This window comes from Pseudomonas sp. IT-232MI5 (genome assembly GCF_949767845.1).
GTDB lineage: Bacteria > Pseudomonadota > Gammaproteobacteria > Pseudomonadales > Pseudomonadaceae > Aquipseudomonas.
Genome location: NZ_CATKQE010000055.1, coordinates 1 through 55,983 on the forward strand (window position 1 = coordinate 1; position 55,983 = coordinate 55,983).

The 55,983-nt window shown below is 59.6% G+C and carries 55 protein-coding genes (1 of these 55 only partly in view); 36 read left to right on the forward strand and 19 right to left on the reverse strand.

Annotated elements, in window-relative coordinates; translation table 11 throughout:
* Positions 1–205 precede the first annotated feature (205 nt).
* The 3 genes from ccoM to ACM6JQ_RS20880 all read right to left on the reverse strand — a co-directional run bounded on the left by ccoM (position 206) and on the right by ACM6JQ_RS20880 (position 1,065).
* On the reverse strand, positions 206–319 hold the full coding sequence (gene ccoM, locus ACM6JQ_RS20870; RefSeq protein WP_003222396.1) for a cytochrome c oxidase subunit CcoM: 114 nt from the start codon (positions 317–319) through the stop codon (positions 206–208).
* Positions 320–465: 146 nt separating this feature from the next.
* Positions 466–627 carry a hypothetical protein gene (locus ACM6JQ_RS20875; protein ID WP_007918490.1) on the reverse strand — a complete coding sequence of 54 codons (162 nt, stop codon included), beginning with the start codon at positions 625–627 and terminating at the stop codon, positions 466–468.
* A 96-nt stretch (positions 628–723) separates the two neighbouring features.
* Positions 724–1,065 (reverse strand): hypothetical protein, encoded by a 342-nt coding sequence (locus ACM6JQ_RS20880; protein WP_003222394.1) that lies wholly within the window; start codon positions 1,063–1,065, stop codon positions 724–726.
* Positions 1,066–1,317: 252 nt separating this feature from the next.
* Between ACM6JQ_RS20880 and rapA the strand changes: the two genes are divergently transcribed.
* The gene (rapA, locus tag ACM6JQ_RS20885) at positions 1,318–4,164 is read left to right on the forward strand and encodes an RNA polymerase-associated protein RapA (protein ID WP_095113838.1); all 2,847 of its coding nucleotides are present in this window, start codon (positions 1,318–1,320) and stop codon (positions 4,162–4,164) included.
* 186 nt (positions 4,165–4,350) lie between these two features.
* On the opposite strand, the gene ACM6JQ_RS20890 is transcribed toward rapA, so the two are convergent.
* A complete protein-coding gene (locus tag ACM6JQ_RS20890; RefSeq protein ID WP_095113839.1) occupies positions 4,351–5,700 on the reverse strand; it encodes a spinster family MFS transporter in 1,350 nt (449 codons plus the stop codon).
* A gap of 301 nt (positions 5,701–6,001) precedes the next feature.
* On the opposite strand from ACM6JQ_RS20890, the gene ACM6JQ_RS20895 reads away from it, so the two are divergent.
* Both ACM6JQ_RS20895 and ACM6JQ_RS20900 read left to right on the forward strand, forming a co-directional pair.
* On the forward strand, positions 6,002–6,370 hold the full coding sequence (locus tag ACM6JQ_RS20895; protein WP_007918504.1) for a YkgJ family cysteine cluster protein: 369 nt from the start codon (positions 6,002–6,004) through the stop codon (positions 6,368–6,370).
* Between the two features lie 149 nt (positions 6,371–6,519).
* Positions 6,520–8,802: a putative bifunctional diguanylate cyclase/phosphodiesterase gene (locus ACM6JQ_RS20900; RefSeq protein WP_414894619.1), complete on the forward strand. Its 2,283-nt coding sequence runs from the start codon at positions 6,520–6,522 to the stop codon at positions 8,800–8,802.
* Here the strand turns inward: ACM6JQ_RS20900 and ACM6JQ_RS20905 are convergent.
* Positions 8,693–9,589 carry an NAD(P)-dependent oxidoreductase gene (locus tag ACM6JQ_RS20905; RefSeq protein WP_414894620.1) on the reverse strand — a complete coding sequence of 299 codons (897 nt, stop codon included), beginning with the start codon at positions 9,587–9,589 and terminating at the stop codon, positions 8,693–8,695. The genes ACM6JQ_RS20900 and ACM6JQ_RS20905 overlap by 110 nt on opposite strands.
* Before the next feature lie 197 nt (positions 9,590–9,786).
* Here ACM6JQ_RS20905 and ACM6JQ_RS20910 point away from each other — a divergent pair, with 197 nt between their 5' ends.
* A complete protein-coding gene (locus tag ACM6JQ_RS20910) occupies positions 9,787–11,985 on the forward strand; it encodes a hypothetical protein (protein WP_064119773.1) in 2,199 nt (732 codons plus the stop codon).
* A gap of 303 nt (positions 11,986–12,288) precedes the next feature.
* Here the strand turns inward: ACM6JQ_RS20910 and ACM6JQ_RS20915 are convergent, their stop codons facing one another.
* The gene (locus tag ACM6JQ_RS20915) at positions 12,289–12,609 is read right to left on the reverse strand and encodes a DUF2288 domain-containing protein (RefSeq protein WP_414894621.1); all 321 of its coding nucleotides are present in this window, start codon (positions 12,607–12,609) and stop codon (positions 12,289–12,291) included.
* Positions 12,610–12,961: 352 nt separating this feature from the next.
* Here ACM6JQ_RS20915 and ACM6JQ_RS20920 point away from each other — a divergent pair, with 352 nt between their 5' ends.
* From ACM6JQ_RS20920 to ACM6JQ_RS20960, 9 genes are all read left to right on the forward strand, one after another.
* A complete protein-coding gene (locus tag ACM6JQ_RS20920; RefSeq protein WP_007918518.1) occupies positions 12,962–14,089 on the forward strand; it encodes a branched-chain amino acid ABC transporter substrate-binding protein in 1,128 nt (375 codons plus the stop codon).
* Between the two features lie 231 nt (positions 14,090–14,320).
* Complete coding sequence (livH, locus tag ACM6JQ_RS20925) at positions 14,321–15,244, forward strand: high-affinity branched-chain amino acid ABC transporter permease LivH (RefSeq protein WP_007918526.1); 924 nt, start codon at positions 14,321–14,323, stop codon at positions 15,242–15,244.
* Positions 15,241–16,497: a high-affinity branched-chain amino acid ABC transporter permease LivM gene (locus ACM6JQ_RS20930; RefSeq protein ID WP_038358181.1), complete on the forward strand. Its 1,257-nt coding sequence runs from the start codon at positions 15,241–15,243 to the stop codon at positions 16,495–16,497. The genes livH and ACM6JQ_RS20930 overlap by 4 nt, the downstream gene beginning before the upstream one ends.
* Positions 16,494–17,261: a high-affinity branched-chain amino acid ABC transporter ATP-binding protein LivG gene (gene livG, locus ACM6JQ_RS20935; RefSeq protein ID WP_007918535.1), complete on the forward strand. Its 768-nt coding sequence runs from the start codon at positions 16,494–16,496 to the stop codon at positions 17,259–17,261. The genes ACM6JQ_RS20930 and livG overlap by 4 nt, the downstream gene beginning before the upstream one ends.
* Positions 17,262–17,963: an ABC transporter ATP-binding protein gene (locus ACM6JQ_RS20940; protein ID WP_007918536.1), complete on the forward strand. Its 702-nt coding sequence runs from the start codon at positions 17,262–17,264 to the stop codon at positions 17,961–17,963.
* A 292-nt stretch (positions 17,964–18,255) separates the two neighbouring features.
* A complete protein-coding gene (locus tag ACM6JQ_RS20945; RefSeq protein WP_007918537.1) occupies positions 18,256–18,561 on the forward strand; it encodes a DUF2282 domain-containing protein in 306 nt (101 codons plus the stop codon).
* A gap of 25 nt (positions 18,562–18,586) precedes the next feature.
* Positions 18,587–19,474 (forward strand): DUF692 domain-containing protein, encoded by an 888-nt coding sequence (locus tag ACM6JQ_RS20950; protein ID WP_095113842.1) that lies wholly within the window; start codon positions 18,587–18,589, stop codon positions 19,472–19,474.
* Entirely contained in the window at positions 19,471–20,229 is a 759-nt protein-coding gene (locus tag ACM6JQ_RS20955; protein ID WP_095113843.1) for a DUF2063 domain-containing protein, read from the forward strand. The genes ACM6JQ_RS20950 and ACM6JQ_RS20955 overlap by 4 nt, the downstream gene beginning before the upstream one ends.
* Positions 20,226–20,702, forward strand: a complete 477-nt coding sequence (locus tag ACM6JQ_RS20960; RefSeq protein WP_123374644.1) for a DoxX family protein — start codon at positions 20,226–20,228, stop codon at positions 20,700–20,702. Before ACM6JQ_RS20955 ends, ACM6JQ_RS20960 begins: the two co-directional genes overlap by 4 nt.
* A gap of 114 nt (positions 20,703–20,816) precedes the next feature.
* Here the strand turns inward: ACM6JQ_RS20960 and ACM6JQ_RS20965 are convergent, their stop codons facing one another.
* Entirely contained in the window at positions 20,817–21,731 is a 915-nt protein-coding gene (locus tag ACM6JQ_RS20965) for a LysR family transcriptional regulator (protein WP_414894622.1), read from the reverse strand.
* Positions 21,732–21,835: 104 nt separating this feature from the next.
* On the opposite strand from ACM6JQ_RS20965, the gene ACM6JQ_RS20970 reads away from it, so the two are divergent.
* The 3 genes from ACM6JQ_RS20970 to ACM6JQ_RS20980 all read left to right on the forward strand — a co-directional run bounded on the left by ACM6JQ_RS20970 (position 21,836) and on the right by ACM6JQ_RS20980 (position 24,859).
* Entirely contained in the window at positions 21,836–22,435 is a 600-nt protein-coding gene (locus ACM6JQ_RS20970; RefSeq protein ID WP_414894623.1) for a short chain dehydrogenase, read from the forward strand.
* A gap of 59 nt (positions 22,436–22,494) precedes the next feature.
* A complete protein-coding gene (locus tag ACM6JQ_RS20975) occupies positions 22,495–23,148 on the forward strand; it encodes a COG3650 family protein (protein WP_414894624.1) in 654 nt (217 codons plus the stop codon).
* A 97-nt stretch (positions 23,149–23,245) separates the two neighbouring features.
* A complete protein-coding gene (locus tag ACM6JQ_RS20980) occupies positions 23,246–24,859 on the forward strand; it encodes an NAD(P)/FAD-dependent oxidoreductase (RefSeq protein ID WP_414894625.1) in 1,614 nt (537 codons plus the stop codon).
* Positions 24,860–24,978: 119 nt separating this feature from the next.
* On the opposite strand, the gene ACM6JQ_RS20985 is transcribed toward ACM6JQ_RS20980, so the two are convergent.
* Positions 24,979–26,073: a PLP-dependent cysteine synthase family protein gene (locus tag ACM6JQ_RS20985; RefSeq protein WP_095113848.1), complete on the reverse strand. Its 1,095-nt coding sequence runs from the start codon at positions 26,071–26,073 to the stop codon at positions 24,979–24,981.
* 251 nt (positions 26,074–26,324) lie between these two features.
* On the opposite strand from ACM6JQ_RS20985, the gene nhaA reads away from it, so the two are divergent.
* The 4 genes from nhaA to ACM6JQ_RS21005 all read left to right on the forward strand — a co-directional run bounded on the left by nhaA (position 26,325) and on the right by ACM6JQ_RS21005 (position 29,416).
* Positions 26,325–27,509, forward strand: coding sequence for a Na+/H+ antiporter NhaA (gene nhaA, locus ACM6JQ_RS20990; RefSeq protein ID WP_095113849.1), 1,185 nt, complete (start codon positions 26,325–26,327; stop codon positions 27,507–27,509).
* Positions 27,510–27,680: 171 nt separating this feature from the next.
* The gene (locus tag ACM6JQ_RS20995; protein ID WP_414894626.1) at positions 27,681–28,910 is read left to right on the forward strand and encodes an S-type pyocin domain-containing protein; all 1,230 of its coding nucleotides are present in this window, start codon (positions 27,681–27,683) and stop codon (positions 28,908–28,910) included.
* Between the two features lie 8 nt (positions 28,911–28,918).
* On the forward strand, positions 28,919–29,173 hold the full coding sequence (locus tag ACM6JQ_RS21000) for a colicin E3-like toxin immunity protein (RefSeq protein ID WP_038358573.1): 255 nt from the start codon (positions 28,919–28,921) through the stop codon (positions 29,171–29,173).
* Positions 29,174–29,182: 9 nt separating this feature from the next.
* A complete protein-coding gene (locus tag ACM6JQ_RS21005; RefSeq protein WP_007918565.1) occupies positions 29,183–29,416 on the forward strand; it encodes a hypothetical protein in 234 nt (77 codons plus the stop codon).
* Between the two features lie 60 nt (positions 29,417–29,476).
* On the opposite strand, the gene ACM6JQ_RS21010 is transcribed toward ACM6JQ_RS21005, so the two are convergent.
* Complete coding sequence (locus ACM6JQ_RS21010; protein WP_007918566.1) at positions 29,477–29,941, reverse strand: glycine zipper 2TM domain-containing protein; 465 nt, start codon at positions 29,939–29,941, stop codon at positions 29,477–29,479.
* Positions 29,942–30,121: 180 nt separating this feature from the next.
* Between ACM6JQ_RS21010 and ACM6JQ_RS21015 the strand changes: the two genes are divergently transcribed.
* Entirely contained in the window at positions 30,122–30,358 is a 237-nt protein-coding gene (locus ACM6JQ_RS21015; RefSeq protein ID WP_414894627.1) for a hypothetical protein, read from the forward strand.
* A gap of 5 nt (positions 30,359–30,363) precedes the next feature.
* Here the strand turns inward: ACM6JQ_RS21015 and pdxH are convergent, their stop codons facing one another.
* The 5 genes from pdxH to dinG all read right to left on the reverse strand — a co-directional run bounded on the left by pdxH (position 30,364) and on the right by dinG (position 38,310).
* Positions 30,364–31,011 carry a pyridoxamine 5'-phosphate oxidase gene (gene pdxH / locus ACM6JQ_RS21020; protein ID WP_414894628.1) on the reverse strand — a complete coding sequence of 216 codons (648 nt, stop codon included), beginning with the start codon at positions 31,009–31,011 and terminating at the stop codon, positions 30,364–30,366.
* A 23-nt stretch (positions 31,012–31,034) separates the two neighbouring features.
* Complete coding sequence (locus tag ACM6JQ_RS21025) at positions 31,035–32,141, reverse strand: OmpA family protein (protein ID WP_095113852.1); 1,107 nt, start codon at positions 32,139–32,141, stop codon at positions 31,035–31,037.
* Positions 32,142–32,254: 113 nt separating this feature from the next.
* On the reverse strand, positions 32,255–33,400 hold the full coding sequence (locus ACM6JQ_RS21030) for a serine hydrolase domain-containing protein (protein ID WP_095113853.1): 1,146 nt from the start codon (positions 33,398–33,400) through the stop codon (positions 32,255–32,257).
* Between the two features lie 189 nt (positions 33,401–33,589).
* Positions 33,590–36,070: a beta-agarase gene (locus ACM6JQ_RS21035; protein WP_414894629.1), complete on the reverse strand. Its 2,481-nt coding sequence runs from the start codon at positions 36,068–36,070 to the stop codon at positions 33,590–33,592.
* Positions 36,071–36,165: 95 nt separating this feature from the next.
* Positions 36,166–38,310, reverse strand: coding sequence for an ATP-dependent DNA helicase DinG (gene dinG / locus ACM6JQ_RS21040; RefSeq protein ID WP_007918588.1), 2,145 nt, complete (start codon positions 38,308–38,310; stop codon positions 36,166–36,168).
* 99 nt (positions 38,311–38,409) lie between these two features.
* Between dinG and ACM6JQ_RS21045 the strand changes: the two genes are divergently transcribed.
* Positions 38,410–38,874 carry a CopD family protein gene (locus tag ACM6JQ_RS21045; RefSeq protein ID WP_414894630.1) on the forward strand — a complete coding sequence of 155 codons (465 nt, stop codon included), beginning with the start codon at positions 38,410–38,412 and terminating at the stop codon, positions 38,872–38,874.
* Positions 38,875–39,082: 208 nt separating this feature from the next.
* On the opposite strand, the gene ACM6JQ_RS21050 is transcribed toward ACM6JQ_RS21045, so the two are convergent.
* The 4 genes from ACM6JQ_RS21050 to ACM6JQ_RS21065 form a co-directional block, all read right to left on the reverse strand.
* Positions 39,083–39,841 (reverse strand): hypothetical protein, encoded by a 759-nt coding sequence (locus ACM6JQ_RS21050; RefSeq protein WP_007918591.1) that lies wholly within the window; start codon positions 39,839–39,841, stop codon positions 39,083–39,085.
* Positions 39,834–40,115 (reverse strand): DUF1145 domain-containing protein, encoded by a 282-nt coding sequence (locus tag ACM6JQ_RS21055; RefSeq protein ID WP_038358130.1) that lies wholly within the window; start codon positions 40,113–40,115, stop codon positions 39,834–39,836. The genes ACM6JQ_RS21050 and ACM6JQ_RS21055 overlap by 8 nt, the downstream gene beginning before the upstream one ends.
* Before the next feature lie 163 nt (positions 40,116–40,278).
* A complete protein-coding gene (locus ACM6JQ_RS21060; RefSeq protein WP_007918595.1) occupies positions 40,279–41,001 on the reverse strand; it encodes an OmpA family protein in 723 nt (240 codons plus the stop codon).
* 91 nt (positions 41,002–41,092) lie between these two features.
* Complete coding sequence (locus ACM6JQ_RS21065) at positions 41,093–41,788, reverse strand: OmpA family protein (RefSeq protein ID WP_007918596.1); 696 nt, start codon at positions 41,786–41,788, stop codon at positions 41,093–41,095.
* Between the two features lie 199 nt (positions 41,789–41,987).
* Here ACM6JQ_RS21065 and ACM6JQ_RS21070 point away from each other — a divergent pair, with 199 nt between their 5' ends.
* From ACM6JQ_RS21070 to ACM6JQ_RS21085, 4 genes are all read left to right on the forward strand, one after another.
* A complete protein-coding gene (locus ACM6JQ_RS21070) occupies positions 41,988–42,485 on the forward strand; it encodes a DUF6231 family protein (protein WP_095113856.1) in 498 nt (165 codons plus the stop codon).
* 4 nt (positions 42,486–42,489) lie between these two features.
* The gene (locus tag ACM6JQ_RS21075) at positions 42,490–42,966 is read left to right on the forward strand and encodes a YchJ family protein (RefSeq protein WP_007918599.1); all 477 of its coding nucleotides are present in this window, start codon (positions 42,490–42,492) and stop codon (positions 42,964–42,966) included.
* A 122-nt stretch (positions 42,967–43,088) separates the two neighbouring features.
* Positions 43,089–43,583, forward strand: coding sequence for an LEA type 2 family protein (locus ACM6JQ_RS21080; RefSeq protein ID WP_095113857.1), 495 nt, complete (start codon positions 43,089–43,091; stop codon positions 43,581–43,583).
* A complete protein-coding gene (locus ACM6JQ_RS21085; protein WP_007918601.1) occupies positions 43,580–43,786 on the forward strand; it encodes an SEC-C metal-binding domain-containing protein in 207 nt (68 codons plus the stop codon). The genes ACM6JQ_RS21080 and ACM6JQ_RS21085 overlap by 4 nt, the downstream gene beginning before the upstream one ends.
* A gap of 148 nt (positions 43,787–43,934) precedes the next feature.
* Here ACM6JQ_RS21085 and ACM6JQ_RS21090 read toward each other — a convergent pair whose 3' ends face one another.
* On the reverse strand, positions 43,935–44,492 hold the full coding sequence (locus ACM6JQ_RS21090; protein ID WP_095113858.1) for a cysteine hydrolase family protein: 558 nt from the start codon (positions 44,490–44,492) through the stop codon (positions 43,935–43,937).
* Positions 44,493–44,638: 146 nt separating this feature from the next.
* Here ACM6JQ_RS21090 and ACM6JQ_RS21095 point away from each other — a divergent pair, with 146 nt between their 5' ends.
* From ACM6JQ_RS21095 to ACM6JQ_RS21140, 10 genes are all read left to right on the forward strand, one after another.
* Positions 44,639–45,283 carry a glutathione binding-like protein gene (locus ACM6JQ_RS21095; RefSeq protein ID WP_095113859.1) on the forward strand — a complete coding sequence of 215 codons (645 nt, stop codon included), beginning with the start codon at positions 44,639–44,641 and terminating at the stop codon, positions 45,281–45,283.
* A 225-nt stretch (positions 45,284–45,508) separates the two neighbouring features.
* The gene (locus ACM6JQ_RS21100; RefSeq protein WP_414894631.1) at positions 45,509–47,959 is read left to right on the forward strand and encodes a penicillin acylase family protein; all 2,451 of its coding nucleotides are present in this window, start codon (positions 45,509–45,511) and stop codon (positions 47,957–47,959) included.
* 412 nt (positions 47,960–48,371) lie between these two features.
* On the forward strand, positions 48,372–49,406 hold the full coding sequence (locus ACM6JQ_RS21105) for a ligase-associated DNA damage response exonuclease (RefSeq protein WP_414894632.1): 1,035 nt from the start codon (positions 48,372–48,374) through the stop codon (positions 49,404–49,406).
* Complete coding sequence (locus ACM6JQ_RS21110) at positions 49,403–51,091, forward strand: ATP-dependent DNA ligase (protein WP_414894633.1); 1,689 nt, start codon at positions 49,403–49,405, stop codon at positions 51,089–51,091. Before ACM6JQ_RS21105 ends, ACM6JQ_RS21110 begins: the two co-directional genes overlap by 4 nt.
* Before the next feature lie 325 nt (positions 51,092–51,416).
* Entirely contained in the window at positions 51,417–52,199 is a 783-nt protein-coding gene (locus ACM6JQ_RS21115; RefSeq protein WP_414894634.1) for a transporter substrate-binding domain-containing protein, read from the forward strand.
* Positions 52,200–52,255: 56 nt separating this feature from the next.
* The gene (locus ACM6JQ_RS21120) at positions 52,256–52,984 is read left to right on the forward strand and encodes an ABC transporter permease (protein ID WP_007918609.1); all 729 of its coding nucleotides are present in this window, start codon (positions 52,256–52,258) and stop codon (positions 52,982–52,984) included.
* Complete coding sequence (locus ACM6JQ_RS21125) at positions 52,981–53,691, forward strand: ABC transporter permease (protein ID WP_007918610.1); 711 nt, start codon at positions 52,981–52,983, stop codon at positions 53,689–53,691. The genes ACM6JQ_RS21120 and ACM6JQ_RS21125 overlap by 4 nt, the downstream gene beginning before the upstream one ends.
* A gap of 12 nt (positions 53,692–53,703) precedes the next feature.
* Entirely contained in the window at positions 53,704–54,822 is a 1,119-nt protein-coding gene (locus tag ACM6JQ_RS21130; RefSeq protein ID WP_095113861.1) for a succinylglutamate desuccinylase/aspartoacylase family protein, read from the forward strand.
* Positions 54,823–54,835: 13 nt separating this feature from the next.
* A complete protein-coding gene (locus ACM6JQ_RS21135; RefSeq protein ID WP_007918612.1) occupies positions 54,836–55,600 on the forward strand; it encodes an ABC transporter ATP-binding protein in 765 nt (254 codons plus the stop codon).
* A gap of 184 nt (positions 55,601–55,784) precedes the next feature.
* Positions 55,785–55,983, forward strand: the 5' portion of a protein-coding gene (locus ACM6JQ_RS21140; protein ID WP_414894635.1) for a ligase-associated DNA damage response DEXH box helicase. 2,291 nt of this gene lie beyond the right edge of the window; 199 of the gene's 2,490 nt are visible here — the first part of the coding sequence; the start codon lies at positions 55,785–55,787; its stop codon lies beyond the right edge, outside the window.

Sequence of the window (55,983 nt, forward strand, 5' to 3'; positions counted from 1 at the left end):
GGAGCAAGCCTTTTGGGTTACCTTTTCGGCGTTTGGAAAAGGTGACCCGCCGTAAGGGCGGAACCCTAAGCCGCCGTTACCGCAGCAACGGATATTCACAAAGCACACCCAAAGCATGGTCGGCCCAAAGGCCGCCAAGACACAAAAAAAAAGGGGCAACCGAAGTCGCCCCAAAATGCCTTGCGTGCTCATCAATCCAGAAGAATCACTTCTTGCGCTTATTCGCATCCTTCCAGATAAAAAATCCAAACCCTGCAAAAAACAGAACCATCAGCCCTACAGTCAGGACCCCGGCAAACACCACGTTATCGAAAAACATGACTGGCCTCCTGGGCCTCTGCTCTGCTGCGATGGAACTAAGTTACCAAACACACAGGCGCACAAATTGACCGGGATCAATACCAGCAACGAAGGGGAATAAAGGAGGGAAATTAAATGACCTGCATCAACGGATGCAGGGGCAGATCAACGCTTTTTCGGCTTGTTTTTCGACTTTTTCTTGGCTTTTCCCAACGGCATCGCCTGTTCGAACGCCTGGCGTACTTCGTTCAGGCGCTTTTCTTTAATGTCGTGCACACGCTTGGCGCGTTCAGTACTGAGGTCAATCAGTTTGTCGTCTTGGCTCATGGCGTCAGTAAATCACTTGAAAGAATCACAACTGCCACATCACCGGCAGGACTGCGCCAATAATGCAACGTCACACCAGCGCTGACCAGCCGAAGATCAGATCTCGATATCGACCCACAAGCCCTGACGCGGCTGATCTTCCATCAGCGGCACCACGGGCACGGTGTTGTCGGCATTCAGTTCGGTGCCGGGTACAGCGAGATGTTCTTCGGGATCTTCATCGGCTTCGCGACGACGGCGATCACGTTCTTGCTGACGGCGCTGCTCCTCACGCGCCAGCAGTCGATCCTCTTCAGGATCGCGCTTTTGCAAATCGATCGTGCTTTCGTTGGAGCTTTCCTGCACCGGCACCACCGGAGGAATGTCCGGCCGCTGGCGGATCGGATCCTGCTGGGAAGTGATCGGCACAGCGCTCAGGGGGAGCATCGGTGGCAACATATATGGGGTCTCCTGTCAGCAGGCTATCGGCTGCGGCAAAGGCGCCTTGAGCCATCCGTCGCAAATCTGTGACGCACTTGGCACGTGTAGGAGCTGCCGAAGGCTGCGATCTTTATCAGACAGCTCAAACCTCAAGGGTTCTCAAAGATCAGAAGATCGCAGCCTGCGGCAGCTCCTACGCCAGTAATCTTTGGCCCTGAAGCCCTCATTCCGTTAAGATAGCCCGCTTTTTCAAGGTGGGAGTCAGGCAGCATGGCGCAGCAGTATCAACCGGGGCAACGCTGGATCAGTGACAGCGAAGCAGAGCTTGGTTTAGGCACCGTTCTGGCACAGGACGGCCGCTTGTTGACCGTGCTTTACCCGGCCACTGGCGAAACCCGCCAGTACGCGCTACGGAATGCGCCCCTGACCCGCGTGCGGTTCTCGCCGGGTGACAGCATCACCCACTTCGAAGGCTGGAAGATGACCGTGCAGCAAGTCGACGATGTCGACGGCCTGATGGTCTATCACGGTCTCAACGGGCAGAACGAAGCCGTCACCCTGCCGGAAACCCAGCTGTCGAACTTCATCCAGTTCCGTCTGGCCAGCGACCGTCTGTTCGCCGGCCAGATCGATCCGCTGGCGTGGTTCTCGCTGCGTTACAACACTCTCGAACACACCAGCCGCCAGTTGCAATCATCGCTCTGGGGCCTGGGTGGCGTTCGCGCGCAGCCAATCGCGCACCAATTGCACATCGCCCGTGAAGTCGCCGACCGTATCGCCCCGCGCGTTTTGCTGGCGGACGAAGTGGGTCTGGGTAAAACCATCGAAGCCGGTCTGGTGATCCATCGCCAACTGCTCTCGGGCCGCGCCAACCGCGTGCTGATCCTCGTCCCGGAAAACCTCCAGCACCAGTGGCTGGTGGAGATGCGCCGCCGCTTCAACCTGCAGGTCGCGCTGTTCGACGAAGAACGCTTCATCGAAAGCGATGCCACCAACCCGTTCGAAGACACGCAACTGGCGCTGGTCGCGCTGGAGTGGCTGGTCGATGACGAGAAGGCTCAGGACGCACTGTTTGCTGCCGGTTGGGATCTGCTGGTGGTCGACGAAGCGCACCACTTGGTCTGGCACGAAGAAAAGGCCAGCCCGGAATACTCGCTGGTCGAGCAACTCGCCGAAGTCATCCCGGGCGTGCTGCTGCTCACCGCCACCCCGGAACAACTCGGTCAGGACAGCCACTTCGCCCGTCTGCGCCTGCTCGACCCGAACCGTTTCCACGACCTGGCCGCCTTCCGCGCCGAGAGCGACAACTATCGCCCGGTGGCCGAAGCCGTGCAGGAACTGCTCGACAAGGGCCGACTCTCGGCCGAAGCGCACAAAACCATTCACGGCTTCCTCGGCAACGAAGGCGAAGCCCTGCTGACCGCGGTCAACGATGGCGACACCGAAGCCAGCGCCCGCCTCGTGCGCGAACTGCTCGATCGCCACGGCACCGGTCGCGTGCTGTTCCGTAATACCCGCGCCGCCGTGCAGGGTTTCCCGGAGCGCAAACTGCACCCGTACCCGCTGCCGTGCCCGGACGAATACCTCGAACTGCCGCTGGGCGAACACGCTGAGCTGTACCCGGAAGTCAGCTTCCAGGCGCAGCCGGACGCCAGCGAAGAAGAGCGCTGGTGGAAATTCGACCCGCGTGTCGAGTGGCTGATCGATCAGCTGAAAATGCTCAAGCGCACCAAAGTGCTGGTGATCTGCGCCCACGCCGAAACCGCGATGGACCTGGAAGACGCCCTGCGCGTGCGTTCCGGCATCCCGGCCACGGTGTTCCATGAAGGCATGAACATCCTTGAGCGTGACCGCGCCGCCGCTTACTTCGCCGACGAAGAGTTCGGCGCACAAGTGCTGATCTGCTCGGAAATCGGCAGTGAAGGTCGCAACTTCCAGTTCGCTCACCACCTGGTGCTGTTCGATCTGCCGTCGCACCCGGACCTGCTCGAGCAGCGTATCGGTCGTCTCGACCGGATCGGCCAGAAACACATCATCGAACTGCACGTGCCGTACCTGGAAACCAGCCCGCAAGAGCGCCTGTTCCAGTGGTACCACGAAGCGCTGAACGCGTTCCTCAACACCTGCCCGACCGGCAACGCCTTGCAGCATCAGTTCGGTCCGCGCCTGCTGCCGCTGCTCGAAGAAGCCGACGACAGCGAGTGGCAAGCGCTGATCGACGAAGCGCGCAGCGAGCGCGAGCGTCTGGAAGCCGAGTTGCACACCGGCCGTGACCGTTTGCTGGAGCTCAACTCCGGCGGCGCTGGCGAAGGTGAAGCGCTGGTCGAGGACATCCTTGAGCAAGACGATCAGTTCGCCCTGCCGATCTACATGGAAACCCTGTTCGACGCGTTCGGCATCGACAGCGAAGACCATTCGGAAAACGCCCTGATCCTCAAGCCGAGCGAGAAGATGCTCGACGCCAGCTTCCCGCTGGGCGACGACGAAGGCGTGACCATCACCTACGACCGCAACCAGGCGCTGTCGCGCGAAGACATGCAGTTCATCACCTGGGAACACCCGATGGTGCAGGGCGGCATGGATCTGGTGCTGTCCGGTTCGATGGGCAACACCGCCGTCGCGCTGATCAAGAACAAGGCGTTGAAGCCAGGCACCGTGCTGCTCGAACTGCTTTATGTCAGCGAAGTGGTAGCGCCGCGTTCGCTGCAACTGGGCCGTTACCTGCCGCCGGCCGCCCTGCGCTGCCTGCTTGATGCCAACGGCAACGACCTGTCGGCGCGCGTCTCGTTCGAAACCTTGAACGATCAGCTGGAAAGCGTGCCACGTGCCAGCGCCAACAAGTTCATCCAGGCCCAGCGCGATCAGCTGACGCCACGGATCAACGCCGGTGAAGACAAGATCGCCCCGCGTCACGCCGAGCGCGTGGCCGAGGCGCGTCGCCGTCTGGCGGCCGACACCGACGAAGAACTGGCGCGCCTGACCGCGTTGCAAGCGGTCAACCCGACCGTGCGCGACAGCGAACTGGTGGCGCTGCGTGAACAGCGTGAGCAAGGTCTGGCGATGCTGGATAAGGCTGCGTTGCGACTGGAAGCGATTCGGGTGTTGGTAGCGGGCTAAACCGCCCTGCTCCAGCGCTGAAAACAAGAAGGCCCGCAGCAATGCGGGCCTTTTTTGTTGCCTGTGATTTTTCAGCTGATGCTGATGGCCTCATCGCTGGCAAGCCAGCTCCCACAGGTTTCGGGTCGTTTACAGATTATGTGTACGACTCGGTCACTGTGGGAGCTGGCTTGCCAGCGATGACGGCTATGCGGTCGCCGCTGCAACCTCAGGCTCAACCACAGCAACCAAGCCCTCCTTCATCCGCTGCGCATCGCGCACAAAACACCGCGCCGCCAGAAACAGAAACACCATGGTCAGAAACAGCGCCACCGGAATCAGGTACATCGCATCATGCAGGCCGACTGCCTTAAAGGCCTCGGTCATCTGCTCCGCACCGGCCGCCAACATCGCCGTGTGCGCAAAATGATCCGACAACCCCCCCACCACCACCGGCCCCAAGCCACCGCCGAGCAGATACAACCCGGCAAAGAACAACGCCATTGCCGTGGCCCGCAGGCGCGGTTCGACCACGTCCTGAATCGCTGTATAAACACATGTGTAAAAGTTGTAGGCAAACAGCCAACCAACACTGAACACCGCGACAAACACACCAATCTCGATACGCCCCGAATGCAGCGCCCACGCCGTACACAGCGTCGAGATAATCAGACTGAACGCGGCAAACAGCAGCCGCCCATTGGCCACGCGCTGGTGAATCTTGTCGGCAATCCAGCCGCCCAGGGTCAAACCGACCAGTCCGGTCACGCCGACAATCATCCCGGTCGCCACCGCCGCTTCCTGCAACGGCATGAGGAAATAGCGTTGCAGCATCGGCACCAGAAACGAGTTGCAGGCATAGGTGGCGAAGTTGAAGCACAACCCGGCCATCACCAGCCAGAGAAAGGTCGGCACCGCCAGAATCCGCCGGATCGGCTTGTCGACTTTCTCTTGCGAAACCTGCACGGTCTCCGCTGCGCCGCGCTTCGGCTCTTTGATAAAGAACATGAAAATCGCCAGAAGCAGACCCGGCACCGCTGCAATAAAGAACGGCGCACGCCAGCTGTCAAACGCCTTGACCATCCAGCCGATGGTGAAGAAAGCCAGCAACAGGCCCAGCGGCAAGCCCAACATGAAAATGCCCATGGCCCGCGCCCGCCGATGAGCCGGAAACAGATCGCCAATCAGCGAGTTGGCCGCCGGTGCATAACTGGCCTCACCAATGCCGATGCCCATGCGCACGATCAGGAAACTCCAGAAACTACCGACCAGACCGTTGACCGCCGTCAGCGCACTCCACGTCGCCAGGCCCCAGCCCATCAGTTTGCTGCGCGAACCGGTATCGGCCATGCGCCCCAGCGGCAGGCCGGCGATGGCGTAAACAATGGTGAATGCGGTGCCGACGATCCCCAACTGGAAGTCGCTGAGGTGCCATTCCATGCGGATCGGCTCGATGATGATCGCTGGAATGGTGCGGTCGAAGAAGTTGAACAGGTTGGCGAGGAACAGCAGGAACAGAATGCGCCAGGCATTCGCCGCTTGGGTCGAGTTCTGCATGGGTCCGTCTCTTTATTGTTATAGGGCTTCACTGCCAACGCATCCGAGCCCGGAACCTGCAATCTAGTCAGCCACGCAAAGGCTGTCTGTGATCATTCGTCTGCCTGATATCGGCCCATGGCACTGTAACGAAACGTAAGCCCTTGATAAGTCTGTAATCCCCCGAAAACCGGGGCTTTTGCGGCAAAACCTTGCCACAAAAAAATAGTTTCGCGCCCCCCTTCCCAAGTCTGCGGCAAAGCCTAGAATGGCCGCCGGATCCGTCCGGATCTCCCGATCAATCCCTTTGATACCCTCGCCCATGTCTGAAGTCAGTCCGTGTCTGAATTGCGGTGCCTGCTGTTCCCATTTTCGCGTGTCTTTCTTTTGGGGTGAGTGCTCATCTTCCGGCGGCACGGTGCCTGATGAACTGGTCACACAGATCAGTCCAAGCCGGGTGGCGATGAACGGCACCGACTGCAAATCGCCACGTTGCACGGCGCTGGTCGGTGAAGTCGGCAGCGAGGTGAAGTGCTCGATTTATGAACTGCGCTCCAGCCCCTGCCGTGAATTCGAATCTTCATGGGAAAACGGCGAACAGAATGTCGACTGCGACAAGGCCCGTGCACGTTTCGGCTTGCCGCCGCTGCAGCCGGACTGGGCGCAAATCCCTTTCGAACAGATCGCGTAAGCCTTTAGCGCCAATCGCTATGGCGCTAATGCCGAAATCATTAGCGCCAATGTGCCACTACCGCTTGCACCCCGAAATCGGCCTCTATACTCCTGACATTCAAATGCGTTCAACGCGCACTCGGGACGACTTCAGAGACGGGGCATGCTATGGAGTGGCTTGGTTTGCAGTTTGTTACCGAGCTGCCGGAGAGCGGGCAGGTCATCCTCGATTGCAGTCACAACCCTTTCCTGGTGATGGTTGCTTATCTGGTCGCCTGCGCAGCCAGTTTCGCCACTCTGGATATGGCTGAGCGCGTTGTAAATGCCGAAGATCCGGGGTCGCGGCGGATCTGGCGCTGGATCGGCGCGACCTGCCTGGCCGGCGGCATCTGGGCCATGCATTTCATCGGCATGCTGGCTTTCCAGACACCGATCGACATTCAGTACGACCTTGGCATCACCCTTTTCTCGTTGCTGATCGCCCTGCTCGCCTCTTGGCTGGCCATGCAAACCCTTAGCGAAGCGCAGCCGAGCGCATTGCATTGCTTGAAAACCGCGTTTGTCATCGGCCTGGGCATCGCCGGCATGCATTACGTTGGCATGGCGGCGATGAAGTCGAGCGCCACCGCCTACTATCATCCAGGACTGTTCGCGCTGTCTGTGGCGATCGCCATCGGCGCCAGTTTCGCAGCGCTGTGGGTGGCCCGCTATCTCAGCGAAGGCAGCGGCGTCGCGCATCAGTTGCTCAAGTACAGCGCTGCGCTGATTCTCGGCGCCGGCATCATCAGCATGCATTTCACCGGCATGGCTGCGCTGGATCTGGTTCTTCCCGAGGGAGGCCTGACAGCGAGCGGCGGCGATAACGGGCATCTGCAACTGGGCCTGACCGTTGCGCTGATCATCCTGCTGATCCTTGGCAGCGCGATCAGTGCGGCGCTGGCCGACAAGAAACTGCAGAACAAAGAAGAGGATCTGCGCCGCGTCAACGCCCTGCTCAGCCAGCTCGATCAGGCGCGCATGTCGCTGCAACAAGCGGCCAACTACGACGCCCTGACCAACCTGATCAACCGCCGCGGGTTCAACCAGATCTTTGCCGAGAAACTCTGCCAGAAAGCCACCGAGGGCGGCATGCTCGCGGTGATGTTTCTCGACATCGACCACTTCAAGCGGATCAACGATAGCCTCGGCCATGACGCTGGTGACGAGCTGCTCAAGGTCATCGCCAATCACATCAAAGGTTCGGTGCGCAGCCATGAAGACGTGGTCGCGCGCTTTGGCGGCGACGAGTTCTGCATCCTCATCAACCTGCATGACCGCGAAGAGGCCCGCAACATGGCCCAGCGCATCATGCTCAAGATGAAGGAGCCGATCGAGCTGGCCGGGCGCCGCATGGTGATGACCACCAGCATCGGCATCAGTCTGTTTCCGGAGGACGGCACCACCTGCGAAGAACTGCTCAAGCACGCCGACCTGGCGTTGTATCAATCCAAGGGCGCAGGACGTAACGGCCTGCACTTTTTCAGTTCCAACCTCAAGACCCGCGCCAGCTTCGAGCTGCAACTGGAAGAAGAACTGCGCCATGCCCTGCGCGAAGAAAACGGTTTGATGCTGTATTACCAACCGATCTTCGAACTGAAAACCGGCCGCGTCACCAAGCTTGAAGCGCTGATTCGCTGGCAGCATCCGCTGCATGGCTTGCTGACCCCGGATCGTTTCATCTCGATTGCCGAAAACAACGGCTTGATCGCCGAACTGGACAACTGGGTGCTGCGCCGCGCGTGCAAGGATCTGGGTGAACTGTCGCGCCATGGCTGCGAAGAACTGAAAATCGCCTGGAACTGCTCGCCACTCAACCTCACCCGGGAAGAGTTGGCCAACGAAATCGAAAGTGCCTTGCGCACCGCCGGGGTGGCACCGGAGCGGCTGGAACTAGAAGTCACCGAAAACGCGCTGATGGGCAACATCGCCAACACCCTGGTGTTACTGCGGCAGATTCGTGCCCTGGGTGTATCGCTGTCGATCGACGACTTCGGCACCGGCTACTCGTCGCTGGCCTACCTCAAGCGCCTGCCGCTCAACACCTTGAAGATCGACCGCTCGTTCATCCTCGATATTCCCACGGCGACCGCCGACATGGAGATCGTCCAGGCGATCATCGTCATGGCGCACACCCTGCATTTGCAAGTGGTCACCGAAGGCGTGGAAAGCCTGGAACAGTACGAATTCCTTGAACGCTCAGGCTGCGACTTCATTCAGGGTTACCTGCTCAGCCGTCCGGTGCCGCTGGACGAGCTGCGCCCGGTGCTGGAAGAAATCAATCAGCGCAAACATTCACACGCGGTCAATCCGTTGATTCTGGCGCGCGGTACATTTGCACCAGTGTCGCTGGATCCTGCGCCAAATAACCTTGCGCCCCATGCAGGCGCATCAGTTGTGCGGCCAATCCGCTGATCGGCGTCGCCGAACCCTGTTCGCGGGAAAACTTCACTGCCGTATCAAGATCCTTGAGCAAGGTGCGCACGTGCCATTTGATCGGTTCGAAACGGCTTTCGGCCATTTGCGGGGCGAGGATCTGCAACGGTTTCGAATCGGCAAAACCACCCGCCAGCGCCTCGGCGATCAGGCTCGCATCGACCCCGGCCTGCTCCGCCAGCGCCACCACTTCGGCGATCACCAGTGCGTTGCAGGCGACGATCATCTGGTTGCAGGCCTTGGTCACCTGCCCCGCGCCGATGCCGCCCATGTGCGTGACGCGCTGACCGAGGTTGAGCAATACCGGGCGCACACGCTCCAGATTTGCCGCATCGCCGCCGACCATGATCGCCAAACTGCCCGCCTCGGCACCGACCACGCCGCCGGACACCGGTGAATCCAGCCAGGCCATGCCGGTTTTCGCCAGCAGTTGCGCCGCCATCTCGCGAGTGGCCGTTGGTTCAAGGCTGGAAAAGTCCACCAGCAACTGGCCGTTTTTCGCGCCTTCGGCGATACCGCCCGCGCCAAACACCACCTCGCGAACCACTGCCGTATCGGCCAGACACAACATCACCACGTCGGCGTGTTCGCACAATTCAGCGGCAGTCGCCACCTGCCGGGCACCGGCCTCGACCAGTGGCGCGCACTTGGCCGGGTTGCGATTCCACACGGTCAGCGGGTAACCCGCCGCCAACAAACGGCGGCACATGGGCAGGCCCATCAGACCGATTCCGGCGAACCCCAACGAAGGTAGCGTTGACATCATTTTGCCTCTTTTCGATTAAAGATCGCCGAATAATGGCCGATTCATCAACGATCAGGAAAGGATTCCCCCCAGCGACAGTCAGGCCAAAACCCTGACGCTCGGGCTCAATTCGCGCAATTAAAAGACGCGAGATCTTATTCCGTGAGGTTCGCAGGCAACTGGCCAGCGAGCCAACCAGTCCAGGTATATGGCGCACAATGACTTCTAAAAATAATCCCGCCACTGCGGTATCCGATCTGACTTTGAGCCCCGCCGCCAACAGCCCGTCATCGTCGAAGCCATTGGTCCCGTCGCGCCCGCTGTCAACCCAGCAATACCTGTACTTCACCGAAACCAATACCGACCGCATCCTCGACAACCTCGACGGCCTGCGTGATCTGGTGTTCCCGCGCCCACCGCACCTGGAAGGCGACAACGAACAGCACAACGACCAGGAATTCCCCTCGGTGTGCCTGATCGGCCTCGGTCGCTGCGGCTCGAACATCGCCCTTGATGTCGCGGAGCTGGTGTACAACGCGCGCAAGTTCTACCTCAACGAATTCAATAACGAAGACCGCGCGGCGGATCGCCGACTGGCCGACAAGGGTTACAGCCCGGCGCAGTGGATCAAGAACAACCTGCGCATCGGCCCGAACAAATCGACCAAACCGGTGTTTCTGGTCGAACCGCTGGTAATGCTCGGCGACCTCGACAAGGACATCGCCGGGCGCATCCGTTTCTCGCGCAAGGGCGAGAAAAGCGGCTTCCTGCGCGACTACAGCAAAATGAAGATCATGGACTTGTCCGAAGTCCACGCCGGTGGCGCCGGTAACGCGCCGATCCTCGGCCAGTACCTGGCGAAGATCATCCTCAACAAGGACACCCAGCGTTTCTCCAGCCCTGACTGGAAAATGATCCACTCGTACCTGATCGACAGCTGCGGCATCAAGGCCAACCAGTCGCGCCTGTATTTCTCGATCTTCAGTGCCGGCGGCGGTACCGGTTCCGGCATGGCTTCGGAGTTCGGTCTGGCCCAGCAGCACTCGTACATGAACAAGACGTTCGACACCAAGCCGATGGACGAACATGACGGCAAGAGCGGTCATTCGTTCGTGTTCGAGCCGATCTTCACCAGCGGCATCTGCGTGCTGCCGAACATATCCGATCACCGCAGCGAAATGTCCGAGGCGCTGCACATCAACGCCGGGCGCCTGCTGTGCAAATACCTTTCGGAAGAATGGGATTTCTCCTACAACTTCGCCAATGAAGACAGTAGCGAAGCCAGCGTCATGGGCCGTATCCGCCCATGGAACGCAATGATGCTGATCTCCAACGACATCATGCGTTACGCCGAAGAAAGCGATGATGGCAACATCCAGAATATTGATGTCAATGCGATGGAAAAGCACGCCAACCAGTACATCTCGCAGCAGATCTTCAACATTCTCACGGCGCAGGCAGTCACCACTGACTACGACCAGAACTACTTCCGCCGCGCCGGCATCGACATTGGCGAAACCATTCGCCTCGACGCCAACGACCTGTTCATGAGTCTGGCAGGCCCGGTGGCGATTGCCTACGCAGAATCGGTGGTACCGGAAACCCCGCCGCCGAGCAGCGACAAATTCAAGGTGTTCGATAAAGAGCCGCAGCGTCTGAACATCGATGACCTGTTCTTCCGCTCGATCGATCTGCCGCATTTCAACAAAGTGACTCAGGCCATCGAAGGCATCAGTCTGCTGCCGATCGAGTCCAAGCGTTATCGCGCTTCGCTGGAGCAGTACAAGAACTCCGGCTACGACGCCGCGGCCCTGCACGACCTGCACTTCTTCAAGAACTGCTCGTCGGTGGTCTCGATCGTTTCGCTGCCGAAAGACTACAAGCTGTCGTACATGGACCTGAACCGGTTGAAGACGCATCTCAACAGCCTGTTCCCCAACACCACGCTCAAGCGTTACGCACTGGTAATCGGCGCCTCGGCCAACCTGTCGCTGACCACGTTGATTGCGAAGAGCCCGTGCCTGTCGGACGACTTCCTGACCCTGATCGTCGCGTTTATCAAGCGTTGCTTCGCGAAGAACCCGTACCGCTTCGACGAGACCCTCGACAACTCGATTCTTGATTTCATCATCAACGAAGAATTCGACGAAGATCGCATCGACGACCTGCTCAACGAATTCGAGAACCCGGCGAAGATCCTCGACACCAACTGGTACGCGATCAAACCGATGTACGAGAAGAAGTACCGCGAGCTGATCAACGACAAAGAGAAGTTTGTCTCGATCAATGACATTCGCCTGTCGCGTGATTGCGTGAAGAAGTCGATCAAGTACCTGCGCGAGATCTACCGTCACCGGATTGGCAAGACCAAGGTTATTTCGCTGAATAACCATACCGGCAAGTCGTTTACGGTCTGATCGAAGGCCGAGTCGCCGCCATCGCTGGCAAGCCAGCTCCCACAGGGTCCGGGTGAACACAATTATTGTGTAAACCACAAAACCTGTGGGAGCTGGCTTGCCAGCGAAGAGGCCCTGAAATTCACTGAAGATTTCAGCCTTTCCAATATCCAGAAACAATTAAGCAGCCGTTAGGCTGCTTACTAAACTGTTCCCGTTACGTTTACGTCACCGTGAGGTCACCCGCGCTTGTGGCGATTCTTCACGGCAACGTGCCATCACGCTACTCCGCTACACACTTTCCGCTGACGGCTGGTCGCACCATCAAGGTGCGACGTCAGCAGCGACCGCCCTTTCCTGGATCAGAATCCACGGCGAAACCACCACTGCCCACAGCTGTGGATCACGTTCGAAAAGATCCAGCGCCCGCGATTCAGACAGCTTGGCGACTTTGTCTGCGGCCAGCCAGGCAGCCACTTTCTCGCCTTCATCCGACGCCACGGCCTCGGCAGCGGCGATCAAATCGAGCGCAGAGTCGACCCACAATAGGGCACCCTTGGCGAAGAACGGCTCCAACTCTTTCCAGGTAATAGATGCGGTTTCACCAAGCAGCTTGGCATAGAGGGTGCTAGGTTCTTGATTCATGGGAGCTGTCCGGAAAAGAAATCGACGCGAATAATAACGTCGGTGGTCCGTCAGCAAAACCCGGTTGCAAATGGCTGTACCGAACGAAAAGAGCAGGAACGCCAGGGAATGCTGCTGATTGGGCTATATGCCCACGAACGCCCCGCCGCAATTCTGTCTTTTTCATTCAAAAATGCGACACCCCCAAGTTTTGCCCCTCGGCGCCCGCTTCCCAGGCTGACAACCGGCGCTCTACACTGTACCGGTACAGTTGCCGGGGGCATTTCCGGAGGGTATCGCAAAGATATCTGACCCGGTTCTGCTGCTACGGCGCCAGAACTCAAAAAAATTACAACAGTAAGAGTGGAGCACTATGACTAAGGCTACTAAGCAGATTTCCAAACTGTTTGCCGCTATGGTTCTGGCCGGGGTTGCCAGCCATTCGTTCGCAGCTGACACCATCAAAATCGGTATCGCCGGTCCTAAAACCGGTCCAGTAGCCCAGTACGGCGACATGCAGTTCAGTGGCGCGAAAATGGCCATCGAGCAAATCAACGCCAAGGGCGGCGTCGACGGCAAGAAACTTGAAGCCGTTGAATACGACGATGCCTGCGATCCAAAACAAGCGGTAGCGGTTGCGAACAAGGTCGTCAACGACGGCGTCAAGTTCGTCGTCGGTCACCTGTGCTCCAGCTCCACTCAACCGGCTTCGGACATCTACGAAGACGAAGGCGTGATCATGATCACCCCGGCTGCCACCAGCCCGGACATCACCGCCCGTGGTTACAAAATGGTCTTCCGCACCATCGGTCTGGACAGCGCCCAGGGCCCTGCCGCCGGTAACTACATTGCCGACCACGTGAAACCGAAAATTGTCGGCGTCCTGCACGACAAGCAACAGTACGGTGAAGGCATCGCCACCGCGGTGAAATCGACCCTCGAGAAGAAAGGCACCAAAGTTGCCGTGTTCGAAGGCGTCAACGCCGGCGACAAAGACTTCTCGGCGATCATCGCCAAACTCAAGCAAGCCAACGTCGATTTCGTCTACTACGGCGGCTACCACCCGGAGCTGGGTCTGATCCTGCGTCAAGCACAGGAAAAGGGCCTGAAAGCCAAGTTCATGGGTCCGGAAGGCGTGGGTAACGACTCGATCACTCAGATCGCCAAGGACGCGTCCGAAGGCCTGCTGGTGACCCTGCCGAAATCCTTCGACCAGGATCCAGCCAACATCGCCCTGGCCGATGCCTTCAAAGCGAAGAAAGAAGATCCAAGCGGTCCGTTCGTGTTCCCGTCCTACTCGGCGGTTGAAGTGATTGCCGAAGGCATCAAGGCAGCCAAGTCCGAAGACGCGACCAAAGTGGCTGAAGCCATTCACGCCGGTACCTTCAAGACCCCGACTGGCGACCTGAGCTTCGACGCCAAGGGCGACCTGAAAGACTTCAAATTCGTGGTTTACGAGTGGCACAACGGCAAACCTAAAACTGAAGTTTCGCCTCAGTAAGGCGCTGCCTGACTGACTGCCAATAAAGCCCACGGCGTGCCGTGGGCTTTGTTTTACGAATGTATTGGGCCGCGCTGGCGTGATCCGCCAGTCTCCCCACCTGAAAATCTCAAAACCGTCATCAGCGGTTCGCTGGCAAAACCCGGATTCGAAGTGGATAAAGATCCACGGGGCCGGGCGGGAAAATGACTCCACCAGTGAAATGCGTATCAGGTTTTTAGGAGCGCTGTAATGCCTGACATCTATCACTTCTTCCAACAGCTGGTTAACGGCCTGAACGTTGGCAGCATGTATGCCTTGATCGCCATCGGCTACACGATGGTTTACGGCATCATTGGAATGATCAACTTCGCCCACGGCGAGGTGTACATGATCGGCTCTTACGTGGCGTTCATCGCCATCGCCGGGTTGACCATGATGGGACTCGACAGTGTCCCGCTGTTGATGACGGCGGCGTTCATCGCCAGTATCGTCGTCACCAGTTCCTACGGTTACAGCATCGAACGGATCGCCTACCGCCCCCTGCGCGGCAGCAACCGTCTGATTCCGCTGATTTCCGCGATCGGTATGTCGATCTTCCTGCAGAACACGGTTCTGCTGGCGCAAGACTCCAAGGACAAAGCTATCCCCAACCTGATTCCGGGCAACATTGCCTTCGGCCCAGGTGGCGCACAAGAAGTGCTGATTTCCTACATGCAAATCGTGGTGTTCGTGGTGACCCTGATCGCCATGCTCGGCCTGACGCTGTTCATCTCCCGCTCTCGCTTGGGTCGCGCCTGCCGCGCCTGCGCCGAAGACATCAAGATGGCCAACCTGCTCGGCATCAACACCAACAACATCATCGCCCTGACCTTCGTCATTGGTGCCGCGCTGGCAGCCGTTGCGGCTGTGCTGCTGAGCATGCAATACGGGGTGATCAACCCGAACGCCGGTTTCCTCGTCGGCCTCAAAGCCTTCACCGCTGCGGTACTTGGCGGTATCGGCAGCATCCCCGGCGCCATGCTCGGCGGGCTGGTGCTTGGGGTGGCAGAAGCCTTTGGTGCCGATATCTTCGGCGACCAGTACAAGGATGTCGTGGCTTTCGGCTTGTTGGTTCTGGTGCTGTTGTTCCGTCCGACCGGCATTCTGGGCCGTCCGGAGGTTGAGAAAGTATGACTAGGAATCTTAAACAGGCACTGTTCAGTGCCTTGCTGGTGTGGGCCGTGGCCTACCCGGTACTCGGTTTGAAACTGACCATCGTCGGCATCAACCTGGAAGTGCACAACACCAGCCCGACCGTGCTGGCGACCATCGCCATCTGTTCGGTGCTGATGTTCCTGCGCGTGCTGTTCAACCAGCAGATCAGCAAAGCCTGGCGTGCGTCGCCGGGCCTGCCGCTGATTCCGGCCAAGGCGAGCAACTTCCTCACCCTGCCAACCACCCAGCGCTATTTCATCATTGCGCTGATCCTGGTGGCGCTGGTGTGGCCGTTCTTCGGCTCGCGTGGCGCGGTGGATATCGCGACGCTGATCCTGATCTACGTGATGCTCGGCCTCGGTCTGAACATCGTCGTCGGTCTGGCCGGTCTGCTCGACCTCGGTTACGTCGGCTTTTACGCCGTGGGTGCTTACAGCTACGCATTGCTGTCGCACTACTACGGCCTGAGCTTCTGGATCTGCCTGCCGATTGCCGGCCTGATGGCGGCGACGTTCGGCTTCCTGCTGGGCTTCCCGGTGTTGCGTCTGCGCGGTGACTATCTGGCGATCGTGACCCTCGGCTTCGGTGAGATCATCCGTCTGTTCCTGCGTAACCTGACCGACATCACCGGTGGCCCGAACGGCATCAGCAACATCGAGAAACCGACGTTCTTCGGTCTGACCTTTGAACGCAAGGCTGCGGAAGGCATGCAAACCTTCCACGAGTATTTCGGCCTGCAATACAACTCGATCAACAAGGTGATTTTCCTCTACCTGGTTGCGCTGTTGCTGGCGCTGGCGGCGCTGTTCGTCATCAACCGTCTGCTGCGCATGCCGATCGGTCGTGCGTGGGAAGCGCTGCGTGAAGATGAAATCGCTTGCCGTGCACTGGGTCTGAATCCAACGATCATCAAGCTCTCCGCGTTCACTCTCGGCGCTGCATTCGCCGGTTTCGCCGGTAGCTTCTTCGCTGCGCGTCAGGGTCTGGTGACGCCGGAGTCGTTCACCTTCATCGAGTCGGCGATCATCCTCGCCATCGTTGTGTTGGGTGGCATGGGCTCGCAGTTGGGCGTGATCCTGGCGGCCGTGGTGATGATCCTGTTGCCGGAAATGATGCGTGAGTTCAGCGAGTACCGCATGTTGATGTTCGGTGCCCTGATGGTGTTGATGATGATCTGGCGTCCACAAGGTCTGCTGCCGATGCAACGCCCACACATGGAGTTGCGAAAATGAGCCGCGAGATCCTTAAAGTCGAAAACCTGAGCATGCGCTTCGGCGGATTGCTCGCGGTCAACGGTGTGGCCCTGACCGTCAAAGAGAAACAGGTGGTTGCATTGATCGGGCCGAACGGCGCGGGCAAGACCACCGTGTTCAACTGCCTGACCGGTTTCTATCAGCCCACCGGCGGCAGCATCCTGCTCGACGGTGAGCCGATTCAAGGCCTGCCGGGCCACAAGATCGCCCTCAAAGGCGTGGTGCGTACCTTCCAGAACGTGCGCTTGTTCAAGGACATGACGGCGGTCGAGAACCTGTTGATCGCCCAACACCGTCACCTCAACACCAACTTCCTGTCCGGCCTGTTCAAGACCCCGGCGTTCCGCAAAAGCGAGCGCGAGGCCATGGAGTTTGCCGAGTACTGGCTGGAAAAGGTCAACCTCAAAGAGTTCGCCAACCGTACCGCCGGCACCTTGGCCTACGGTCAGCAACGGCGTCTGGAGATCGCTCGCTGCATGATGACCCGTCCACGGATCCTCATGCTCGACGAACCGGCCGCTGGTCTGAACCCGAAAGAAACCGAAGACCTCAAGGCGCTGATAAGCGTGCTGCGTGAAGAGCACAACGTCACCGTGCTGTTGATCGAACACGACATGAAACTGGTCATGAGCATTTCCGACCACATCGTCGTGATCAACCAGGGCACGCCTCTGGCTGACGGCACGCCGGAACAGATCCGCGACAATCCTGAAGTGATCAAAGCCTACCTGGGGGAAGCGTAAATGCTGCAGTTCGAAAACGTTTCCACCTTCTACGGCAAGATCCAGGCCCTGCACAACGTCAACGTCGAAGTCCGTCAGGGCGAGATCGTGACCCTGATCGGCGCCAACGGTGCCGGCAAGTCCACGCTGCTGATGACGCTCTGCGGTTCGCCGCAGGCGCACAGCGGCAGCATCCGCTACATGGGTGAGGAACTGGTCGGCCAGGACTCGTCGCAGATCATGCGCAAGAGCATTGCCGTGGTGCCGGAAGGTCGTCGGGTGTTCGCCCGTCTGACCGTTGAAGAAAACCTGTCCATGGGCGGCTTCTTCACCGACAAGGGCGACTATCAGGAGCAAATGGACAAGGTTCTCGGCCTGTTCCCGCGCCTGAAAGAACGCTTCAACCAGCGCGGCGGCACCATGTCCGGCGGCGAACAGCAGATGCTCGCCATCGGCCGTGCGTTAATGAGCAAGCCGAAACTGCTGCTGCTCGACGAGCCGTCGCTGGGCCTGGCACCGATCATCATCCAGCAGATTTTCGACATCATCGAAATGCTGCGCAAGGATGGTGTGACGGTGTTCCTGGTCGAGCAGAACGCCAACCAGGCGCTGAAAATCGCTGACCGCGCCTACGTTCTGGAGAACGGTCGCGTGGTCATGCAAGGCACCGGTGAAGCGCTGCTGACCGACCCGAAAGTACGCGAGGCGTACCTCGGCGGTTGATGCATTTCACCCAACAAAAAAACGGCCTTCGGGCCGTTTTTTTGTGCCTGCACAATTTTCAGATTCTCCAAAAATCCCTTGTAGGAGTGAGCCTGCTCGCGATGGCGTCGTGTCATTCAACATCGCCAGTATCTGACATGACGCCATCGCGAGCAGGCTCACTCCTACAGGGTTTTGCGTTTTTCAAAAAAGATTATGAGCGGGCTGTAACGCAACGCCACCTCGTTTCTCTAGAGGGACAAGCAAGCGCAAACGCGCTTGTAAAAACCCTGACCAAGACTGGAGAAACATCATGACTGCTACCACTCGCACCCTGTCCGCCACCGCCCTGGTTCTGGCCCTCGGTTCTGCCCTGAGCATGGCTGCTGTATCGACCGTCCACGCCGCTGACGCCGACATGGAAAAATGCTTCGGCGTGGCCATGAAAGGTCATAACGATTGCGCCGCCGGTGCAGGCACTACCTGTGCCGGCACGTCGAAAATGGACTATCAGGCCAATGCCTGGAAACTCGTTCCAAAGGGCACCTGCGCCACCACCGAGAGCAAGACTTCGCCGACCGGTTTCGGTCAGATGGAAGCCTTCAAAGCCAAGTCCTGATCGTTGGTCTGCCTGAGTGACGATCATGCTCACAATCAACGACCATGTTCCCTCCGGCACTCAGGCAGCCCGCACCGGGCTCCCGTCCCGTGCCGGGCTGGGACTCAAGACCGGGCACTTTCGTGAAGTGCTCGGCTCACAACCGGACATCGGTTTCTTCGAAGTCCACGCCGAAAACTACATGGTGGCCGGCGGTCCGTTTCATCATTTTCTCGGTTTGATCCGCGAGCAGTATCCGCTGTCGCTGCACGGTGTTGGCTTGTCCATCGGTGCTGAAGGGCCGCTGGATAAACAGCATCTCAAGCGCCTTGCCGAACTGATGCGGCGCTATCAACCGCAAGCCTTTTCTGAGCATCTGGCCTGGTCGAGCCACGGCCCGGTGTTTCTCAATGACCTGCTGCCACTGGCCTATGACACGCCGACGCTGAACCGCGTTTGCGAGCATATTGATCAGGTGCAGAACACACTCAAACGTCCCATGTTGCTGGAGAATCCAGCGACCTATCTGGCCTTTCAGCGTTCGACCATCGATGAGCCTGACTTCATCGCCGAGGTCGTACACCGCAGCGGCTGTGGACTGTTGCTGGACGTCAACAATGTCTACGTTTCCTGCGTGAACCATCAGCGTGATCCACTGGCGTATCTCGATGCGCTGCCATTACACACGGTGGGTGAAATTCATCTGGCCGGGTTCGCCGAAGATAGCGACAGCCTTGGCGATCGCTTGCTGATCGACGATCACGGCGCGCCGATCGATCAAGCCGTCTGGGGTTTGTACCGGCAAGTGCTGCAACGCATCGGTCCGGTGGCGACGTTGATCGAGCGCGACAATCAAGTGCCGGCGTTTGCGGTGCTGCTGGCGGAAGCTCAGCAAGCTGATGCACTTTTGCTGGATGCTGGAGCACGCACATGAGTACTCAACGCGCTTTCGCTGCCGCGCTGATCGACACCCGGTTACCCTGCCCCGAAGGCCTGTGCAGCGCCAACGGTGCTGATCCGGCGAGCCGTTTCGCGGTGTATCGCAACAACGTACAGGCTTCGCTGATCAATGCGTTGAGCGACAGTTGCCCGGTGGTTGCGCAATTGGTCGGCGATGAATTCTTCCACGCCATGGCGGCCGTTTTCGTACAACAGCTGCCGCCGCAGAGTCCGTTGATGAGTCGCTACGGAGAAACATTTGCGGACTTCATTGCAGCGTTTGAACCGGCCGGCGGCGTGCCTTATCTGGCAGACGTGGCGCGTCTTGAGCACTTGCGCACCCTCGCCTACCACGCGGCCGACGCCCTGCCCGTGCGCGCGGAACAGATCACGGCAGCACTGGCTGATGCGCAAACGCTGAGTGAGCTGCGCCTCAACCTTCATCCCTCCCTTCACCTGCTCGACTCAGCCTATGCCGTAGTCGCGATCTGGGGCGCACATCAACACGACTCGACGCTGGAGGGGATCGACATCAACCAAAGGCAACACGCGCTGGTGTTGCGCAACGGCCTGGACGTCGAAGTGTTTGCCCTCGACCCCGGCGCCAGCAGGTTTATCCGCAACCTGATCGAGGGCCAGCCACTGCTGGCAGCGGCTGAAAACAGCCCTGAGTTCGACCTCGCGCAAACCCTCGGCTTGCTGATCGCGCGCAACGCCATTACCCAATTGAATAACAAGGAACTGCCATGAAAACGCTCATCACCCGCGCCATCGCGCTGCTGGAAAAAATCCCCCACAGCCTGATCGCGTTCATTGCACGTTTCTCGATTGCCGCGGTGTTCTGGAAATCAGGGCAAACCAAGGTTGAAGGCCTGGCCATCGATCTGATCGACGGCAGCTTTCAACTCGGCTGGCCACGTCTCGCCGACTCGACGATTCCGTTGTTCAAGAGCGAATACCACGTACCGCTGCTGTCCCCAGAGATTGCCGCACACATGGCGGCGTTCGCCGAGCACTTCTTTCCGATGCTGATTCTGATTGGCTTCGCTACGCGGTTTTCGGCGCTGGCGTTGTTGGGCATGACCCTGACCATTCAACTGTTTGTGTATCCCGATGCCTATCCGACTCACGGCACCTGGGCGGCGGTGTTGCTGTATTTGATGGCGACGGGGCCGGGCAAGTTGTCGATTGATCATCTGATCGCCCGCCACTTCGCCAACTGAACGCCGACCTGTAGGCGCTGCCGAAGGCTGCGATCTTTTGATCTTGCTTTGAAAAAAAAAAATCAAAAAATCGCAGCCTTCGGCAGCTCCTACATGGGGTTTATGTTCATATGATCAGTGCTGAAGTCGATCCAGCGCCTCGCCGCTGCGCTTGAACCAACCGATCAGATAATCCGCGAGCACTTGCGTGCGTTTTGGTAATCCGCCCTGATACGGATGCACCAGGTACATCGGCATACGTCGGGTCTGAAAGTCACGCAGGAGCCAGCGCAATCGGCCGTCAGCCAATTCCGCCTGCAGCAAGTAGGAAGGCAACCGCGCAATCCCGGCGCCACTGAGTGCGGCTTTCTTCAGCAAGTTGTAATGGTTGCTGGCAAACGGTCCTGATACTCGCACCCGTAACAATTCATGCTGCTGGTGATACAGCCATTCCTCACGTCCGCTGTAGTGGCTGTTGAGCAAGCAGCGATGCTCGGCCAGAGCCTGTGGCGTCAGCGGTTCACCGAAACGCTCGAGATACGCCGGGCTGGCGCAGGTCATTTCCTGCCAGGCCAACAACGGCTTGGCCACCAGCCGTTCGTCATTGGCCACCTCACTGCGGATCGCCAGATCAAAGCCGTCCCGTGACAGATCGCGGTAATTGTTGTTCAGCTCCAGCTCAATCTGCACCTCAGGGTATTGATGCGAGAACTCCAGCAACAAACCATCGAAGAAGGTTTCCCCCAACGAAACCGGCACCGTCATGCGCACCGGGCCGGCCATATCGTCCTTCAACCGCGCCAAGGCCTGACGCGCCCTTTCCACCTGGACGACCAGCGCCTGCGCTTGTGGTAACAATGCTGCGCCGGCAGCGGTCAGGCTCAAGCGTCGAGTGGTGCGTTGCAGCAACACCACAGAAAACCGCGCTTCGAGCTGGCTGATGCGCTTGGACAACTGCCCTTTGCTACAGCCCAATTGCTGCGCCGCCAAGGTAAAACTGCCCGCTTCGATCAGCACCGCGAACGCCGCCAGATCATCCATTTCGCTCATGGATTGTTTCCATTTGAAAACCAAAGGTTGCCTATTAGCGCGCTTATCCACAGAAAAAACCACTCTAGACTGAAACCTCGTTCAATCACTTGAGGTACAGCTCGATGAAGATTCTGTTGGTAGGCGCTGGCGGCACCATTGGTTCGGCGGTGGACAAAGAACTCTCGCAACGCCACGAAGTCATCCGCATCGGCCGCAACAGCGGTGACTTTCAGGTGGATATCAGCGACAGCGCATCGATCCGCCAGCTGTTCGAAAAAACCGGCAAGTTCGACGCACTGGTGTGCGCCGCCGGCAACGTCACCTTCGCACCGCTGGGTGAGATGACGGAAGACAGCTTCGCTCTCGGCCTCAAAGACAAACTGATGGGCCAGGTCAATCTGCTGCTGATTGGCCGCGAGTTCGCCAACGACGGCGCGTCATTCACCTTCACCACCGGCGTGCTCAGCCACGATCCGATCCGCAGCGGCGCATCGGCAGCGTTGGTCAATGGTGCGCTGGACAGTTTTGTACGCGCAGCGGCCATTGAATTGCCGCGTGGCCTGCGAGTGAACTCGATCAGCCCGACCGTACTGCTCGAAGCCATGGGCAGCTACGCTCCGTATTTCCGTGGTTACAAGCCGGTTCCTGCGGCAGATGTGGCATTGGCCTACGCGAAAAGTGTCGAAGGCCTGCAGACAGGTCAGACATTTCACGTGGGCTAAACCCTTGTGATGAACGGTCAGGCTGCGTAACGTGGCGGCACTTGTCTGGAGAGCCGAAGATGCGTGTTGCCCGTTCGTTAGTCCTTGTTGCCCTGCTGCCGTTGTTTGCCGCTTGCCAGTTGCTCGATGGCCAGCGAGAAAGTGCCTCGCACGTCGGGCAGGCACGGATGCAGGGTCAACTGACCGCCGCTGACGGCAAACTGGTGTTCCAGCCATGCCAGGATCAGCGCCAACTCGTCGTCAATGACATTGGTGGCACCAGCATTCTGCAAGAGGCTGCAACCCTCGCCGACGAGCAAGGCAAACTGTTTGCCGACGTCCGCGGCAAAGTCGCCGGTGATCGACTCGACCTGACGCAGCTGTATCGCGTCGAGCGTTCCGGCACTGCCTGTGATGATCCGAATTTCAAACTGCTGATCCTGCGCGCCGCCGGTCACGGTCCGGAATGGAATGTCAAAGTCAGCGGCAAAGGCATGGTCATCGACCGCGCAGGTCAGCCGCCACTTGCCGTGCCGTATATTGAAGATCAATTGGGCGACGGCCGCTTCAATCTGAGCAGCGAAGCCAATAACCAGCGCATCGAGTTGTGGGTCGCGCCGCAGCGCTGCGTCGACAGCAGCACCGGCAGCGTGCAACACATGAGCGCCGAGTTGCGCATCGACGGTCAGGTGCAACGCGGTTGCGGGTATTTCGGCGGATCGCGCAACGACTGAGCGTTTTAGCCTCACCGGATCCGGCCTTTGCGGCTTATAATCGCGGCCTTCAAACGCCCTGGCGCAGTTGTGCGCCCCGCGAACCCGGATCCTCGCCATGTTACGAATCACTGAACTCAAGCTGCCAATCGACCATCCCGAAGAAGACCTGCGCGTTGCCATCGTGCAACGTCTGGGCATCGCCAGCGATGATCTGCTCGATTTCACCTTGTTCAAGCGCAGCTACGATGCGCGCAAAAAGTCCTCCGAACTGTGCTTCATCTACACCGTCGACCTCGAAGTGCGCGACGAGGCCAAGGTGTTGGGCAAGTTCGCCGACGACCGTAACGTCAACATGGCGCCGGATGTCAGCTACAAATTCGTCGGCGAAGCGCCGAGCGACCTGAGCCAGCGCCCGATCGTTGTCGGTTTCGGCCCGTGCGGCATCTTCGCTGGCCTGCTGCTGGCGCAAATGGGCTTCAAGCCGATCGTCCTCGAACGCGGCACCGAAGTCCGCCAGCGCACCAAAGACACTTGGGGCCTGTGGCGTAAAAGCGTGCTCAACCCCGAGTCCAACGTGCAGTTCGGCGAAGGCGGCGCGGGCACGTTCTCCGACGGCAAGCTGTACAGCCAGATCAAGGACCCGAAGTTCCTCGGCCGCAAAGTCCTGCACGAGTTCGTCAAGGCTGGCGCGCCGGAAGAAATCCTCTACGTCAGCAAGCCGCACATCGGTACATTCCGTCTGACCGGTATGGTTGAAAACATGCGCGAGCAGATCCGCGAACTTGGCGGTGAAGTGCGCTTCCAGGAACGCGTCACCGACGTGCTGATCGAAGACGGCCAACTGGTCGGCGTACAACTGGCCAGCGGCGAAACCCTGCATTCGAAACACGTGGTTCTGGCCCTCGGCCACAGCGCCCGCGACACTTTCCGCATGCTCCACAGCCGTGGCGTGTTCATGGAAGCCAAGCCGTTTTCGGTGGGTTTCCGCATCGAACACCCGCAATCGCTGATCGACCGTGCGCGCCTGGGCAAGTACGCCGGGCACCCGAAACTGGGGGCCGCCGACTACAAACTGGTGCACCACGCCAAGAACGGCCGTTCGGTCTACAGCTTCTGCATGTGCCCGGGCGGCACCGTGGTCGCGGCGACGTCCGAGCCGAACCGCGTGGTCACCAACGGCATGAGCCAGTACTCGCGTAACGAGCGCAACGCCAACTCCGGCATCGTCGTCGGCATCACCCCGGAAGTCGATTATCCGGGTGGCCCGCTGGCAGGGATCGAGTTGCAGGAACGCCTGGAATCCCACGCGTTCATTCTCGGTGGCAGCGATTACAAAGCACCGGCGCAACTGGTTGGCGACTTTATCAACGACATTCCTTCGACCGAGCTGGGTGAAGTCGAGCCGTCGTACAAACCGGGCGTGGCCCTGGGCGATCTGGCCCTGGCCTTGCCGGACTTTGCCATTGAGGCGATTCGCGAAGCGTTGCCAGCGTTCGAGAAGCAGATTCGCGGGTATTCGCTGCACGATGCAGTGCTGACCGGGATCGAGACGCGTACTTCGTCACCGCTGCGCATCACTCGTAACGAAACGCTGCAGAGCATGAACGTGAAGGGCTTGTTCCCGGCCGGTGAAGGCGCGGGTTATGCGGGTGGGATTCTGTCGGCAGGTGTTGACGGGATTCGCATTGCCGAAGCCGTGGCACGCGACATCCTCGGCCTGACTGACTGACTGACACAAAACCCTGTAGGAGTGAGCCTGCTCGCGATAGCGGTATTCCATTCAACATCAATGTTGAATGTTATTACGCCATCGCGAGCAGGCTCACTCCTACAGTTGATTTCGGTGTGTCAGATATTCGCGCGTAGCACTGAGGTCGGCAGCGGCTCACCGCGCTCGGCACTCGCCGCCACCGCTTCGATCAACCCATTCAATTCATACCCCTGCGCCTTCAGCCAATCCTGATCGTAATAAGTGTCGGCATACCGCTCGCCGCCATCGCACAGAATCGCCACGATCGACCCCGACTCCCCCGCCGCTTTCATCTGCTGCGCCGCCATCAAGGCGCCGATCAGGTTGGTCCCGCTCGACCCACCGACATGCCGCCCCAGCCGCTGCGCCAGATAATGCATGGCCGCCAGCGACAAGGCGTCGGGCACTTTGACCATTGCATCAATCACCTTGGGCAGGAACGACGCCTCAACGCGTGGCCGGCCAATGCCTTCAATGCGCGAACCGCACTCCAGGCGCAAACCGGCGTCGCCGGTCTGGTAGTAATCGAAGAACACCGAACGCTCGGCATCCGCGCACAACACGCGGGTGCAATGCTGGCGATAACGCACATAACGACCCAGAGTCGCGGTGGTGCCGCCGGTGCCGGGGCTGGAAATCAGCCAGCTCGGTTCCGGGTGCTTCTCGTAACGCATCTGCTGGAAGATCGATTCGGCAATGTTGTTGTTCGCGCGCCAGTCGGTGGCGCGTTCAGCGTAGGTGAACTGGTCGATGAAGTGGCCGCCATGCTCGCGGGCCAAACGCTCGGATTCGGCGTAGATCTGCGTCGGATCTTTCACCAGATGGCTCTGACCACCGTAGAACGCGATCTGGGCGATTTTCTCTTTCGAGGTGGTTGCCGGCATCACCGCTATAAACGGCAAACCGAGCATCCGTGCAAAGTACGCCTCGGAAATGGCTGTAGAACCGCTGGACGCCTCGATCACCGGGGCGCCGGGCTTGAGCCAGCCGTTACACAATGCATAGAGAAACAGCGAACGAGCCAGGCGATGTTTAAGGCTGCCGGTTGGATGACTGGACTCATCCTTGAAATACAACTCGATACCCGCAAAACCTGGCAGCGGCAAAGGGATCAGGTGGGTGTCGGCGCTGCGCTGAAAATCCGCCTCGATGATGCGGATGGCTTCGCGGGCCCACTGTCGGTTGTCGCTCATGGTGATGGTTCTCGTTGAATCGGGCAGGAGAGGAATCTATTCGAAAGGCTCGCTCATCAGCTTAGGAAAAATCCTATAGCGCGCACAGATACAGCTGAGTCTCAATATGTCAGGCAACTGCTAGGCTCAGCGTGGCTTGAGCCAGACGCCTTGTAACGCCATATAACAAAAAAGAATATAACTTTTGTTTTAACAACTAACAGTACGGGTTAGGGTGTCCCACCTTTTTGACTATTCGATGGAGAGCGACCTTGCCTCTGCGTAGCACTTTCACGCGTTTCTTTCAGTTGGAAGCTGCCAGCGGTCTGTTATTGATCGCCGCTGCTGTCCTCGCCCTGATTATCAACAACTCGCCACTGTCGTGGCTGTACACCGGCCTGCTCGACACCCCGGTGGTGGCGCAGATCGGTGCGTTGAAAATCGCTAAACCTCTGCTGCTGTGGATCAACGACGGTCTGATGGCGATGTTCTTCCTGCTCATCGGCCTGGAAGTGAAACGCGAAGTCCTCGACGGCCAACTGTCAAAGCCTTCACAGATCGTCCTGCCCGGTGCAGCCGCTATCGGCGGCATGCTGGTGCCGGCGCTGATCTACTGGTTCCTCAACCGTGACAATCCGGCAGCCCTCGACGGCTGGGCGATCCCGACCGCGACCGACATCGCCTTCGCCCTCGGCGTGCTGGCCTTGCTCGGCAAGCGCGTGCCGGTATCGCTGAAGCTGTTTCTGATGACCCTGGCAATCATCGATGACCTCGGCGCCATCGTGATCATTGCGATCTTCTACTCCGGCGAACTGTCGACTCTGTCGCTGGGGCTGGCGGCAGCGTGCATTGCAGCGCTGGTGGCGATGAACCGGCTCGGGGTGGTCAAGCTCGGGCCGTACATGATCATCGGCTTGATCCTCTGGGTTTGCGTACTCAAGAGCGGCGTCCATGCCACATTGGCCGGCGTGACCCTGGCCTTCTGCATTCCATTGCGCACGAAAAACGCGGAGCCGTCGCCACTGCTGACCCTCGAACATGCGCTGCACCCATGGGTGGCCTACGGCATTCTGCCGCTGTTCGCCTTTGCCAACGCTGGCCTGTCGCTGAGCGGCGTCACCGTGGAAAGCTTCACCCATCACGTGCCGATGGGCATCGCGGTGGGCCTGCTGTTGGGCAAGACGGTCGGTGTTTTCGGCCTGACATGGCTGGCCGTGAAGATCGGCATCGCCACCCTGCCCCAAGGCGCCAACTGGGGCCAGGTCATGGGCGTAGCTATCCTTTGCGGTATCGGCTTCACCATGAGCCTGTTTGTCGGTTCGCTGGCGTTTGAGCCGGGTGTGAGTGACTACGCTGGCATGGACCGGATGGGCATTTTGACCGGCTCGATTCTGGCGGCGCTGATTGGTTATGCGGTGACGGCGGCGGCGAGTCGCAAGAACTCCCAACCGATATAACCTCTGTGGCGAGGGTCAAGCACCCTCGCCACAAACTTCCTGCGTTCTCGTTACACAGCGAACAATCCCCACGTCTTTAGCGACGCGTCCTACAGCCATCATTTTCCTGCTTCGTTAACGTTGCGCAGCCCTTTGCGAAGGGCTGTCGACGGATGAACGAAAGGACGATCAGTGGCTGGCAACAAGGACATTCCCCGGGTTTCCAACCCACCGCAAGGCGACGGGCATCACGTCACCTACCGCTACATGACGGCCACTGAACTGGCCGAGCGCGACGCCAGACAAAACGCTTACGACGCCATGCTGGCGCGGCAGGAGGCTTTCGAGCGCAGCCGTGAGGTGGCGGTCAAAAAGACAGAGCCCGTCCGTGCCGGCTGCGTATTCGCCAAGTCCTGCAAATTGCCGGATGCGATTATCGATTACTCCAGTCCTTCGGGGATGGTGCCGACCGACAGCCTGAAGGATTACGGCGACCTGATCCTGCTGGGCGCGCGTGAAGCCGATGAAAGCGGCGCAGTTCCTCTCAAGAAAATCGGTGCAACCGCTATTCCGGCTGGATTTGGCAGTCTGGTTTTGGCGGGATCGGTGTTTGAAACACTGCCCGCAGCTGTATCTAGTGCGGCTGTTGCACCTTTGGTTGGTTTGGTTGCGCTGTTCATGCCATCGAGCCTTGGTGACAGCGCGCTCTATACCGACGAACAACTGCGTGGACTTGAACAGGCGCGAACGCGTGTTCGGTTGAGGGTCGAACAGCAGGCCGACGGCAGCCTGAAGGGCTACGGCTTCTACACCGGCAAGAATCGCGATTGGGAAATGGTCGATGTCGCGCAGTTCACCGTGCGAGACAGCCAGTTCATTGCGGATCTGGGCGAAGGCGTCGAGCTGATCTGGACGCCTGCCGTGGATGGCTCAGACATCCTCGGTATTCCCGCGCTGGAGGCTGCACCGCAGGCACCGCACATCTGGGTTTATCCGCCGACGAAAGCGGCGGATGGAATTCTGGTGAATCCGGTTTATCCGCCAGAGTATCGGGATTTCATTTTGGTGTTTCCGGCTAATTCGGGTGTTAGGCCGGTATACATCGTAGTCAGTACATCATCACGTAAAGGCTTACCGTCCGCGGGGCATAGTTATCATAGGCCTCTAAAAGCAGAGGAAATCACTGCATTTCCCGGACTGATAAAGGTGCAGAAAAAGAATCCTATACAAGGAGGCGGAGGACTTCGGGAACGGTGGAAAGATGCGAAAGGTAGAAAAATCTACGAGTGGGACTCGATGCACGGAGAGTTGGAGGTTTACCGAGCAAGTGACGGAACTCACCTAGGCGCGTTTGACCCTTTTACGGGGGAGCGACGCGAAGATGCGAAAGATGAAAGAAGCATCAGAAAAAAATATTTGTGAGGTTGATGATGGGATTAAAACTGAGGCTAGAGTGGTACGACAAGCAAACTGATCTGTGCGAAGGCGAAGAGTATTCCAAGGATTTAGGGGATGATGAGGGCGTTTTGAATGCCTTGGGAATACCGGTGGAAAACAACATAAACAATGGCGGTTTCAATGTTTTCGAAGAATGGGTTCCAATCATTCAGCCGTATTTTCAACATGGCATCATCTTCAAAACTTACGATTATCAGATCTCTTTTGACTACAGCGATGTCTGGTGACGGTCTCTTATGATTTATAGGATTGAAGCATTCGATAGGAAAACAGAGTTTCTCGTTTTTGAAGAAGACCTGCCTAGCGGATGCGACGAGAACTTGGCTGCCATCATGAATTGGTCTTGTAAGCAGGAAGGCTGGGAGGGTTACGATCTTTCAAATGATCAGCTTGCCGCGCTGGAGAAACTGCTGGGAAGGAATGTCTTCGATCCGAAGGTCACCTTCCAACTGACGTGCAATGGACGTTGAAACGCATTAAAAAACCCCGACCAGTCACCTGATCGGGGTTTTCTTTACCCTGAATTCCGCTTAGTGCGAAACGCGGCTGGTCCCGCCAACGGTGGAGATGCGCACGCGCTCGCCAACGCGGAACACTTCGTTCTCCTGAACCTGCTGCACATAGGCACGCATGCTGCCGTCGTCTTCACGCACGGTGATTTCCACACCCTGGGTACGGGTCAGACCTTCTTCGGTTGCCGAACCGATCAGACCGCCCGCCACTGCACCGATGACTGCAGCAACGATGCTGCCCTTGCCGCCGCCGATGGCGCTGCCGCCGACGCCGCCGACCGCTGCACCAGCGAGGCCGCCGATCGGGGTTTTGGTGCCTTCGATTTTCACCGGGCGCAGGGATTCGATGGTGCCCATGCGAATCGTCTGCACGCGACGCGCTTCGTCACGGGAGTAGGAGTCACCGGTCAGGCTCGATTGGCAGCCGGTAAGCAACATCGCCATCGTGGAAAAGGAAGCAACCAGCAGAACAGACTTACGCATAGCATCAACTCCAAAGAAACATATAGTCATTAAACTCCGTGGCTTGACGCCTGTCACGACACTGCCCGGATAAATTGGCTTTCATTCAGGCTCGGTACAGACACCTGCACGCTCTCCCTGACGTAGCCCCTACAGTAGCGCCAAATTGGCAAATCTGCGCCACCGACACCAAGGATTTTCATGGATTACTTCATCATCGTCGTCACCACTGCCGCCGGTTTGTACTTCCATGGGTGGTTGTACGTGCGGATCAAACGCTGGATGGATCGCGACCTGGCGCTGTCATTGGCCGGCAAGGACAAGGGCAAACGTGCCTTCATGCTCGAACAACTGGCTCGCGCTCAGGCGCAAAAGATCAAGCGCCGGGATCTGCCGAAGTGGCTGGAGGCCGCCGCGGCAGACTATCCCGCTCGGTAGACTGCTCAGGGTGCCAGACGTTCAAGAATCCAGTCGGCGCCCTGCACACGGTAGTTGAGGCGATCGTGCAGACGGCTCGGACGGCCCTGCCAGAATTCGATGCGCTCAGGCAGCAAGCGGTAACCGCCCCAGTGTTGCGGGCAGTCGGGCTGAGTATCGGAGAAACGCTGCTCGGTGGCCTTGAGCAAATCTTCCAGCTCACCGCGCCCGTTGATCACCCGGCTCTGCGGTGATGCCCAGGCACCGAGACGGCTGCCCAGCGGACGCACCTGATAATAGGCATCGGACTCCGCGGGCGTGACCTTGACCACCCGCCCTTCGATGCGCACCTGACGTTCCAGGGTCGGCCAGAAGAAGGTCATGGCGGCGAACGGGTTGGCCGCCAGGTGCTGGCCCTTGGCGCTGTCGTAGTTGGTGAAGAAGGTGAAGCCCTGCTCGTCCAGGCCCTTGAGCAGCAGAATGCGACAGTGCGGTCGCCCATCCTGGTCGACCGTGGCCAGGGTCATGGCGTTGGCTTCCACCGGCACCTGTTCGGTTTTCACCGCGTCGGCGAACCACTGGTGGAACAGCGCAAAAGGCTCGGCCGGGGCTTGCGTCTCGGTCAGACCATCCCGGGTGTAATCACGACGCATATCTGCCAGAGCCTGGGTCATGGCGCATTCCTTTCGTTAGCGGATCACTTCTTGGTGGCATCGGTCGCGGCGACTTTCTTGTCGGTCGCGGCGGCTTTGGCTGGCGCAGTCTTTTTCGCTGGGGCCTTGGCCGGGGCCTTTTTAGCCGGCGCCTTGGCAGCAGCTTTTTTCACCGGAGCTTTTTTGGTCGCTGGCACAGCTGCTTTTTTCGCGGCTGGGGCCGGGGTCACCGGTTTGGCGGCTGGCTTGACGTCTTGCGCGGCGACCATGGTCACTGGCTTCGGTGCCGGCATGTTGTATTTGCTCAACAGGGCAACCATGGTGTTCTGCGGGGTCACCAGCAGTTCAACGCGACGGTTCAGGGCACGCCCCTCAACGCTGTCGTTGGCGGCACGCGGCGCTTCGGAACCCATGCCGCGCAGCATCAGGCGATCACGCTGCAGGCCGCTGAGACGGAAGATCGCCGCAATCGATTGGGCACGTTCCTGGCTCAGCTTGATGTTGGCAGGCGCAGCACCACTGGAATCGCTGTGGCCAAGGACCAGCACGGCCGTTTTCGGGTCGGCTTCAAGGATTTTCGCCACGCGGGTGAACGGGCCGAGGGTGACCGGCAGCAACATGGCTGGACGATCCGGGTTGAACGAGCCTTCGACCGGTGCAGTCACGACCAGCACGTTGTCACGGCGTTCGAGTTGCAGATTGCTGTCCTTGACCGCTTCGCGCAGGCGCGGCTCGTAGTCGTCGAGCCAGGCTTGAGTGACTTTCGGATCGGGCATCGGCACGGCTTTGGTGGTTGGCTGATCCTTGCCGCCAAACGGCCACCACCATTTGCCACCCGCGTCGGCTTCAGCTTTGGCCACGGTTGCCGGTTTTTTCGCTTCCGGGGCGACTTCAGCCTTCATGTCGGCTTTGACAGCTTCATCATCAGAACCGAACGGCCAGTACCACGGGTTGCTGCTTTCAGTCTTGGCCACGGGTGCGGTGGCCGCAGGTTTCAGAGGGGCTGGAGCCGGTGCTGGCTCCTTGGCCGCAACCTTGTCGGAAGAACCGAACGGCCACCAACTGCCGCCGTCCGCATCGTTTTTCGGGGTCTGTGCACAACCGGTGATCGCTACACACAGGGCCAGGGCGAGGGTCTTTTTAGATGACATTGAAAATCCACAAAATGAAGTAATGAAAAATCAGAGCACTTTCGCCCGGATAAACAGCCGTTTTGAAACGAAAAACCGCTTGAGGTTCCGACCCTGGGACCTCGGATGCAACTTTACAGACAAGTGGCAAGCACCCGCGCGAGCTTCTGTGCGCGCGGATCCATCAAGACGTACGGCCCAAGGGTATTTGTCACAAAACCGAAGGCAACATCATGCTCAGGATCAGCGAAACCGATGGAACCGCCCGCACCCGGATGACCGAATGCACGAGGGCCGAGACCGTAAGTGGCGTTGGGCACATCCGGTTGATCAAGCATGCAGCCCAGACCGAAACGGGTCCGGGTCAACAGTGTCTTGTCTTCGCCGAGGCTGTGTTCGCGGGTCAGCTCTTCGAGCATGTCGCTTTCGAGGAGGCTGCCATCGAGCAGGCCCGCGTAGAAACCGGCCAGACTGCGCGCATTGCCGTGGCCATTGGCCGCCGGTTGCTGCATGCGCCGCCACTCCGGCTTGTTGGTGCTGGTGAGCACTGAAGGTGGGTTGGTAAAAGCGCGGGTGGTCATCGCGGTGGGCTCGCGCATGGTCACCTGCAGCAGACGTTGCGCGGCGGCATCACCGGCGTTGCCCTTGCCGCGCGCGATGTGCGCCACGCGGTGGAACTCTTCGTCAGCCAGACCGACGTGAAAATCCAAACCCAGAGGTTTAGCGACACGAGCGACGATGGATTCGCCCGGCCCACGACCGTCAGCGCGGCGCAGTAACTCGCCGATCAGCCAGCCATAAGTGATCGCGGCATAACCATGGCCAGTGCCCGGCGTCCACCATGGTGCTTCGGCCGCAAGGGCATCGACCATGGCTTGCCAGTCGTAGAGGGCTGCCGGCGCCAGCAGCTCGCGCAGCGCCGGCAAACCGGCCTGATGACAAAGCAATTGGCGCAGGGTCACGGACTCTTTGCCGGCGGCGGCGAATTCCGGCCAGTAGCGGGCGACCGGAACATCCAGTTGCAGCTTGCCTTCACCGACCAGTTGCAGGGCGGTGACAGCGGTAAAGGTTTTGGTGCAAGAGAACAGGTTGGCGATGGTGTCGCTGTGCCAAGCCTCAGCACCATCCTTATCGGCAGTGCCGGACCAGAGGTCGAGAACGGTTTCTCCGCCGACCTTGATGCACAGGGCTGCGCCGCGTTCCTGGGGATCGTCGAACAGTGCGGCAAAAGCTTCGCGCACCGCTTCGAATTGAAGCTCGTAATGTCCCTGAATCTGCACCCGCAACTCCCCGCAAAAACGCTCTACAAAGTGGCCCGCATTGTTCCAGCCCCAGAGGGATTTGGGAACAGCTGCGGGCCAGACGGTTGAAAGCCAAGTCAAAAGATCGCAGCCTGCGGCAGCTCCTACATGGATTGCGTTTCTCAGTAGGAGCTGCCGCAGGCTGCGATCTTTTTAAAGCGTCACGCGTTAATGACCATTCCCCGAATGCCCACCGGCATGCCCTGCCCCCGGCCCTTTGCCGGCCTCGCCTTTGCGCCCGCCCTCAGCCTCATGCCCCGCCGCTGCGGCCGCTTTCTCAGCCTCTTTGCCAAGCTGATCAATGGCCTGCAAGTTGCTCTTGCGCACCGATTCGACAAAGCCCTGATACGGCAGATCCGTCACGCCCACCAGACCAAAGTGACCATTCTCGCCATCGAGCAGACGCCCGGTCACCGGTTGATCGAGATACTGGAACCAATGCACGCCGACAATCGACGGTTCGCTCAAGGCCTGCTTGAGGAAGTTGGCGTACGCCGGGCCGCGATCGTCTTCCTTGGCCACTGGCGTAACGCCGCCCCAGAACGGGCCACGATCCGCTGAGCCAAAGTTGAATTCGGTGATCAATACCGGTTTGTCCAAAGCGCCCAACGCAGCAAAGTCATAACCATCCTGCGGTTTGAGCGTGTACATATTGAAACTCAGCACATCGCAATACTGCGCGCAGGACGCCACGGCTTCCGGCGTACTGATGGCGAAACGGCCGCCGAGCAGCAACTGGTTCGGCGCGTGCCATTTCAGCGAGTCGGAAATGGTTTTGAAGTAGGTGTCAGCGAAGACTTTCTGGAAATATTTGAAGTCAGCTTCGATTTCCGGATGTTCCGGGCTCGGCAGCGGAGGCACAAAACCCGGGTCTTCCATCAATTCCCACGCCGGCAGATCGATGCCCCATGCCTTCGACAGCCCGGCCTGATTGCGGTATTTGTCGCGCAGTTGCTTGAGGAACGCGCGTTTGGCCGGCACGTCGGTGGTCATTTTCAGCGTGCCATAGGCCAGCGCGTAGCGGGATTTCGGATCGTCACCGGGACCGGCCCACGCCAGTTCATTGTCGGCGTAGTAGCCGATCAGCCACGGATCGTCGCGGTGATCGCGGGCAGCGATAGCGACGGCGCGCTCGGTGGCCATGGCGAAACGCGGATCGAACGGATCTGGCATGCCGCCCCACCAGTCGCTGCCGGTGCTGATGCTGGTGTAGTCGCCAACGATCGACAACGGCAAGGTGTACGGCACACGATCTGCATCACTCAGCGAATCGGCACTCCAGTTGCCAACCGTGTTGAAGCCCCAGGCTTGCAGACGATCAAGCGTGTGGCTGGCCCACTGTTGCTCATCGATGGTGGCCTTGCACGGTTCGGCAGCTTTTTCTGTTGTCGCTTGTACGGTTTCGGTTTTGGCCGCTTCAGCGACGCCGGACTTCGGCTCGGCAGGTACTGGGGCAGGCTCGGCGGCTTGGACGGCGGCCGTTTCAGCGGCTGCAGACTTCGCCGCTTCCGCTACCCCGGACTTGCTTTCACTGTCGGCTTTGCACGGCTCACCGTACACGCGCTGCAGGTTGGCGCCATAGAAGTCATACCAACGCCCGTTTCCATAACCGCGGCCCTGATCGACGCCGTTGCCGCCACGGTTGTCACCCTCGCCAAAATACTTGGCCAGTGGTTCTCCCGGCTTAGGCAGAGATTCGAACATGTACTCACGACCGGCCACGTAGGTCTGGTTGACCTGTGGGCTGACGGTGTTCACGCCCAGCGAGTAAAACGGATGCCCTTCAGGCGTGACCAGATACCAGCGGCCATCACGTTTTTCGGTGCGGAAGAAACCGCTGGCCTTGAACGCCGGGCCTTTGTTCCAGCCACCGAATTTGTCCAGCGAGGACTTCTCACGCTCGGCCAGCCAGGTTTTCAGCTGTTGCTGTTCCTTGGCGGCGGCGGATTTCAGTTGTTCATCGTTGCTGACCTTTTCCGGCCACTTGCTGCGGGTCGATTGCCCGTAGGCGTCGACCAGATTGCCGTACACCGCTTGGGTGACCAGATCGCCGTCCTGCACGCCGAAACGCTCCAACAGCAAGCTCTGGGCGACTTTCGGCTGATCCATCGACAGGCTCACCGAGACCACTTGGCTGCGATCGATTTCGCCGCTGCTCGCGGCCAGCAGGATCCGCTGACCATCGACTGTCATCGGCATCGGCGGCCCGGCTTTCATGCCCTGACTCAGCGGCGTCGATGCCACTAGCGGTACCAACAGGGTTTGCGCAGGACCTGCTGGCAAGTCGACGCGACTGACCAGTGTCCGACCGTCGTTGCTCTGAATCTGCACGTAGACCGTCACCGCCCAGTCCATTGCGCTCTGCAAACGCAAGGTCATCATGCCTGACTGCGACCAGTCCCAGGCGCCAGTCTGCGGCGTCAGGCGCAAGGTCGGGCGGGCCACCGGATTGAACGTCACCCGGCGCAGCACTTCACCTTCCGGTGTCTGTTCGGCGTTGGCCTGCGGCAGATCCGCGTTTTCGGTGGCGATTTTCACCACGTCGGCAGGACGGACAAAGTTGAACAAGGTCTGCTGACCCGCAGGCGCCGCGAACAGCGGCGTGGCGAAGATCAAGGCGAATACGGCAGGCAACGAACGGCGGATCATAAGAACGGAGTTCTCCCTAACGACCAACAATGGCCAATGGAAAAGCGATAGCAGAGAGATAGACAACACGGCGGGCAAAACTGCCCACCGTTGTCTCAGGATATTTCACGACGGAAAGGAGGCAACGCATTGAGGATCGCCTTGCCATAGCGCTGAGTGACCAGGCGCCGATCAAGCAAGGTGATGGTGCCGCGGTCTTCTTCGGTACGCAGCAGACGCCCGCAAGCCTGAACCAGCTTCAGCGAAGCATCGGGCACGGAGATTTCCATGAACGGATTGCCGCCACGGGCTTCGATCCATTCCGACAGCGCCGCTTCGACCGGATCATCCGGCACCGAGAACGGGATCTTGGCGATCACCACGTGCTCGCAGTAGGCACCCGGCAAGTCGACACCTTCGGCAAAACTGGCGAGACCGAACAGCACGCTGGAATCACCGCCATCGACCCGCGCCTTGTGCTTGTTCAGGGTTTCCTGTTTCGACAGGTTGCCTTGAATGAACACTTGCTTGCGCCAGTCGCGGTCGAGGCCGTCGAACACGTCCTGCATCTGTTTGCGCGAGGAAAACAGCACCAGGGTGCCGCGCGAACCTTCGACCAGATCGGGTAACTCACGAATGATCGCTGCCGTGTGGGCCGCCGCATCGCGCGGGTCGGCCTTCAGATCCGGCACGCGCAACACACCGGCGTCGGCGTGATGGAACGGGCTCGGCACCACGGCGGTAACGGCTTTTTTCGGCAGGCCGGCGCGCATGCGGAAGCGGTCGAAGGTACCCAGAGCGGTCAGCGTTGCCGAAGTCACCAGACAGCCGTAGGCCACGTTCCACAAGCTACGACGCAAGGTTTCCGCCGCCAGAATCGGGCTGGCGTTGACCTCGATGTCGAATAGCGAACCGCTTTCGGCCAACGTCAGCCAGCGCGCCATCGGCGGGCTGTCTTCCGGATCTTCGGCGGTAAAGGCTGTCCACAACTCCCAGTTGCCCGAAGCACGGGACAACAGGCTGCCGAACAGCGGGTACCACTCTTCGGCCTGATTGCTGGCGATGCCGATGTTGACCTCGCCGTCCATGCCTTCCTTGAGCAGGTCGGTGAGGCGCGTGAACAGATCGTTGAGACGGGCAAAGCCTTTCTTCAGCTCGATGCCCATTTCGCGCATGTGCTCGGGAATCACCCCGGCGACGAAACGATGGCGTGGACGCTCACGGCCCTCAACATCTTCGCCCGGTTTGAAATCGGCGACCTGCTCGCAGGCGCTGAACATGAACTGCTGCTGGGCCTTGATCTCCCGCGCCAGCTCCGGCACTTGTTCGATCAATTTGCCGAGGTCGCCCGGCAGCGGGTGCTGGGCCAGCAATTTGGTCAGGTTCTTCGCGGTGGTTTCCAGCCAGTCGGCGGTGGAACGCAGGCGTGTGTAGTGGGCGAAGTGACCGATCGCCTTGTCCGGCAGGTGGTGACCTTCGTCGAACACGTAAATGGTGTCGCGCGGATCCGGCAGTACCGCGCCACCGCCCAGCGCCAGGTCAGCCAGGACCATGTCGTGGTTGGTGACGATGACGTCGACCTTGCCCATGCCTTCGCGGGCCTTGTAGAAGGCGCACTGGCCGAAGTTCGGGCAATGCCGGTTGGTGCACTGGCTGTGATCGGTGGTCAGGCGCGCCCAATCGGCGTCTTCCAGCGCATTCGGCCAGCTGTCACGGTCGCCGTCCCACTTATTGCCGGCGAGTTTCTCGATCATGCTGGTGAACAGCTTCTGACTGGCCTCATCGACCTCGATCTTGAAGCCTTCTTCTTCGAACAGCTGGGCAGTGGCGGTTTGCGCGTGGCCTTCCTGCAACAGCATGTCGAGCTTGGACAGGCACATGTAGCGGCCACGGCCCTTGGCCAGCGCAAAGCTGAAATTCAGCCCGCTGTTGCGCATCAGGTCGGGCAAATCCTTGTAGACGATCTGCTCTTGCAGGGCGACGGTCGCGGTGGCGATCACCAGGCGCTTGCCGGCCAGTTTCGCGGTGGGGATCGCGGCCAGGCTGTAGGCGACTGTCTTGCCAGTACCGGTGCCGGCTTCCACCGCAACAATCGCGGGGTCGCCACTGCGCCGGCCTTCGTCGTCGGTGTCGATATCCCCGAGGACTTTGGCGATTTCAGCGATCATCAGGCGCTGGCCGTAACGCGGCTTGAGGCTCTTGGCCTCTAGAAAACGCGAGTAGGCGCCCTGGATCGTGGTTTTGAGTTCAGTGCTGATCATTGAGTGTCGGGCGCAAAAAACGCTGGATAAATTTTCAGTGGTTTGGATCGGCGGCTATCATACCCCGCGAATCGATCCTGCGCAGAACGGAGTAACCCAATGACACTTTTTAGCCTCGTCTACCCGCTGCATGTCTTGTCCGCCCTGGTCTGGGTCGGCGGCATGTTTTTCGCCTGGATGGTCCTGCGCCCGGCGGCTGTGAAGGCCCTCGACGGCCCAGCCCGCCTGACCTTGTGGGTGGAAGTGTTTCAGGTTTTTTTTCGTTGGGTCTGGGTTGCGGTGATCCTGTTGCCGATCAGCGGTGTGGGCATGTTGCATTTGCAGCAGGTCGGCTTTGAGACCGCGCCGAAATATGTGCAGGTGATGATGGGCTTGTATGTGGTGATGACGGCGCTGTTTATCCGCATTCAGGGGCTGATGCTGCCGGAGTTGCGTACGGCGGTGGACGCGAAGGACTGGCCGGCGGGTGCGGCGGTGCTGGGGCGGATTCGCCGGGTGGTGGGGCTTAATCTGATTGTCGGGTTGGTGTTGGTGGCGATTGCGGCGGCAAGACCGATGATCTGAAAATCAAAAGCCCCTCACCCTAGCCCTCTCCCGGAGGGAGAGGGGACTGAATGGGGGATATTGAAGAGTTACGCCGACCTGAAGGATTAGCTTTGAATCCTTAATCGACACGGTTTTTCAGGTCGATGGATAGCCTGAGTCACCTCGGTCGGCCCCCTCTCCCTCCGGGAGAGGGCTGGGCGGGCGGCGTTCCGATGAGGGTCTGCCTTTAAAGGCGCTGCACAGTCACAGCCCCCGCCGCCCCCACTGGCCCAGGCTGTCCATCCGCCCCGGCCTTGCCGTTCTTGCCGCCATCGGCGCGATACACCAGGCAGCCCTTGGACTTGCCACCCTTCCCTGCTTTGCCGCCAACACCCGCCGGACCGCCAGCACCGCCCGCGACATTGACCTTGATCAGCTCGGCCGGAAACTCGCGCGGTACTTCAAGGCGCACCAGCGCTCCCGGTGCACCCGGTTGGCCGTCGCTGCCGTTACTGCCATCAAAACCGTGCCCGGCCGAACCGTAGGTGCAGCCCGGGTCTTCGCCATTACCGCCATCGAGGCCGACAAACCCCGGCGCACCGGTGCCGCCACGGGCATCGACCAACAGTTGCGGCGCGTTCAAAGCCTTGAATTGCAGATTCAGATTGCGCCCGGCACGGGCGGCTTTCTCATAAGTCCCCGGTGCACCCCGTGCAGTAATCCGGCTGCCATCGCTCAGCTCTGCACGAGCTACCTTCATCTCCAAAGCGTTCTCGCTCGGAACGATCGCGATACGGGCTTCATGGCCAAGACGCAACTCGCCCACGGTCAGTTCGGTCACGTTGGCAGGAATCAGCAACGTGCCGTAATCGGCCACTTCGAGTTTTTCCAGCTGCAACGTGCTGGCGGTGTTGGGCAAACGCATCAGCGAGTTGGTTTCAACGCTGACCACTTGGGCACAGGCCAATGGGCTGATAAATGCAGCGAGCAGGCAAAGTTTACGCATGGGAAGAAGCCTCCGGAGCGGCCGGGGCCGGGATGGATTGCAAGTGGAATACGCCGAACAGCAGGATGCGGCCACGGTCACGCCAAGGGTGCGGACGGCCTTTGAGGCTGCGATTGCACAGCAGCACTTCGAGTAGATGAATCAGCAACAGCAGGCCGCCGGCCAGATTGACCAGCAGATGCAGCGGATGTACGAACGGCACCAGCTGATTGGCCAGCACCACGCAGCAGAACAGCAGGGTCAACAACCGCCCCAGCCCCCAGAACACTTTCATACGCTCCCCCGTGTTGCGAATTATTCTTTGGGCGCACAGTAACGGCTTCTGCGGGGGATAAGCCAGAGGCACAAATGAAAAAACTTCGCCGCGCCGCCAAATGGCTGCCGGAACGACTTTGATAATCGTCCGGCAGCTCTAGCCTGCGCCCTACAGAGGCGTCCTAGCGATTGATATGCAACTCCACGCGACGGTTCTGCGCGCGCCCTTCATCGGTGGCGTTATCGGCCACCGGTTCACTTTCTCCGCGCCCTTCGCTGGTGAGCTTGTTCGGCGCCAGCCCCTGACTCAGCAGATACGCCGCCACACTACTCGCCCGCCGTTCCGACAAGGCCTGGTTGTAGGCATCCGAACCTTTGCTGTCGGTGTGACCAATGACCTTGATGCTGACCACGTCGGCATTGCGCAGCTTGTCCATCAGCGTATCGAGCTGGGCTTTCGCCGCCGGGGTCAGGTCGGATTTGTCGAAATCGAACAGCACGTTACCGGCATCGCTGAGGGTGATGACTTCAGTTTGCGGCGCAGGCTCCGGCACTTTTTCCGTGACCGGGTATTGCGGTAGCGGGCAACCACGGTGATCGACCGGGGTATTTTCCGGGGTGTCCGGGCAACGGTCGCGGCGGTCGAACACGCCGTCGCCGTCTTCATCGCCGTCCTGGGCATAACAGATCAGTCCGCCGGTAAGAATCCCCAGCGCTGCGCCGCCACCGGCCCAGCCGCCACTTTCAATGGCGCCGAGACCGCCACCGACCAGCCCGCCGATAAGGCTGCAGATCGGCCACGTACGTTGATTGAGGGGTGCAGTGCCATCGCTGTGGGTGGCGCAACCGGTGAGCAAGCTGCCAAGCAGTAGCACCGGCAAGACGGACCTTGAGAAAACAGTCATTGTGAAAGCTCCTGTGTCACCGGCCCATACCGGTTACACAGGAGTAAAGACCCGCATCCGCGACTGCACAAGCCGCGGATGCGAGAGGGGCTTAACGCTGGATTTTGATTTCGGTACGACGGTTTTGCGCGCGACCGTCAGCGGTTTTGTTGTCGGCCACTGGCTGGCTTTCACCCAGACCGGACACCGAAACGAAGCTGGCGCGTGGCACACCTTGCTGGATCAGGTAATCCACCACCGAATGCGCACGACGATCCGACAGTTTTTTGTTGTAGGCATCGCTGCCCACGCTGTCGGTATGACCGGTCACGGTAAGTTGCGCCGTCGAGGATTCCTGTTTCAGGCGGGTGGCGACCTTGTCGAGCACTTGCTTGTCAGGGCCGGTCAGCGTCGCTTTGTCGAACTGGAAGTGCACATCACGGATGACAATGGTTTCTTCCTTGACCACTACCGCTTCTTCAACCACCGGCGCAGGGGCTGGTGGAGGGCAACCGTCAGCGTCGACCTGTACGCCTTTAGGCGTGCCCGGGCACTTGTCGCGACTGTCCGGCACACCGTCGCCGTCTTCGTCGCCATCACCGTGAACCCAGCAATAGGCCGCTGCCGTGCCGCCGACCAGCAACGCACCGTAGCCGGCCCACGCCGAACTTTCGGTCGCGCCGAGACCGGCACCGACAACACCACCGACCGCCGCACAGGTCGGCCAGTCGGTTTTCTGTAAACCTGCGCAACCAGTCAACACACTGGTTAGCAGAATCAAAGGTAATGCTGTCCGAACTATGCTCATCTGGTTTTCTCCTGAGGGATCGGCTTAAAACCGATTCAGGGAGTAAAGACCGGAGTTTTAATCTCCGCCAGCAATAGGCCACCGCTGTTTGCGAGCCTGTTCACAGGACTTCGGCACATTTGCCGCAAACGGGCGGAACAGGGCTCTTTGCCCGCACCGTCAGGCAGGCTAGTCTTGGCGGTCTGATTGAGGAGCTTTGATGAACGTCGCCATTTCTTCCCGCACGCCGCAACAGGCGCTGGCCGCTTTGCTGGATCGCTACGCCCCGGCGCGTCTGCTGCTGATCGGCGCCAGTGAGTTTCCGGCCTTGAGCGCTTTTAAACAGGCGCATCCAGACACCACCGTGGCCCATGCCGCGCCGGGCCCATTGCCTGCTGAACTGGCGGCGCAGCGTTTCGACCTGGCGCTGGTGGTCGATTGTCTGGAACATTTGCCCAAACGCGATGGCCTGAACCTGTTGGGCGGGATTCGCAATCTCAACGCCAGCCGCATCGCCGTGCTGGCAGACCTGTCAGCCAGCGGCTGGCAGGAAACCGACTTCTATTCGCTGGCGCTGCAAGCCAGTGAACGTTTTCAACGCGACGATCAAGTGCTGACACTGTTCACCTATGATCTGCTTGACTACAAACAAGTCCCCGACTGGCTCAACTCACGGTTCTGGGCCAATCCGGAAAACTTCGGGAAATACTGGTGGTAATGCAATGAGTACAGCCATTTGCCCGTGCGGCAGCGGCAATCTGCTGGAGGCCTGCTGCGGCCACTATCACGACGGCCACCCGGCGCCGTGCGCCGAAGCGCTGATGCGTTCGCGCTACAGCGCCTATGTGCTGGGTTTGATCGATTATCTGGTGGCGACCACCCTGCCTGCTCAGCAAGCGGGACTGGATCGCCAGTCGATCAGTAACTGGAGCGCGCAGAGCACCTGGCTTGGCCTTGAGGTCGAGAGTTCGGAAGTGCTCGGCGGTCAGCCAGAACACGCCTTCGTCACTTTCACCGCGCGCTGGCACGATGATCAGGGTGAGCACAGCCACCGCGAGCGCTCCTCGTTCGTGCAGAACGCCGGGCGCTGGTACTTCATTGATCCGACGGTGCAGTTGAAGCTGGGGCGCAACGACAGTTGCCCGTGCGCCAGTGGGCAGAAATTCAAGAAGTGCTGTGCAGGGTATTTCGGCGCTTGAGGTTGAAGATCAAAAGATCGCAGCCTGCGGCAGCTCCTACACAGGATTTGCGTTTCCCCTGTAGGAGCTGCCGCAGGCTGCGATCTTTTAGCGTCTAGACTGGCACCAAAGGGAGTTAAACCATGCTCGGTCGTCGGCGCACCTGCCAATGCTTCATTCTGATGCTGATGCTCAATCTCGGCGGTTGCGCGTCGTGGTTCAGCGATGACAGCGTCGATCCCGCCGTGCATCTGGTCAAAGTCGAAGTGGTGCGCGCCAAACTGCTCGAACAGAAATTCATCCTGCACTTTCGCATCGACAACCCCAACGACAGCGACCTGACCGTGCGCGGCCTGGACTACCGCATTCATCTGGCCGACATGCTGCTGGCCGAAGGCGAGCATGAACACTGGTTTACGGTCGGGCCGAAACGCAGTGCCTACTTCAAGGTGCCGATCCGCACCAACCTGTGGCCGAAGGTAAAAGACGTGGTGAAAATGCTGAAAAATCCGAATCAGCAGATTCCCTATCGTTTGCAGGGTGAGATGGAAACCGGTTTATTCATCGCTCACTACGTGCACCTTGAGCGCAATGGCGTGATAATCCCCGCCGATTTAATTCCGGAGCAACACCGATGACTCAGCAACCTCATGTCCATGGCCCTGACTGCAACCACGATCATGATCATGACCATCACGATCATGACCACGGCCACGTTCACGGCCCGAACTGCGGCCACGCCCACCAGGAACCGGTGCGCAACGCCCTGAAAGACGTCGGTCGCAACGACCCTTGCCCATGCGGCAACGGCAAGAAATTCAAGAAGTGCCACGGCGCTTGATGCTCGGGGCGAAGACCCTCTTCGCCTGACAGACCGCTTTCGCGAGCAGGCTCGCTCCCACAGTCAATCGAGTTCCTTCAGTTGGAATACGGCCCACTGTGGCAGCGAGCCTGCTAGCGAAGGGGCCGGCACATACGACGAAATTTTTTCAGCCAGCCTTTAGAATCTGCGCAGCACTGACCACCGTCGCATACTCCCCGTGCAAATTCCCCAGCGACATCCCGTGCACCTCTTCAGCGGTACGCAGCGTGCCGAAATAGTCGGCCTTGTCGAAGGTGAAACAGGCATCCTCCGCGACCCACGCATCGAACCCCAGATTGCCCGCCGTGCGCGCCGTGGATTCCACGGAGTTGTTCGTCGCCACGCCAACAATGATCAACTGCCCGATCCCCGCCTCACGCAACCGCGCCTCTAACCCGCTAGCACAAAACGCATCGGGCACCTGTTTCTGAATCAGCCATTCACCGTCCTGCGGCAAAAACCGCTGCTGAAACTCCACCCCCTCCTGTTCCGGCCAAAATACCGAATCCGGCTCGCGCGACAAATGCTGCACATGCACCACCGGCCGACCGCTACGCCGCCAAAGCCCCAGCAGATCAAGGATTCGCTCCTCCGCCTGAGGATTATTCCTTCGCCCCAAACGCGGTTGCAGGATGCCTTTTTGCTGGTCGATGATGATCAGTGCAGCGTTGGCCTGAAGCTCCATGGCGATTTTTCTCACGCGGGGTCATTGAATTCTGCGCAGTTCAGCATCACCTCTTCCTACTAAGCAAGCTATCGAACGCACACGGGACGACCTGACGCCGGCGTTTGCTGTCCGCACACACGTCCATTTCTGCTTTGGAGTTTTCCATGATCGATCTGTATTACTGGACCACCCCCAACGGCCACAAGATCTCCCTGTTCCTTGAAGAAGCCGGCCTGCCGTACAACGTCCATCCGATCAATATCAGCCAGGGTGAGCAGTTCCAGCCGCACTTTCTGAAAATCGCGCCGAACAACCGCATTCCGGCCATCGTCGATCATGAACCGGCCGATGGTGGCGAGCCGCTGTCGCTGTTCGAATCCGGGGCGATTCTTTTGTATCTGGCGGAGAAAACCGGAAAGTTTCTGCCCAAGGACCTGCGCGGTCGACAAACGGCGCTGCAATGGCTGTTCTGGCAGATGGGCGGACTGGGGCCGATGGCCGGACAGAATCACCATTTCAGCCAGTTCGCACCGGAAAAAATCCCCTATGCAATCAAGCGCTACATTGATGAGACGGCGCGGCTGTATGGCGTATTGAACAAACAACTGGCCGATAACGAATTCGTCGCCGGCAGCGAATACAGCATTGCCGACATGGCGATTTATCCGTGGATCGTCTCGCACAAATGGCAGAGTCAGAATCTCGAAGACTTCCCCCATGTGCAGCGCTGGTTCAACCACATCAAGGATCGCCCAGCGACAGTGAAGGCCTACGCGCTGGTGCAGAAAATCAATCCACCGAAGTCCTGAATCGCCGTGATTCTGATCGTTCCCACGCTCAGCGTGGGAATGCAGCCCGGGACGCTCCGCGTCCCTTCAAAGCCGAACGCGGAGCGTCCGTTGAGGCATTCCTTTGCTGCGCGCTGAAACGATCGTCGAGAACTGAAGAAATAACTCTGTCGCCCGCTTGCGCGGCACCCTCCTGCTCACTAACGTAGCGCCTTTACTGACGCTACCCCCCGCAGGAGCTTTGCCATGGCCTCGCCAGCCCTCACACATTTTCTTCCCCGGTTCGGCGTTGCCGCAGCAGTGGCCGGTGTTTTGGGCCTGTCCGGTTGCCAGACCTGGAACGCTCAGGACACCCTCCCGCCGACCTCCGGCGTGCAACCGCTCAAGGGCCTGGCGCAGAACGTGTCGGTACGCCGCAATGCCATGGGCATGCCGTTGATCGAAAGTAATACTTTCCACGACGCGCTGTTCAGCCTCGGCTATGTGCACGCCAGCGACCGCATCAACCAGATGGTCACCTTGCGCCTGCTCGCTCAGGGCCGTCTAGCGGAAATGTCCGGCGCGTCGATGCTCGACGCCGACCGCTACATGCGCGCGGTCAATCTGAAGAAAAGCGCCGGCGAGCTGTACAAAGCCTCGTCGCCACGCCTCAAGCGTTTCTTCGAAGTCTATGCGCGGGGTGTCAACGCCTACCTGTTCCGCTACGCCGACAAGTTGCCGGGCGATCTCGCCTCCAGCGGTTACAAGCCTGAATACTGGAAGCCGGAAGATTCGGCACTGATTTTCGCCCTGCTGAATTTCAGCCAGTCGGCCAACCTGCCGGAAGAAATTGAATCCTTGGTGCTCGCGCAAACCGTGACCAGCGACAAACTGGCCTGGCTGACGCCGTCCGCGCCGGACGAAAACCTGCCACTGGCCGAGGCCGACAAGCTGCAAGGCCTCAAGCTCAACGGGCAAATCCCCGGTCTGACCGAGCTGAGCAACGCCAGCCAGCAACTGTCGGCGCTGAACCTGCTGGGCACCACGTCTTCAAACAACTGGGCGATCGCCCCGCAACGCAGCCGCAGCGGCAAGAGCCTGCTGGCCAGCGACGCCCATGGGCCGCTGGCCGCGCCGTCGCTGTGGAGCTTCGTGCAGATCCGCGCGCCGAAATATCAGGCGGCGGGCGTCACCGTCGCCGGTTTGCCGCTGGTCCTCGGTGGCTTCAACGGCAAAGTGGCGTGGAGCACGACCAGCGTGCTCGGCGATAACCAGGATCTGTTCCTGGAAAAAATCCGTCGCCAGGGCAGCAGCCTGACCTACGAGGTCAACGGCAAATGGCAACCGCTGGGCGTGCGCAACGAAACCTACTTCGTCAAAGGCCAGCGGCCGATTCGCGAAGCGGTGTACGAAACCCGTCACGGCGCGTTGCTCAACAGCGCTCAAGCGGCGGCGCAAGGCAGCGGTTTCGGTCTGGCCTTGCAAACCCCGAGCTTCACTGACGATAAATCGCTGGACGCATTTTTTGACCTGACCCGCGCGCAAACCGTTGAACGCGCTTCCGACGCCAGCCGTGAAATCCGCGCCATCGCCCTGAATCTGGTATTCGCCGATGCGAGCAACATTGGCTGGCAAGTCACCGGGCGTTTCCCCAATCGGCGTGAAGGCGAAGGTTTGCTGCCATCGCCGGGCTGGGAAGGTCGCTATGACTGGGACGGTTACGCCGACCCGATGCTGCACCCGTACGATCAGGACCCGGCACAAGGCTGGCTCGGCACCGCCAACCAACGCGTGATTCCACACGGTTACGGCATGCAGTTGTCGAACTCCTGGGCGGCGCCGGAGCGTGGCGAGCGTCTGGCGGAGCTGGCCGGCAGCGGCAAGCACGACAGCCGTAGCGTGATCGCCATGCAATACGACCAGACCACCACCTTCGCCGCCAAGTTGAAGAAAGTCTTCGAAGCACCGGGCATGAAACAACCGCTGAAACAGGCGATTGACGCTCTGCCGGAAGCGGATCGCAGCAAGGCGCGTGAAGCGTTCACGCGGTTGATGGCGTTCGACGGCAAGCTCAGCCCGACCTCGGCGGATGCGGCGATCTATGAGTTGTTCCTGCAGGAAAGCATGAAGCAGATCTTCCTTGACGAACTCGGCCCGGAATCGAGCCCGGCGTGGAAAGCGTTTATTGCCAATGGTGATTTGTCCTACGCAGCGCAGGCCGATCATCTGTTGGGACGCGAAGACAGTCCGTTCTGGGATGACATTCGCACGCCGCAGAAAGAGGATAAAGCGCTGATTCTTGCCCGTAGCTTCGCGGCGGCGATCAGCGCTGGCGACAGTCAGTTGGGCGGCGATCACCGGGCCTGGCAGTGGGGCAAATTGCACAGCTATGCGTGGAAGAACAGCAATGGACAGATCGTGCGCGGGCCTCTGGCGGCGGGTGGCGATCACACCACGTTGAACACTTCCGCGTTTGCCTGGGGTCAGGATTTCAGCACCACACGTGCGCCGTCGATGCGCTTCATCGTTGACTTCGGTCAGGCTGAGCCGCTGATGGGCCAGAACGGTACGGGACAATCCGGGAATCCGGTCAGCCCGAACTACCTGAACGGGATTGATGCGTGGCTGAAGGGGCAGTACATCGGCTTGCCGATGCAGCCGCAGAACTTTGATCGGGTCTATGGCAAAACCCGCCTGACCCTTACTCCCGGCAAATAAGCTGTAAATCAAGAGCCCCTCACCCTAACCCTCTCCCGGAGGGAGAGGGGACTGATTGGGGGATGCTTGAGTCATACGCCGACCTGAACGTGCACTGCCGAATCCAGAATCAACTCGGTTCGTGCCTTGCCGAATCCGTAATCGACTCGGTCTTACAGGTCGATGTAGCTGGCCAGACACCTCGGTCAACCCCCTCTCCCTCCGGGAGAGGGCTGGGGTGAGGGGCTTTTGATCTGGTCCAGAATCTGTGCTCGACTCGGTTTTTTCAGGTCGATGTCAATCGCCAGACACCTCGGTCGGCCCCCTCTCCCTCTGGGAGAGGGCTGGGGTGAGGGTTGCTCTTCAAAGTCGATAGAACTTCCGGACACGCGCCAACCTCATAGCTAACAAGCCCCCCATTTCTGGTAACGACATGGACCTTGTTATCGCCCGCCCCGAAGGCCTTTATTGCCCTGCGGGAGATTTCTACATTGACCCGTGGCGCCCCGTCGAGCGCTCGGTCATTACCCATGCCCACGGCGATCACGCCCGTACCGGCAACCAGCATTACCTCGCCAGCAGCGCCAGCGAAGGGATTTTGCGCGCGCGTCTGGGGCAAGACATCAACCTGCAAACCCTCGCCTACGGCCAGCGCCTGACGCACCACGGTGTAACCTTGAGCTTTCATCCGGCCGGCCACGTGCTCGGTTCGGCCCAAGTGCGTCTGGAATACGGCGGCGAAGTCTGGGTCGCGTCCGGCGATTACAAGATCGAACCGGACGGCACCTGCGCCCCGTTCGAACCGGTGCGCTGCCACACCTTTATCACCGAATCGACCTTCGGCCTGCCGATCTACCGCTGGCAGCCACAGGCACAGGTGTTCAGCGAGATCAATCAGTGGTGGGCGGCGAATATTGCCGCCGGCAAGGCCAGCGTGTTGTTCTGTTACTCGTTCGGCAAGGCCCAGCGGATTCTCCACGGCATCGATGAATCCCTCGGCCCGATCCTCAGCCACGGTGCGGTCGAACCGCTGAATCGGGTCTACCGCGAGGCTGGTGTGTACCTGCCGCCGACGATCTACGCCGGCGACGTAAAAAAAAGCGATCCGATCATGCGCCAGGCCCTGGTCATCGCTCCGCCCTCGGCCGGAGGCAGCACCTGGATGCGTCGCTTCGGCGAGTTCAGCGACGCGTTCGCCAGCGGCTGGATGCGTTTGCGCGGCACCCGGCGGCGGCGCGGCGTCGATCGTGGTTTCGTGCTTTCCGATCACGCTGACTGGCCCGGCCTGCTCTGGGCCATTGAGCAAACCGGCGCAGAGCGGGTGATGGTCACCCACGGCTCGATCGGCGTGCTCGTGCGGCATCTGCGCGAACAGGGTCTGGATGCCCAGGGTTTCAATACCGAATACGGCGATGACGAAGAAGAAAACCTCGCCACCGAACCGACCATCGCCGAGATGCCAGCATGAGAGCATTCGCCGAGTTGTACGCCGAACTCGACGCGACCACGTCAAGCAACGCCAAACTGGCGGCAATGCAGACTTACTTCGCCCAGGCCGAACCGCATGACGCCGCGTGGGCGGTGTACTTCCTCTCCGGGGGGCGGCCCCGGCAACTGGTGCCGGTCCGAATCCTGCGCGAACTCGCCGTCTCAGTCTCCGGCCTCGAGCCGTGGCTATTCGAGGAAAGCTATCAAGCGGTCGGCGACCTGGCGGAAACCATTTCTCTGGTACTCGCGGAAAACCTGCACAGCTCCGACGCCGGCCTCGCCGAATGGATCGAAGACAAACTCCTGCCGCTGCGCGGTGAAACTCCGGAATACCTCAGCCGACAACTGCCCGCCCTGTGGGCGCAACTGGATCGATCGAGCCTGATGCTGTGCATCAAATTGATCACCGGCAGTTTCCGCGTCGGCGTCTCGAAACTGCTGGTTACCCGCGCCTTGGCGTCGATGGCCGGGCTGGACAGCAAACGCGTGGCGCAGCGTCTGGTCGGCTACACCGACCTGTCCAATCGGCCGAGCGCCGCCAGCTACCTGAAACTGATCGCCCCGGAATCCAGCGATGAGCATGCCCAGCGCGGCGGCCAGCCCTACCCGTTTTTCCTCGCCCACGCCTTGTCGCAACCGGTGGAAGAATTCGAAGCGCTGATCGGCCCGGCCAGCGACTGGCAAATTGAATGGAAATGGGATGGCATCCGTGCACAAGTGGTCAAGCGTGAAGGCCGGCTGTGGATCTGGTCGCGGGGCGAGGAACTGGTGACCGAGCGTTTTCCCGAATTGGAATTGCTGGTACACGGCTTGCCCGACGGCACGGTGATCGACGGCGAAATCGTCGTGTGGAAAAGCACGCATCCGCGTACTGAAGATGCTTTCGATCCGCAATCGACCGAACCTGCGGCGGTGCAACCCTTCGCCTTGCTGCAACAACGCATCGGCCGCAAAACCCTCGACAAGAAAATCCTCGAAGACGTGCCGGTGGTGGTGCTCGCTTACGACTTGCTTGAATGGCAGGACGAAGACTGGCGCAACCAGCCGCAGGCCAAACGTCGCGCGCAACTGGAAGACGTCATCGGCCGCTGTAACAGTCCGGTATTACTGCCCTCACCGGTGCTGACCGGCAGCGACTGGTTCGACCTCGCCCGCCAGCGCGAGTCATCGCGGCGCCTGGGTGTCGAGGGCATGATGCTCAAGGCGCGGGATTCGCTGTACGGCGTCGGCCGCACCAAGGACATGGGCGTGTGGTGGAAATGGAAGGTTGATCCGTTCAGTGTCGATGCCGTGTTGATTTACGCCCAGCGCGGTCATGGTCGGCGCGCCAGTTTGTACAGCGATTACACCTTTGCCGTGTGGGACGGCCCACCCGAGTCCAGCCAACGCGCGCTGGTGCCGTTTGCCAAAGCCTATTCGGGGCTGACCGATGAAGAAATGCGCCAGGTCGACAGCATTGTGCGCAAGACCACGGTGGAGAAATTTGGGCCGGTGAGTAGCGTGAAACCGAGTCTGGTGTTTGAGCTGGGCTTCGAAGGCATCGCCCTGTCGCGGCGGCACAAGAGCGGCATCGCGGTGCGTTTCCCGAGGATGTTGCGCTGGCGGCAGGATAAAACCGTGGAAGAAGCGGATAGCCTCGCGACCTTGCAAGATCTATTGGCCTGACCCCAATCTCCCGGACATTGATCGTTCCCACGCTCCGCGTGGGAATGCAGCCTGGGACGCTCCGCGTCCCCCCAAAAGCCAAACGCGGAGCGTCCGTTGAGGCATTCCTTTGCTGCGCATGGGAACGATCAGCCACAAAACAGTGCATGCTTTCTGCAATGCCCAGTTCCGGGCATTCAAACGCCCTCATCCCTCCGCGCCCAACCTTTTAAAACACTTGTTCGGGACTCTGGTTCGGAAATTGCTACTTTCTATAGGTCGTACGCGTTCCAGTAACAATAATTCTGCGCCACAAGCGCTCATATTGGTTCTTAGGGATTGAATAATGAAAAAAGCATTGCTGACCCTTTCTGCACTGGCGTTGTGCATGGCCGCTGGCTCCGCGCTGGCCAAGGAATACAAAGAGTTGCGCTTTGGCGTTGACCCTTCGTACGCACCGTTCGAGTCGAAAGCGGCCGACGGCAGCCTGGTGGGCTTCGACATCGATCTGGGCAACGCGATCTGCGCCGAACTGAAGGTCAAGTGCAAGTGGGTCGAAAGTGACTTCGACGGCATGATTCCGGGCCTCAAAGCCAACAAATTCGACGGTGTGATCTCGTCGATGACCGTGACCCCGGCCCGCGAAAAAGTCATCGACTTCTCCAGCGAGCTGTTCTCCGGCCCGACCGCTTATGTGTTCAAAAAAGGCTCCGGTATCACCGCAGACGTCGCATCCCTCAAGGGCAAAACCGTCGGCTACGAGCAGGGCACCATTCAAGAAGCCTACGCCAAAGCCGTGCTGGACAAGGCCGGCGTGAAAACCCAGGCCTATCAGAACCAGGATCAGGTGTATTCCGACCTGACCTCTGGCCGTCTCGACGCCGGTATCCAGGACATGCTGCAAGCCGAACTGGGCTTTTTGAAGTCGCCACAGGGTGCCGACTATGACGTCAGCAAGCCAGTCGACAGCGAATTGCTGCCAGCCAAAACCGCTGTCGGTATTAAGAAAGGTAACACTGAGCTGAAAGCGCTTTTAGATAAAGGTATCAAAGCGTTACACGATAACGGCAAATACGCCGAGATTCAAAAGAAACACTTTGGCGATCTGAATCTGTACAGCGGCAAATAATGCCCCGGCACCCATCCTCGATGGGCGCCTTTTCCATCCGCTCAGGTTGCTGATTTATGTTCGAAAACCTCTTACAAAATCTGGGGCTCTCCGCCTTCAGCCTCAAGGGTTTTGGCCCGTTGCTGTTGGAAGGCACCTGGATGACCATCAAATTATCGGCGTTGTCGCTGTTGGTGGCCGTGTTGCTCGGCCTGCTTGGCGCCAGTGCCAAACTGTCAAAAGTCAAACTGGTGCGCCTGCCCGCGCAGCTCTACACCACGCTGATTCGCGGGGTGCCGGATCTGGTGCTGATGCTGCTGATCTTCTACAGCCTGCAGACCTGGCTGACGTCTCTGACCGATTATCTGGAATGGGAATACATCGAAATCGACCCATTCAGCGCCGGGGTGCTGACCCTCGGCTTCATCTATGGTGCGTATTTCACCGAAACCTTCCGTGGCGCGATCCTCGCTGTGCCACGCGGACAGGTTGAAGCGGCCACCGCGTATGGCCTCAAACGCGGCCAGCGCTTTCGCTTCGTGGTGTTTCCGCAAATGATGCGCTTCGCCCTGCCGGGTATCGGCAACAACTGGATGGTGATGCTCAAGGCCACCGCGCTGGTGTCGATCATTGGTCTGGCCGATCTGGTCAAAGCCGCGCAGGACGCCGGTAAAAGCACTTATCAACTGTTCTACTTCCTGGTTCTCGCCGCATTGATCTATCTGCTGATCACCAGTGCCTCGAATTTCATCCTGCGCTGGCTCGAACGTCGCTACGCCGCCGGTGCCCGGGAGGCCGTACGATGATCGAACTTTTGCAGGAATATTGGCGAGCCTTCCTTTATACCGATGGCCAGAACATTACCGGGCTGGCGATGACGATGTGGCTGCTCAGCGCTTCGATCTTCTTCGGTTTCCTGGTGTCGATTCCGCTGTCGATTGCACGGGTTTCGCCGCACTTCTACATTCGCTGGCCGGTGCAGTTTTACACCTACCTGTTCCGTGGCACGCCGTTGTATATCCAGTTGCTGATCTGCTACACCGGGATCTACAGCCTGGCCGCCGTGCGTGCGCAGCCGTTGCTCGACAGTTTCTTTCGCGATGCGATGAACTGCACGATCCTCGCCTTCGCCCTCAACACCTGCGCCTACACCACGGAGATTTTCGCCGGGGCGATCCGCAGCATGAACCACGGCGAGGTCGAAGCGGCCAAGGCTTACGGGCTGACCGGCTGGAAGCTGTATGCCTACGTGATCATGCCGTCGGCGCTGCGCCGTTCGTTGCCGTATTACAGCAACGAAGTGATCCTGATGCTGCACTCGACCACCGTGGCCTTCACCGCGACCATCCCCGACATCCTGAAAGTCGCCCGGGACGCCAACTCGGCGACCTTCCTGACTTTTCAGTCGTTCGGCATCGCCGCGCTGATCTACCTGACCATTACCTTTGCGCTGGTCGGCTTGTTCCGCCTTGCTGAACGCCGATGGCTGGCTTTCCTCGGCCCGACTCACTAGGACACCTTTGCAATGCGCCACCTGATTCATGACTTGCTGGCCCCGCTGCCGGGGACCGCACGACAGATCCACAGCTTCCACTTCGGCCCGGAACAGGCCAAGGGCAAGGTTTACATTCAGTCTTCGCTGCATGCCGACGAATTGCCGGGCATGCTCGTCGCCTGGCATCTCAAACAGCGTCTGGCCGAGCTGGAGGCCGCCGGGCGCCTGCGCAGCGAAATCGTGTTGGTGCCGGTGGCCAACCCGGTCGGCCTCGAACAAGTGCTAATGGACGTGCCGCTGGGCCGTTACGAACTGGAGAGCGGGCAGAACTTCAACCGCTGGTTCGTCGACCTCAGCGAGGAAATCGGCAACGCTATCGAGGGCAGGCTGAATGACGATGCACAGCACAACCTTGAACTGATCCGCAGCCATCTGCGCAATGCCCTCGCCCGCCAGACTGCCAGCACGCAACTGCAATCCCAGCGCCTGATCCTGCAACGGCTGGCCTGTGATGCGGATATGGTGCTCGACTTGCACTGCGACTTCGAATCGGTGGTTCACCTCTACACCACGCCCGAAGCGTGGCCGCAGGTCGAACCGCTGGCGCGCTATATCGAAGCCCAGGCGAGCCTGCTGGCCACTGACTCCGGCGGTCAGTCGTTCGACGAATGCTTCACGCTGCTGTGGTGGCAATTGAAAGAGCGCTTCGGCGAACACTTCGAGATTCCGCTGGGCAGTTTCTCCGTGACCGTCGAGTTGCGCGGCCAGGGTGACGTTACTCATCCGCTCGCCAGCCGCGACTGCCAGGCACTGATCGATTATCTGATCCAGTCCGATGCGATCGTCGGCGAGACCAAACCGCAACCACCGCTGCCGTTCCCCGCCACGCCGCTGGCCGGTGTGGAACCGGTGACCACCCCGGTCGGCGGCCTGCTGGTGTATACCGCCACGGCGGGGCAATACCTCGAAGCCGGGCAGCAGATCGCCGAAATCATCGACCCTATCCACGACCGGGTCACCCCCATTCATTGCACCAGCGCCGGCGTGATGTACGCCCGTTCGCTGCGACGCATGGCCACTGCCGGCATGGTCATCGCCCACGTCGCGGGCGCTGAAGCCTATCGCAGCGGCTACCTACTTTCGCCTTGAGGATGTCTGTCCCATGTACAAACTGACCGTTGAAGGCCTGCACAAAAGCTATGGCGACCATCAGGTGCTCAAAGGCGTTTCGCTCAAGGCCAAGACCGGCGACGTGATCAGCCTGATCGGTGCCAGCGGCTCGGGCAAAAGCACCTTTTTGCGCTGCATCAACTTTCTCGAACAACCCAACGACGGCGCCATGAGCCTCGATGGCCAAGCGATCCGCATGGTCACCGACCGCCACGGCATGCACGTCGCCGATGCCGATGAACTGCAACGTTTGCGCACGCGGCTGGCGATGGTGTTCCAGCATTTCAACCTGTGGAGCCACATGACCGTGCTGGAAAACATCACCATGGCCCCGCGCCGGGTGTTGGGTTGCAGCAAACAGGAAGCCGACGATCGTGCGCGGCGTTATCTGGACAAGGTTGGTTTGCCGGCGCGAGTGGCCGATCAATACCCGGCGTTTCTCTCCGGCGGCCAGCAACAGCGCGTAGCGATTGCCCGGGCGCTGGCGATGGAGCCTGAGGTGATGTTGTTCGATGAACCGACCTCGGCGCTCGATCCGGAATTGGTCGGTGAAGTGTTGAAGGTGATTCAAGGGCTGGCGGAAGAAGGCCGGACTATGATCATGGTGACCCATGAGATGAGCTTCGCTCGTAAGGTTTCCAGCCAGGTGTTGTTTCTGCATCAAGGTCTGGTGGAAGAAGAAGGCGCCCCCGAGGAAGTCCTCGGCAACCCGAAAAGCGAACGCCTCAAACAATTCCTCAGCGGAAACCTCAAGTAGCCCACGTTCCCCTGTAGGAGCTGCCGAAGGCTGCGATCTTTTGATCTTGTTTTGTAGAGATCAAGATCAAGATCAAGATCAAAAGATCGCAGCCTTCGGCAGCTCCTACACGGTCACCCTGATTAAACCTTTCGCCAACTGATGTGGTCACTGGAAGAACACCTCCAGAGCGCGCGCAGCCCGCATGGCGAAATCCTCCGACCTGGCAAAAATCTGGTTCAGCGCCCGCGGCTGGAAGCCGTTCGCCTTTCAGAAAGATGTATGGGCGGCAGTCAAAAAAGGCGAATCCGGCCTGCTCCACGCCAGCACCGGTGCCGGTAAAACCTATGCCGTGTGGTTTGCCGCGCTCAATCGCTTCGCGCGCTCGCAGCCTGCCGTCGAAA

Bases quoted from the DNA above. Each gene is read 5' to 3' on its own strand.
- ACM6JQ_RS20890 (WP_095113839.1), bottom strand. From the start codon at position 5,700: ATGCAGAACTCGACCCAAGCGGCGAATGCCTGGCGCATTCTGTTCCTG.
- ACM6JQ_RS21070 (WP_095113856.1), top strand. From the start codon at position 41,988: ATGAACGTCGCCATTTCTTCCCGCACGCCGCAACAGGCGCTGGCCGCT.
- ACM6JQ_RS21085 (WP_007918601.1), top strand. From the start codon at position 43,580: ATGACTCAGCAACCTCATGTCCATGGCCCTGACTGCAACCACGATCAT.
- ACM6JQ_RS20985 (WP_095113848.1), bottom strand. From the start codon at position 26,073: ATGAGCGACAACCGACAGTGGGCCCGCGAAGCCATCCGCATCATCGAG.
- ACM6JQ_RS21050 (WP_007918591.1), bottom strand. From the start codon at position 39,841: ATGCGTAAACTTTGCCTGCTCGCTGCATTTATCAGCCCATTGGCCTGT.
- ACM6JQ_RS20905 (WP_414894620.1), bottom strand. From the start codon at position 9,589: ATGATGTCAACGCTACCTTCGTTGGGGTTCGCCGGAATCGGTCTGATG.
- ACM6JQ_RS21035 (WP_414894629.1), bottom strand. From the start codon at position 36,070: ATGATCCGCCGTTCGTTGCCTGCCGTATTCGCCTTGATCTTCGCCACG.
- ACM6JQ_RS21095 (WP_095113859.1), top strand. From the start codon at position 44,639: ATGATCGATCTGTATTACTGGACCACCCCCAACGGCCACAAGATCTCC.
- ACM6JQ_RS21005 (WP_007918565.1), top strand. From the start codon at position 29,183: ATGATTTATAGGATTGAAGCATTCGATAGGAAAACAGAGTTTCTCGTT.
- ACM6JQ_RS21000 (WP_038358573.1), top strand. From the start codon at position 28,919: ATGGGATTAAAACTGAGGCTAGAGTGGTACGACAAGCAAACTGATCTG.
- ACM6JQ_RS20910 (WP_064119773.1), top strand. From the start codon at position 9,787: ATGACTTCTAAAAATAATCCCGCCACTGCGGTATCCGATCTGACTTTG.
- ccoM (WP_003222396.1), bottom strand. From the start codon at position 319: ATGTTTTTCGATAACGTGGTGTTTGCCGGGGTCCTGACTGTAGGGCTG.
- ACM6JQ_RS21110 (WP_414894633.1), top strand. From the start codon at position 49,403: ATGAGAGCATTCGCCGAGTTGTACGCCGAACTCGACGCGACCACGTCA.
- ACM6JQ_RS20875 (WP_007918490.1), bottom strand. From the start codon at position 627: ATGAGCCAAGACGACAAACTGATTGACCTCAGTACTGAACGCGCCAAG.
- ACM6JQ_RS21105 (WP_414894632.1), top strand. From the start codon at position 48,372: ATGGACCTTGTTATCGCCCGCCCCGAAGGCCTTTATTGCCCTGCGGGA.
- rapA (WP_095113838.1), top strand. From the start codon at position 1,318: ATGGCGCAGCAGTATCAACCGGGGCAACGCTGGATCAGTGACAGCGAA.
- ACM6JQ_RS21115 (WP_414894634.1), top strand. From the start codon at position 51,417: ATGAAAAAAGCATTGCTGACCCTTTCTGCACTGGCGTTGTGCATGGCC.
- dinG (WP_007918588.1), bottom strand. From the start codon at position 38,310: ATGATCAGCACTGAACTCAAAACCACGATCCAGGGCGCCTACTCGCGT.
- ACM6JQ_RS21135 (WP_007918612.1), top strand. From the start codon at position 54,836: ATGTACAAACTGACCGTTGAAGGCCTGCACAAAAGCTATGGCGACCAT.
- ACM6JQ_RS20965 (WP_414894622.1), bottom strand. From the start codon at position 21,731: ATGAGCGAAATGGATGATCTGGCGGCGTTCGCGGTGCTGATCGAAGCG.
- livH (WP_007918526.1), top strand. From the start codon at position 14,321: ATGCCTGACATCTATCACTTCTTCCAACAGCTGGTTAACGGCCTGAAC.
- ACM6JQ_RS21120 (WP_007918609.1), top strand. From the start codon at position 52,256: ATGTTCGAAAACCTCTTACAAAATCTGGGGCTCTCCGCCTTCAGCCTC.
- ACM6JQ_RS20880 (WP_003222394.1), bottom strand. From the start codon at position 1,065: ATGTTGCCACCGATGCTCCCCCTGAGCGCTGTGCCGATCACTTCCCAG.
- ACM6JQ_RS21015 (WP_414894627.1), top strand. From the start codon at position 30,122: ATGGATTACTTCATCATCGTCGTCACCACTGCCGCCGGTTTGTACTTC.
- ACM6JQ_RS21090 (WP_095113858.1), bottom strand. From the start codon at position 44,492: ATGGAGCTTCAGGCCAACGCTGCACTGATCATCATCGACCAGCAAAAA.
- ACM6JQ_RS21060 (WP_007918595.1), bottom strand. From the start codon at position 41,001: ATGACTGTTTTCTCAAGGTCCGTCTTGCCGGTGCTACTGCTTGGCAGC.
- ACM6JQ_RS21025 (WP_095113852.1), bottom strand. From the start codon at position 32,141: ATGTCATCTAAAAAGACCCTCGCCCTGGCCCTGTGTGTAGCGATCACC.
- ACM6JQ_RS21075 (WP_007918599.1), top strand. From the start codon at position 42,490: ATGAGTACAGCCATTTGCCCGTGCGGCAGCGGCAATCTGCTGGAGGCC.
- ACM6JQ_RS20955 (WP_095113843.1), top strand. From the start codon at position 19,471: ATGAGTACTCAACGCGCTTTCGCTGCCGCGCTGATCGACACCCGGTTA.
- ACM6JQ_RS20915 (WP_414894621.1), bottom strand. From the start codon at position 12,609: ATGAATCAAGAACCTAGCACCCTCTATGCCAAGCTGCTTGGTGAAACC.
- ACM6JQ_RS20960 (WP_123374644.1), top strand. From the start codon at position 20,226: ATGAAAACGCTCATCACCCGCGCCATCGCGCTGCTGGAAAAAATCCCC.
- ACM6JQ_RS20980 (WP_414894625.1), top strand. From the start codon at position 23,246: ATGTTACGAATCACTGAACTCAAGCTGCCAATCGACCATCCCGAAGAA.
- ACM6JQ_RS20900 (WP_414894619.1), top strand. From the start codon at position 6,520: ATGGAGTGGCTTGGTTTGCAGTTTGTTACCGAGCTGCCGGAGAGCGGG.
- ACM6JQ_RS20940 (WP_007918536.1), top strand. From the start codon at position 17,262: ATGCTGCAGTTCGAAAACGTTTCCACCTTCTACGGCAAGATCCAGGCC.
- ACM6JQ_RS21055 (WP_038358130.1), bottom strand. From the start codon at position 40,115: ATGAAAGTGTTCTGGGGGCTGGGGCGGTTGTTGACCCTGCTGTTCTGC.
- ACM6JQ_RS20950 (WP_095113842.1), top strand. From the start codon at position 18,587: ATGCTCACAATCAACGACCATGTTCCCTCCGGCACTCAGGCAGCCCGC.
- ACM6JQ_RS21080 (WP_095113857.1), top strand. From the start codon at position 43,089: ATGCTCGGTCGTCGGCGCACCTGCCAATGCTTCATTCTGATGCTGATG.
- pdxH (WP_414894628.1), bottom strand. From the start codon at position 31,011: ATGACCCAGGCTCTGGCAGATATGCGTCGTGATTACACCCGGGATGGT.
- ACM6JQ_RS20975 (WP_414894624.1), top strand. From the start codon at position 22,495: ATGCGTGTTGCCCGTTCGTTAGTCCTTGTTGCCCTGCTGCCGTTGTTT.
- ACM6JQ_RS21010 (WP_007918566.1), bottom strand. From the start codon at position 29,941: ATGCGTAAGTCTGTTCTGCTGGTTGCTTCCTTTTCCACGATGGCGATG.
- ACM6JQ_RS21125 (WP_007918610.1), top strand. From the start codon at position 52,981: ATGATCGAACTTTTGCAGGAATATTGGCGAGCCTTCCTTTATACCGAT.
- ACM6JQ_RS20895 (WP_007918504.1), top strand. From the start codon at position 6,002: ATGTCTGAAGTCAGTCCGTGTCTGAATTGCGGTGCCTGCTGTTCCCAT.
- ACM6JQ_RS20945 (WP_007918537.1), top strand. From the start codon at position 18,256: ATGACTGCTACCACTCGCACCCTGTCCGCCACCGCCCTGGTTCTGGCC.
- ACM6JQ_RS21045 (WP_414894630.1), top strand. From the start codon at position 38,410: ATGACACTTTTTAGCCTCGTCTACCCGCTGCATGTCTTGTCCGCCCTG.
- ACM6JQ_RS20930 (WP_038358181.1), top strand. From the start codon at position 15,241: ATGACTAGGAATCTTAAACAGGCACTGTTCAGTGCCTTGCTGGTGTGG.
- ACM6JQ_RS20970 (WP_414894623.1), top strand. From the start codon at position 21,836: ATGAAGATTCTGTTGGTAGGCGCTGGCGGCACCATTGGTTCGGCGGTG.
- ACM6JQ_RS21100 (WP_414894631.1), top strand. From the start codon at position 45,509: ATGGCCTCGCCAGCCCTCACACATTTTCTTCCCCGGTTCGGCGTTGCC.
- ACM6JQ_RS21130 (WP_095113861.1), top strand. From the start codon at position 53,704: ATGCGCCACCTGATTCATGACTTGCTGGCCCCGCTGCCGGGGACCGCA.
- ACM6JQ_RS21065 (WP_007918596.1), bottom strand. From the start codon at position 41,788: ATGAGCATAGTTCGGACAGCATTACCTTTGATTCTGCTAACCAGTGTG.
- livG (WP_007918535.1), top strand. From the start codon at position 16,494: ATGAGCCGCGAGATCCTTAAAGTCGAAAACCTGAGCATGCGCTTCGGC.
- ACM6JQ_RS20920 (WP_007918518.1), top strand. From the start codon at position 12,962: ATGACTAAGGCTACTAAGCAGATTTCCAAACTGTTTGCCGCTATGGTT.